Annotated in this window: 50 protein-coding genes (1 of these 50 only partly in view); 16 read left to right on the top strand and 34 right to left on the bottom strand. The window is 40.6% G+C overall.

Translation table 11 applies throughout. The features are described 5' to 3' along the window. From BK583_RS11035 to BK583_RS11010, 6 genes are all read right to left on the bottom strand, one after another. Positions 1-269, bottom strand: the 5' end (the start) of a protein-coding gene (locus BK583_RS11035) for an ABC transporter ATP-binding protein (RefSeq protein WP_055735258.1). 787 nt of this gene lie to the left of the window's left edge; 269 of the gene's 1,056 nt are visible here — the first part of the coding sequence; the start codon lies at positions 267-269; its stop codon lies beyond the left edge, outside the window. Between the two features lie 23 nt (positions 270-292). Next, a complete protein-coding gene (locus BK583_RS11030) occupies positions 293-1,084 on the bottom strand; it encodes an ABC transporter permease (RefSeq protein WP_038479755.1) in 792 nt (263 codons plus the stop codon). Between the two features lies 1 nt (position 1,085). Then, the gene (locus tag BK583_RS11025; protein ID WP_038479758.1) at positions 1,086-1,910 is read right to left on the bottom strand and encodes an ABC transporter permease; all 825 of its coding nucleotides are present in this window, start codon (positions 1,908-1,910) and stop codon (positions 1,086-1,088) included. A 26-nt stretch (positions 1,911-1,936) separates the two neighbouring features. After that, positions 1,937-2,872: a nucleoside hydrolase gene (locus BK583_RS11020; protein ID WP_055735259.1), complete on the bottom strand. Its 936-nt coding sequence runs from the start codon at positions 2,870-2,872 to the stop codon at positions 1,937-1,939. Positions 2,873-2,884: 12 nt separating this feature from the next. Next, positions 2,885-3,931 carry an ABC transporter substrate-binding protein gene (locus tag BK583_RS11015; RefSeq protein WP_055735260.1) on the bottom strand — a complete coding sequence of 349 codons (1,047 nt, stop codon included), beginning with the start codon at positions 3,929-3,931 and terminating at the stop codon, positions 2,885-2,887. Between the two features lie 165 nt (positions 3,932-4,096). Next, on the bottom strand, positions 4,097-4,447 hold the full coding sequence (locus tag BK583_RS11010; protein WP_038479767.1) for a hypothetical protein: 351 nt from the start codon (positions 4,445-4,447) through the stop codon (positions 4,097-4,099). A gap of 278 nt (positions 4,448-4,725) precedes the next feature. Here BK583_RS11010 and BK583_RS11005 point away from each other — a divergent pair, with 278 nt between their 5' ends. From BK583_RS11005 to codA, 7 genes are all read left to right on the top strand, one after another. Beyond that, positions 4,726-5,817, top strand: coding sequence for an amidohydrolase/deacetylase family metallohydrolase (locus BK583_RS11005; RefSeq protein ID WP_055735261.1), 1,092 nt, complete (start codon positions 4,726-4,728; stop codon positions 5,815-5,817). Continuing rightward, positions 5,807-6,898 (top strand): DgaE family pyridoxal phosphate-dependent ammonia lyase, encoded by a 1,092-nt coding sequence (locus BK583_RS11000; protein ID WP_236702330.1) that lies wholly within the window; start codon positions 5,807-5,809, stop codon positions 6,896-6,898. Before BK583_RS11005 ends, BK583_RS11000 begins: the two co-directional genes overlap by 11 nt. Positions 6,899-6,900: 2 nt before the next feature. Then, positions 6,901-7,653, top strand: coding sequence for a 2-dehydro-3-deoxy-phosphogluconate aldolase (dagF, locus tag BK583_RS10995; protein ID WP_055735262.1), 753 nt, complete (start codon positions 6,901-6,903; stop codon positions 7,651-7,653). A 1-nt stretch (position 7,654) separates the two neighbouring features. Next, positions 7,655-8,662: a sugar kinase gene (locus BK583_RS10990; RefSeq protein ID WP_139366186.1), complete on the top strand. Its 1,008-nt coding sequence runs from the start codon at positions 7,655-7,657 to the stop codon at positions 8,660-8,662. 5 nt (positions 8,663-8,667) lie between these two features. Next, a complete protein-coding gene (locus BK583_RS10985; RefSeq protein WP_038479779.1) occupies positions 8,668-9,369 on the top strand; it encodes a GntR family transcriptional regulator in 702 nt (233 codons plus the stop codon). 580 nt (positions 9,370-9,949) lie between these two features. After that, the gene (codB, locus tag BK583_RS10980) at positions 9,950-11,230 is read left to right on the top strand and encodes a cytosine permease (RefSeq protein WP_055735264.1); all 1,281 of its coding nucleotides are present in this window, start codon (positions 9,950-9,952) and stop codon (positions 11,228-11,230) included. Beyond that, entirely contained in the window at positions 11,199-12,467 is a 1,269-nt protein-coding gene (gene codA, locus BK583_RS10975; RefSeq protein ID WP_055735265.1) for a cytosine deaminase, read from the top strand. Before codB ends, codA begins: the two co-directional genes overlap by 32 nt. Before the next feature lie 21 nt (positions 12,468-12,488). Here the strand turns inward: codA and BK583_RS10970 are convergent, their stop codons facing one another. Genes BK583_RS10970 through BK583_RS10935 form a run of 8 tightly spaced genes read right to left on the bottom strand, consistent with a single transcriptional unit; the run spans position 12,489 to position 20,678 of the window. After that, complete coding sequence (locus tag BK583_RS10970; RefSeq protein WP_055735266.1) at positions 12,489-13,973, bottom strand: AcpB/EbpR/MafR family transcriptional regulator; 1,485 nt, start codon at positions 13,971-13,973, stop codon at positions 12,489-12,491. 30 nt (positions 13,974-14,003) lie between these two features. After that, positions 14,004-14,666 carry a class A sortase gene (locus BK583_RS10965; protein ID WP_160319264.1) on the bottom strand — a complete coding sequence of 221 codons (663 nt, stop codon included), beginning with the start codon at positions 14,664-14,666 and terminating at the stop codon, positions 14,004-14,006. Between the two features lie 13 nt (positions 14,667-14,679). Then, the gene (locus BK583_RS10960; protein WP_055735268.1) at positions 14,680-15,726 is read right to left on the bottom strand and encodes a WxLIP family cell surface protein; all 1,047 of its coding nucleotides are present in this window, start codon (positions 15,724-15,726) and stop codon (positions 14,680-14,682) included. Between the two features lie 54 nt (positions 15,727-15,780). Beyond that, positions 15,781-16,533 carry a WxL domain-containing protein gene (locus tag BK583_RS10955; RefSeq protein WP_055735269.1) on the bottom strand — a complete coding sequence of 251 codons (753 nt, stop codon included), beginning with the start codon at positions 16,531-16,533 and terminating at the stop codon, positions 15,781-15,783. A 25-nt stretch (positions 16,534-16,558) separates the two neighbouring features. After that, a complete protein-coding gene (locus BK583_RS10950) occupies positions 16,559-17,311 on the bottom strand; it encodes a WxL domain-containing protein (RefSeq protein ID WP_038479802.1) in 753 nt (250 codons plus the stop codon). Further along, positions 17,308-17,652: an LPXTG cell wall anchor domain-containing protein gene (locus BK583_RS10945; RefSeq protein WP_055735270.1), complete on the bottom strand. Its 345-nt coding sequence runs from the start codon at positions 17,650-17,652 to the stop codon at positions 17,308-17,310. The genes BK583_RS10950 and BK583_RS10945 overlap by 4 nt, the downstream gene beginning before the upstream one ends. Beyond that, positions 17,645-20,377 (bottom strand): lectin-like domain-containing protein, encoded by a 2,733-nt coding sequence (locus tag BK583_RS10940; protein WP_055735271.1) that lies wholly within the window; start codon positions 20,375-20,377, stop codon positions 17,645-17,647. Before BK583_RS10940 ends, BK583_RS10945 begins: the two co-directional genes overlap by 8 nt. Continuing rightward, complete coding sequence (locus BK583_RS10935; protein ID WP_038479811.1) at positions 20,370-20,678, bottom strand: hypothetical protein; 309 nt, start codon at positions 20,676-20,678, stop codon at positions 20,370-20,372. Before BK583_RS10935 ends, BK583_RS10940 begins: the two co-directional genes overlap by 8 nt. A 412-nt stretch (positions 20,679-21,090) precedes the next feature. Between BK583_RS10935 and BK583_RS10930 the strand changes: the two genes are divergently transcribed. Beyond that, complete coding sequence (locus tag BK583_RS10930; protein WP_180316896.1) at positions 21,091-23,097, top strand: motility-associated ABC transporter substrate-binding family protein; 2,007 nt, start codon at positions 21,091-21,093, stop codon at positions 23,095-23,097. Positions 23,098-23,119: 22 nt separating this feature from the next. Here the strand turns inward: BK583_RS10930 and BK583_RS10925 are convergent, their stop codons facing one another. From BK583_RS10925 to BK583_RS10895, 7 genes are all read right to left on the bottom strand, one after another. Beyond that, positions 23,120-24,493: an aminotransferase gene (locus tag BK583_RS10925; RefSeq protein ID WP_055735272.1), complete on the bottom strand. Its 1,374-nt coding sequence runs from the start codon at positions 24,491-24,493 to the stop codon at positions 23,120-23,122. Positions 24,494-24,506: 13 nt separating this feature from the next. Continuing rightward, complete coding sequence (locus BK583_RS10920; protein WP_055735273.1) at positions 24,507-25,736, bottom strand: Zn-dependent hydrolase; 1,230 nt, start codon at positions 25,734-25,736, stop codon at positions 24,507-24,509. Then, positions 25,733-25,954 carry a hypothetical protein gene (locus BK583_RS10915; RefSeq protein WP_038479821.1) on the bottom strand — a complete coding sequence of 74 codons (222 nt, stop codon included), beginning with the start codon at positions 25,952-25,954 and terminating at the stop codon, positions 25,733-25,735. The genes BK583_RS10920 and BK583_RS10915 overlap by 4 nt, the downstream gene beginning before the upstream one ends. A 17-nt stretch (positions 25,955-25,971) precedes the next feature. Further along, complete coding sequence (gene hydA / locus BK583_RS10910) at positions 25,972-27,384, bottom strand: dihydropyrimidinase (RefSeq protein ID WP_055735274.1); 1,413 nt, start codon at positions 27,382-27,384, stop codon at positions 25,972-25,974. Positions 27,385-27,397: 13 nt separating this feature from the next. After that, the gene (gene preA, locus BK583_RS10905; protein ID WP_055735275.1) at positions 27,398-28,672 is read right to left on the bottom strand and encodes an NAD-dependent dihydropyrimidine dehydrogenase subunit PreA; all 1,275 of its coding nucleotides are present in this window, start codon (positions 28,670-28,672) and stop codon (positions 27,398-27,400) included. Next, positions 28,665-30,014 carry an NAD(P)-dependent oxidoreductase gene (locus tag BK583_RS10900; protein WP_055735276.1) on the bottom strand — a complete coding sequence of 450 codons (1,350 nt, stop codon included), beginning with the start codon at positions 30,012-30,014 and terminating at the stop codon, positions 28,665-28,667. Before BK583_RS10900 ends, preA begins: the two co-directional genes overlap by 8 nt. Positions 30,015-30,316: 302 nt before the next feature. Beyond that, positions 30,317-31,015 (bottom strand): GOLPH3/VPS74 family protein, encoded by a 699-nt coding sequence (locus tag BK583_RS10895; protein WP_055735277.1) that lies wholly within the window; start codon positions 31,013-31,015, stop codon positions 30,317-30,319. A gap of 283 nt (positions 31,016-31,298) precedes the next feature. On the opposite strand from BK583_RS10895, the gene BK583_RS10890 reads away from it, so the two are divergent. Both BK583_RS10890 and BK583_RS10885 read left to right on the top strand, forming a co-directional pair. Next, positions 31,299-31,538 carry a helix-turn-helix domain-containing protein gene (locus BK583_RS10890; RefSeq protein ID WP_055735278.1) on the top strand — a complete coding sequence of 80 codons (240 nt, stop codon included), beginning with the start codon at positions 31,299-31,301 and terminating at the stop codon, positions 31,536-31,538. A gap of 418 nt (positions 31,539-31,956) precedes the next feature. Then, positions 31,957-32,181, top strand: a complete 225-nt coding sequence (locus tag BK583_RS10885) for a hypothetical protein (protein ID WP_055735279.1) — start codon at positions 31,957-31,959, stop codon at positions 32,179-32,181. Between the two features lie 559 nt (positions 32,182-32,740). On the opposite strand, the gene BK583_RS21295 is transcribed toward BK583_RS10885, so the two are convergent. From BK583_RS21295 to BK583_RS10875, 3 genes are all read right to left on the bottom strand, one after another. Next, a complete protein-coding gene (locus BK583_RS21295; RefSeq protein WP_269083156.1) occupies positions 32,741-32,866 on the bottom strand; it encodes a hypothetical protein in 126 nt (41 codons plus the stop codon). Continuing rightward, positions 32,863-33,957 (bottom strand): Rap family tetratricopeptide repeat protein, encoded by a 1,095-nt coding sequence (locus BK583_RS10880; protein WP_236702332.1) that lies wholly within the window; start codon positions 33,955-33,957, stop codon positions 32,863-32,865. The genes BK583_RS21295 and BK583_RS10880 overlap by 4 nt, the downstream gene beginning before the upstream one ends. Positions 33,958-34,854: 897 nt before the next feature. Further along, positions 34,855-35,487, bottom strand: a complete 633-nt coding sequence (locus tag BK583_RS10875; RefSeq protein ID WP_055735280.1) for a LysE family transporter — start codon at positions 35,485-35,487, stop codon at positions 34,855-34,857. A gap of 294 nt (positions 35,488-35,781) precedes the next feature. Here BK583_RS10875 and BK583_RS10870 point away from each other — a divergent pair, with 294 nt between their 5' ends. The 3 genes from BK583_RS10870 (at position 35,782) to BK583_RS10860 (ending at position 38,411) form a co-directional block, all read left to right on the top strand. Continuing rightward, positions 35,782-36,153 (top strand): hypothetical protein, encoded by a 372-nt coding sequence (locus BK583_RS10870; protein ID WP_055735281.1) that lies wholly within the window; start codon positions 35,782-35,784, stop codon positions 36,151-36,153. Between the two features lie 170 nt (positions 36,154-36,323). After that, entirely contained in the window at positions 36,324-36,932 is a 609-nt protein-coding gene (locus BK583_RS10865) for a Type 1 glutamine amidotransferase-like domain-containing protein (RefSeq protein ID WP_055735282.1), read from the top strand. A 954-nt stretch (positions 36,933-37,886) separates the two neighbouring features. Then, positions 37,887-38,411 (top strand): ClbS/DfsB family four-helix bundle protein, encoded by a 525-nt coding sequence (locus BK583_RS10860; protein ID WP_055735283.1) that lies wholly within the window; start codon positions 37,887-37,889, stop codon positions 38,409-38,411. Between the two features lie 32 nt (positions 38,412-38,443). Here BK583_RS10860 and BK583_RS10855 read toward each other — a convergent pair whose 3' ends face one another. The 6 genes from BK583_RS10855 to BK583_RS10830 form a co-directional block, all read right to left on the bottom strand. After that, positions 38,444-39,928 carry a glycoside hydrolase family 32 protein gene (locus tag BK583_RS10855; RefSeq protein ID WP_055735284.1) on the bottom strand — a complete coding sequence of 495 codons (1,485 nt, stop codon included), beginning with the start codon at positions 39,926-39,928 and terminating at the stop codon, positions 38,444-38,446. 13 nt (positions 39,929-39,941) lie between these two features. Then, complete coding sequence (locus tag BK583_RS10850; RefSeq protein WP_236702333.1) at positions 39,942-41,690, bottom strand: glycoside hydrolase family 32 protein; 1,749 nt, start codon at positions 41,688-41,690, stop codon at positions 39,942-39,944. An 86-nt stretch (positions 41,691-41,776) separates the two neighbouring features. Beyond that, positions 41,777-43,381: an ABC transporter substrate-binding protein gene (locus BK583_RS10845; RefSeq protein WP_055735286.1), complete on the bottom strand. Its 1,605-nt coding sequence runs from the start codon at positions 43,379-43,381 to the stop codon at positions 41,777-41,779. 18 nt (positions 43,382-43,399) lie between these two features. Then, positions 43,400-44,290, bottom strand: coding sequence for a carbohydrate ABC transporter permease (locus tag BK583_RS10840; protein WP_055735287.1), 891 nt, complete (start codon positions 44,288-44,290; stop codon positions 43,400-43,402). Between the two features lie 16 nt (positions 44,291-44,306). Further along, positions 44,307-45,191, bottom strand: coding sequence for an ABC transporter permease (locus BK583_RS10835; protein ID WP_078440312.1), 885 nt, complete (start codon positions 45,189-45,191; stop codon positions 44,307-44,309). Positions 45,192-45,387: 196 nt separating this feature from the next. After that, on the bottom strand, positions 45,388-46,371 hold the full coding sequence (locus BK583_RS10830) for a LacI family DNA-binding transcriptional regulator (RefSeq protein ID WP_038479864.1): 984 nt from the start codon (positions 46,369-46,371) through the stop codon (positions 45,388-45,390). Between the two features lie 209 nt (positions 46,372-46,580). Between BK583_RS10830 and BK583_RS10825 the strand changes: the two genes are divergently transcribed. After that, entirely contained in the window at positions 46,581-47,468 is an 888-nt protein-coding gene (locus tag BK583_RS10825) for a methyl-accepting chemotaxis protein (protein WP_055735289.1), read from the top strand. Between the two features lie 265 nt (positions 47,469-47,733). Beyond that, the gene (locus BK583_RS10820) at positions 47,734-48,492 is read left to right on the top strand and encodes a class I SAM-dependent methyltransferase (RefSeq protein ID WP_160319265.1); all 759 of its coding nucleotides are present in this window, start codon (positions 47,734-47,736) and stop codon (positions 48,490-48,492) included. Between the two features lie 52 nt (positions 48,493-48,544). Here BK583_RS10820 and BK583_RS10815 read toward each other — a convergent pair whose 3' ends face one another. From BK583_RS10815 to BK583_RS10805, 3 genes are all read right to left on the bottom strand, one after another. Continuing rightward, the gene (locus BK583_RS10815) at positions 48,545-48,769 is read right to left on the bottom strand and encodes a hypothetical protein (protein WP_038479872.1); all 225 of its coding nucleotides are present in this window, start codon (positions 48,767-48,769) and stop codon (positions 48,545-48,547) included. Between the two features lie 345 nt (positions 48,770-49,114). Beyond that, positions 49,115-50,500, bottom strand: coding sequence for a GntP family permease (locus tag BK583_RS10810; RefSeq protein ID WP_055735292.1), 1,386 nt, complete (start codon positions 50,498-50,500; stop codon positions 49,115-49,117). Between the two features lie 282 nt (positions 50,501-50,782). Beyond that, the gene (locus BK583_RS10805) at positions 50,783-52,444 is read right to left on the bottom strand and encodes a sigma-54 interaction domain-containing protein (RefSeq protein WP_201785148.1); all 1,662 of its coding nucleotides are present in this window, start codon (positions 52,442-52,444) and stop codon (positions 50,783-50,785) included. A 166-nt stretch (positions 52,445-52,610) separates the two neighbouring features. On the opposite strand from BK583_RS10805, the gene BK583_RS10800 reads away from it, so the two are divergent. Further along, positions 52,611-53,390, top strand: coding sequence for a 3-hydroxybutyrate dehydrogenase (locus tag BK583_RS10800; protein ID WP_055735293.1), 780 nt, complete (start codon positions 52,611-52,613; stop codon positions 53,388-53,390). Between the two features lie 155 nt (positions 53,391-53,545). Here the strand turns inward: BK583_RS10800 and BK583_RS10795 are convergent. Further along, on the bottom strand, positions 53,546-57,671 hold a 4,126-nt coding region (locus tag BK583_RS10795), incomplete at its 5' end, for a beta strand repeat-containing protein (RefSeq protein WP_169836833.1).

Raw genomic sequence — 57,671 nt, 5'->3', positions numbered from 1 at the left:
AGGTGGGGAAATAGTGCGTAATTTTGAAAGACGAATCCAAAATTACGTTTGGAGACAGGTACTTTTGTATAATCTTGATCTTTAAAAGTAAATCTACCTGAATTTGCTTCAATAAAACCTGCAATAAGACGCAGTGTCGTTGTTTTACCGCAACCACTTGGACCTAGCAACGAAATGAGCTGGCCTTTTTCAATTGAAAGCTCAAAGTCTTTTAGAATCGGTTGTTTCTGATACGCAACTGTAATTTGATCTAATGATAATAAAGTCATTGTGCATCCTCCATCGTTTAAACTTAGCGTTTTGTAAAGTGAGACAATCCAACTAACCGTTCAATTAAAAACATAAAGACAGCAGTAAAGATCATTAACAGCACAGAAATAGCTGCTACCGTTGGATCGAAATAATGTTCAACATAGGTCAGCATTTGGATAGGCAAGGTACTAAGCCCTGGACCTGTTAGAAATACGGAAATATCGACGTTGTTAAACGATTCAAGGAACGCAATTAATACGCCGGCTATAATACCTGATTTGATGTTAGGAATAATGACACGAAAAAAAGCGCCTATTCGACTTGAGCCCAAATTCATTGCAGCTTCCTCAATCGAAAAATCAAAATTTGCCATGCTGGAGGCAATAACCCGAATAATAAAGGGAAGCATTAAAATGGTATGTCCAATAAAGAGAGCTGCTTCAAGAGGTAAGCTGTAGCTTACAATTAAGTAACGTAAAAAGGTAAAACCTAAAACCGTTCCCGGTATTAAAATAGGTGAGACAAAAATGGCATTTAATAGTCCTTTACCACGGAAATCAAAACGGCTAAGGGCATAGGCAGCAGGGATACCTAATAGTAACGCGCAAAGGTTGCCAAGAAAGCTAATGAACATGGATAGTTTAAACGTATCCATAAACGCAGACACCGTAAAAATGTTCCGGTACCATTCAAGGGAGAAACCAGTCGGTGGAAATTGCAATACACTAGTTGGTTCAAACGATGCGACAAAAATAATCGCAAGGGGACCAAGCAAGAACAGAAAGATAATAAGAGTAATGAGTCCGAGAGCAAAATGATTCTGTTGATTCATTTTAAGATCCTCCTGGGTTAAGCTTAGTTGCAAGTTTTTGAAAGATCCCTGTAATAAAGAATGTCAGGACAATCATAATGGTCGCAATCATGGCGGCCGTATTCCAGTCATTCAAAGTGATGGCATTTTGATAAAGGAAGGTGGAAATGACACGCTGCTGACCACCAAGAAGTGCTGGTGTTGTATATGCTGTAAAACTACCCACAAACACGAGCGTGCTTCCTATTAATAACCCCGGCATACAAAGAGGGAACATTACTTTTAAAAAGGCTGTTGTTTTAGAGGCGCCTAAACTCTCAGCGGCTCGTATATAATCCGTATCAATGTTTTCCATCACACCAACGAGGGTGACAATCATTAGCGGCAAAAATAAATGAACTAAACCGATTGCAACTGCGACAGGTGTATAAAGAATGGTTAATGGCTCTTGAATCATACCAAGAGACTGTAGAAAATCATTTAGTAGTCCATTTCTGCCTAAAATAATCATCCAGCTAAAAGAGCGTACAATTGGACTAACAAGTAATGGAAAGATTGCGAGCATTAGTAGAAGGGCTTTTTTTGATCCTTTTACTTTAGAAATATAGTAAGCTACTGGGAACGCAAGCACGATACAACAGAACGTCGTTAATAAAGCAACATAAAGTGTCGTCCATAAAATGTCTAAGAAATATGCGTCTGTCAAAAAATTCAAATAGCCTGATACTGAAAAGCTTCCATCCTCAACAAAAGTAGAACTTATTGTAAGAACAAGTGGAACAAGCATAAAAATCGCTAAAAATAATAGTCCTGGAAGAAGCAAAAGATAACGTCCAGATTGTTTCAATATAGCCACCTCTTTGTCAAAACGGTTTAATGTAAATGGTGTTGAATGGTTGTTAAAAAGTACGAAATAAATGCGTCTACATCTACCTTTAATGCTATGTGAACGTTCGGTTTTTCCTGCAGACGATCTTGTAAGTCACAAATCGTCTGACCATCACACAACCGACTTGACGTTTCAATATCTGTATAAAGCAACTGGGTTTCACAAAGATCCGGTCGAATGGCGTACGCGACGGCAAGTGGATCATGAAGTGCACAGGCTGCTACACCATTTCGCTGTTCATATCGTTTGATATAATGCGCAGTAGATGTTTTTACAAAATGTTTCACGTTTGATGTCTGAAGTGAATCGATGTGAGCATTCGTAAGCAATGCCTGTCGTGTAACATCTAGACCGATTTGCGTTAAAGATGGAAAGCCTGCTTGAAGGACAATGCGAGCTGCTTCTGGATCAACATACATGTTGTATTCAGAAGCAGGGGTGATATTGCCATACGTAAACGCTGCTCCACCCATGTACACTACTTTTTGTAAGAGTTGCGGTAGATCAGGACATTTTTTGACTGCTAGCGCTAAGTTTGTTAAAGGGCCAGTCATGACAAAAGTGACTTCTCCAGGATAGCGACGTGCTTGTTCAATCATGAAGTCAGGTGCAAAGCCAGGACTTGGCAAAGTGCTAGGCTCAACATCTTGTAGCGCACCACCAAGCCCATTTTCGCCATGCACAGACTTTTCGAAGTGGGGAGGACGTAAAAGGGGCGTTTCCGCTCCTTTTACAACCGGGCACGAATGTTCAATCAATGCAAGGACGTTTAATGTATTCGTTGTCGCTTGTTGGAGCGAAACGTTACCATTTACTGTTGTAATTCCGAGCAGTTCAGTGTCTTTATCATTTGCAGCGAGTAGGATTCCAAGAGCATCATCAATGCCTGTATCTACATCAAGTAAAAGTTTTTGTTTCATGAAAAAGTCTCCTTAATTCGCAATTTCTCTATTCCAACGATCGATCCACTGAGCCGATTGTTCATTGACAAATTCCATATCAAGTAGTTTTAATTCATTAATAGTGTCTTCTCCATACGTAATACCTTCAGCTTCTTCCGAAGAGAGCTCAACTAGTTTATTAACAGGGGAATCGATTTTTGCTTTTGCTGAAGCTTCTTGCACCTCTTTACTTAAATGCCAATTAATAAATTCTTCTGCAAGTTCTTTATTATTACTTCCTTCAACAACATTTACTGTGTTTAACACTGCATAAGCGCCTTCAGATGGTGTAACAAACTCCGTTCCTGGAACCGCTGCAAGTAAATCTTTTAAATACATTTCCATAAAAGGACCCGCCACAATCTCTCCTTGTGAAAACATATTCACGAAATCTGATGTTCGATCGTATTCTTTCACAACATTTCCTTTAAGTGTATTTAATTGATCAAAAGCCGCATCTTCATTAAACGTTTCTTCTCCAGCAACGATAGAGGCCGCATCTAAAAACATTGGTCCAGTAGTTGCTGTAATATTTGGTAATGTTATATTGTTCGCCAATCCTTCATCCCATAAATCAGACCAACTTGTGATCGGTGATTCCACTTCATCAGGGTTATAGGCAATACCAAATTGTCCGACGGTATACGCTGGACCATATTCTTCACCAAGAGGAGCTTGAGCTAGATCATAAAGATCTTCAATAGCAGGGATTCGGCTACGGTCAATGTTTGCAAAAAGGCCTTCATCAATCCCTTGTTGTGCGTAATAATCAGATAGGTAAATGACATCAATAGTGGCTGTGCCTTGTCGGATGCGATTTAATCGCTCTGCATTGTTTCCAATATCTACAACAATGTTTACATTGTGCTCTTCTTCAAATGGTGCATATACTTCTTCATTAAAGAAATCTTCCGCGAATCCCCACGTCGAAATGACTAAATCTGTAGGTGCCTCGCTTGGGTCAGATCCTGATTGGCCACATCCTACTAAAGCCGTAATAGCCGCCATACCTAAAGTGACAGTGATACTTTTTTTCATCATTTGTTCCTCCAATGGTTTTGTTTTATCAATGAAAAAAGGAAGACACACCTGTAGTAGCGTTATCGCTCAATCTACAGACGCATCTTCCTAGTGTAAACACGCAGAAAAGCAGTCATTCATCTTCGTTTAGATCTCAAACCAGAACATGTCCAATTTGTACATCTAATCCAATATAGGGTGATGAAACAGGATATTCGTTACAGCCCATTGTGTATGAGCATCGTAATCCCGTAAAACCACATCAATAGCTTCCGGGAAATGATTATCAAGCTGTTCGGTAAGTTTTCGCTTATAAAGAAGAGAAAGATGAAAATCAACCTCTAATTTTAAAGAAGGAACTTCACCAGCAAGTGCCATCGAACGGATTGCACGCTTATGTTTTGCTTGAATGGTAACCATTTGATTCGCAACGGTTACTTTTAGAAGCGTCGTACCAACGCCAAACAACTCTCTTGATACATCATTATAAAGCTGAGCAAGAAGTTTCTTTGCATCATTACTAGCTAAATTCATCTCATCACCTTTATATGAAATCTTGTTGTATGGTTATTGTACATAAGATTATCCCGTTATGCAACATGAATGTTCGGTTATGAGTTATTTTTTTTAAATTAAGCTAATGATTCACCTTTTAACACGTAAAAAAGCGAACATTAACGAAAGTGATCTGTGGATATTTTGCTGGAATTTTGTATACATTATAATGTTATTTACTTTGCAGAATCTTTTCTTTATACTGACTAGTAGATTGGTTTTTTACATACACGCACAGCAGTTGAGGGGAGTGAATAATGAAACAGATAATCCGCAAAGCGAGGTTTGTTACCGGTAAACCAAAAGATATAGTAATCGAGAATGGGAAATTTATGGCGATTGTTGATGAGTATGCTGGTGAAGGAGAAGAGGTATCTTTCGAGGAAGATGTGTACATGTCAAGCGGTTGGATAGACCTTCATACCCATGCGTTTCCGGGTTTTCCACCCTATTGTGCAGAGCCTGACGAGATAGGGTATAAAACCGGCGTTACAACTGTAGTGGATGCTGGGACATGTGGATCTGATCAGATCGATTCATTCTATAGACTTGCAACGAAAAACCTGACGAGAATCTTTGCTTTTTTAAACATCTCGAGTGTCGGTTTATCTAGGATGGATGAGTTGAGTGATTTGTCTTTTATTTCAGCACCTGCCATTGAACACGCTTTGGAAAGCTACCCAAGCTTTATTGTTGGACTGAAAGCACGCATGAGCGCCAGTGTAGTTGGGACGAATGATATTCAACCACTTCTGCTGGCAAAAGCGGTTCAACAACAGAAGCCGTTGATGGTACATATCGGTAGTGCTCCCCCAAACATTGATTCAATCCTCAATGAATTGAAGCAAGGAGATATTATCACCCATTGTTATAACGGAAAAGCAAATAACTTATTTAGGGAGGACGGAAAACCGCTCCTCTCTTTGCAAGAAGCAAGGGAGCGAGGAGTAGCGCTTGATGTTGGGCATGGTACAGAAAGTTTCTCTTTCGAAGTGGCAGAACAAGCGTTAAAGGAACATGTACATTTTGACACCATTAGTACAGATATTTACGAACGAAACCAACGGCATGGCCCTGTTTACGATATGGCGAGTACGCTAACAAAGTGCTTAGCGTTAGGCTGTTCTTTGGAAACAGTCATTCAAGCAGTGACAGAAGCTCCTGCGCGCTTAATTGGTCGAACTGATATTGGAACCATAAAAGTTGGTGCAAACGCGGACCTCACGCTATTTAAACTAGAGCACGGCCGTTCCTATTCATGGATTGATTCACACGGCGCTGTACGCCAAACAACCTATCGTATAAAGCCATTAGCCGTTTATATAGGGGGGACATACATTGAACTTTGAACAACGTTTGAAGAAGGCAGTGAATGCAAGTGGTCGAATGACGATTTTAGGTGTGTCTACACTCTCTAACCAAGTAGTTGAAGCGATGAGCTATGGCGGCAAGCATTACTTTGAAATGGCAGACTTATATGAACAATCAGGGAAAATGATTGCCGGTTATTGTCGTACTGAAGATGCGATGATAACAAATTCTGCATCAGCAGCGATAACCCTTGCCATTGCAGGTCTTATTACAAAAGAAAATCGTTATGCGGTTGAGCACCTTCATAAAGTTGCTTCTGAACGAAAGAGTGAAGTCATTTTAATGAAAGGTCATAATGTGGATTATGGTGCACCGATTGAGACAATGATTTCATTAGCCGGTGCGGAAGTAAAAGAAGTGGGTTATGCAAATGGGTGTAGAGCATCTCTTATAGAACAAGCTATAACAGAGCGAACCGTTGCCGTTTTGTTCGTACAATCGCATCACTGTGTTCAGAAAAATATGCCAACAATTAGCGAGGTCCAGCAAGTATGCATTCAGAATCAAATTCCATTTCTTGTCGATGCTGCGGCAGAAGATGGCATTGATCAATTTGCGGATCGTTGCGATCTTGTCGTTTTTAGCGGATCAAAAGCAATTGAAGGGCCATCGTGCGGTATCCTAGCTGGTAAAGAACCTTTTCTTTCATATGCCAAACAACATCGCTCGTTTATTGGGCGAGCAATGAAGGTGGGGAAGGAAACGGTATTCGGATTATTAGCAGCACTAGAAGCATATGGTACAAACACGATGTCAATCGAGATACAACGTGACGTTTTACAAGAGTTACATTCGTTTGATTCTTTACCAGGTGTTAGCGTCCAATTTATTGATGATCCCTCTGGTCGGCCAATAACGAGACTACGATTGTTTATTAATCCAACAAAAGCTAAGTTAAGTGCGTTAGAACTTGTCGATGCTTTAAAAACAGGTCCAATCCCAATTTATACAAGGGATTATCATGCGAATGAAGGTCATATTGATTTGGATCCACGTCCTTTACTGCATGGAGATACAGACATCATTCGAGATCGTATAAATACGCTATTGGGGGAGTAATTATGTCTAATTTTTACCGAGATCGGGTTTGTTTGAATGTATTAGCAAGTGATATAGACAACGCAGAGGCGTGTTATCATGCCGCTAAAGGTTACGTATTGATAGGCGTTTTATCGAAAAACTACTCTTCTGTTAAAGAAGCGGTGCAAGATTTAGTTCGATATGGAGATATCCTTAATAATGCTGTTTCCGTCGGACTAGGTGCTGGCGACCCTCATCAATGGAAAGTTGTTGCCGATATAGTGCGTTCTTTTAAGCCAAAACATGTGAATCAAGTGTTTACAGGCGTGGGCTATACGCGATTGGCTTTAGACAATGAAACAACGATGCTAAACGGATTAGTCTCACCAAGTGGAACGCCTGGTCTGGTTCATGTCTCCACTGGTCCATTAAGTGCACAAGTGACGCCAGCCATAATACCAATCGAGACAGCAATCGCGATGCTTCAAGATATGGGTGCCCAATCGGTTAAATTTTTTCCAATGAACGGTTTAGAGACCATTGAAGAGTATAAAGCTGTGGCGAGAGCTTGTGCAGAAGCATCATTTGCTTTAGAGCCTACTGGCGGGATCGATTTAACAAACGTGGAGGAGCTGATTCGTATAGCTCTTGATGCCGGGGTAAAGAAAGTGATTCCACATGTGTATTCGTCTATTATTGATTCTCAGACTAACCAAACAAATGTGGCGCACGTTGAAACGCTCTTTGAAAAGATGAAACAAGTAGTAGATACGTTTTATGGGAGGACGGTATAGATTGAAAGCGAAAATACTTGCTTTTGGAGAAGTGATGATGCGGTTAGAAGCACCAAATTATCGAACGGTAGCGCAGACAAGAAGCTTGGACTTTGCTTTTTCAGGAACGAGCGTCAATGTATTAAGTGGGTTAAGCCATCTTGGTTACCAAACTGAATTGATGACCACCTTGCCAGATAATAGTCTTGGCTACGCAGCAGCATCATACATTCGTTCACTAGGTGTAGGCACAAGTGCGGTTTCGTTCAATGGTGATTACATTGGAATGTATGTACTTGAGAAAGGCTTTGGTACTAGAATCTCTGAAGTGACGTACAGCAATCGTTCAGAAAGCGCTTTTTGTCAATCACTAGAGTCTCACTATTCCATTGAGTACTTACGCTCAGGGACACATATTCATTTTTGTGGCATTAGTCTCGCGATAAATGAACAAATTCGGGAGGTAACGCTACATGTCGCAGAAAAAGCGAAGGCTCTTGGCTTAACATTGTCCTTCGATTGTAACTTTCGCCCGAAGCTATGGAAAGGCGGTTACGAGGAAGCACGGCCAGTGTATGAACGAATGCTAGCATTAGCAGATTACGTCTCAATGACTGAAAAGGATGCGATGTCCATACTTGGCATGGAGACAGGTGCCACTCAGCGAAAAGATCAAGTGGAAGCTTTATTACCAAAAGTAGCACAAACCTATTCGATAGCTGCTATTGCCGGTACACTTCGTGAAACAAATGCTTCTGCTCCTACGATACAAGGTTTTCTAGTTCAAGAGGGGCAGGTAGACTTTTCAACAGAACACTCCGTTGCCATACTGGATCGTATAGGCAGTGGGGATGGATTTTTTAGTGGTTTTTTAGCTGCTATGTACGAGGGGAAATCTTCCAAGGACATAATCGAATGGGCAACTGCTGCTGGTGTGCTTGCACATACAACGTACGGAGATTCCCCGATTACAACACGATCTGCAATAGAGAAATGTCGACAGAATCAACAGGTTGACGTAGAAAGGTAGTGACCATGAAGCTAGTTAAGAAAAAAGGACCATTGTATGCACAAGTAAAAGAGATTTTAAAAGAACGCATTCAAGATGGTATCTATCCAGTACGAACTTTAATGCCGTCAGAGTCTTTTTTAGAGGAAGAATTTCAAGTAAGTAAAATTACTGTTCGAAAAGCTATGGAGCAACTTGCACAAGAAGGATATGTACAGAAGCAAAGTGGGGTTGGTACCACGGTTCTTGATAATCGAGCATTTATAAAACTTTCGACTGGTCAGCCTTTTTCTGCTTATTTGAAACAAGAAGGAAAACAAATCAAAAAAGACGTTATCGGAATTACCGTTGTTGAGCCACCATTGGAATTGGCGCACATGAAAGGGCAGTTTCGCCGTATTCAACGGCTTTACTATTTGGATAACAAACCATATATTGTGTTTGTTCACTACATTCCCGTTTCTTTTACACTCCCAGATGTAGCTGCTGAATACGAAGGATCTTTATATACCTTGTTAAGAGGAGTAGGGGTTTCATTTAATCGGTTCCAAGACACATTTGGGGTTGGGATAGCAAGTGAAGACGTTTACAGCTCTTTAGGTATAAACGAGACACCTTTACTGAAAAGGACTCGCCATACCTATGACTTAGACGAGCAACTCGTAGAATATTCTATTGCTTATTATCATACTGAAATGCAAGAGTACGTAATGGATCTTCATCTATAAAAGCATCTTTCTTACATTACCATCATAAAAAACTGCGCTCATTACCAAATTGTAGATTGGGAGCAGTTTTCTGTTTAACTGGCTTTTTGTTGTTTTTCTTGCTATCGAATTTCTCTAAATTTTTTTGTTACACTAACGATGACACCTGATAAGAGAAGGAGTCCAATTAAGTTCAGAATCGCTATTAAATCATTGAAGATATTAGCAATATTTCAGACAATGTCTGATTTTGTACCGGCTCCAACATAAAACTACGAATAACGCTTTATGAACATTTTAAGCAGTAAATCTAAGTCTACTAGTATCGCATCACAAGTAAGCAGAGCTAACCTTTGAAAATAAAACCTTGACGAAATGAGTCGTATTTTGTAATAATAAAGCTAATTTAATGATGGTACCTTTAAACCAGTCCAGAGAGGCTGACAAGGACAGCGGATGTGCGTTCCCATTATGGGGACGTATAAGTTCGTCGAAGCGTTTTAAGCATAGGCGCTTTCACGACCAAAAAGGCTAATTGTCAGTTACGTGACAATTAGCCTTTTTTTCTGCTTTGGTATCAGAAAACTTGGAGGTTAGAACAATGGAAAAGCAAGATCAAGAGTTTTCATGGCAAGAGGTTCCAAAGACAGAGCGAAAGCATTTTCTTAAAACATTGGCTGTCATGCTAGGTTTCACGTTTTTTTCGGCAAGTATGTTGGCAGGCGGACAACTTGGCATCAGCTTGACCTTCTCCCAGTTTATCGTAGTCGTATTAGGTGGAAATTTATTACTTGGATTATATACAGGCGCGCTGGCATACATCGCTGCTAAAACAGGCCTTTCCACCCACTTATTAGCAAAGCATGCATTTGGTGAAAAAGGGTCTTACTTGCCGTCGTTTCTCTTAGCCTTTACCCAAGTAGGGTGGTTTGGTGTTGGCGTTGCCATGTTCGCGGTTCCTGTAGCCCAGGTGTTGAATTGGAACGTCTACGTACTTATTTTTACATTTGGCTTAGCAATGACGGCTTCAGCGATTTTCGGGATAAAAGCACTTGTTGTCTTAGGCTTTGTAGCGGTACCCGCAATTGCAATTCTAGGGGGCTATTCAGTTACACAAGGTGTTCAAGATGCTGGAGGTGTGCAAACATTGTTTGCCTATGAACCTACAGCAACAATGGCCATTTCAGCTGCATTGGCGATTTGTATCGGTTCTTTTATAAGTGGAGGGACGTTAACACCAGACTTTGCTCGCTTTGCTAAAACAGCCAAGCAAGCCGTTAGCGCTACAACGATTGCGTTTTTTCTAGGGAACTCACTTATGTTTTTATTTGGTGCAGTTGGCGCAATGGTCTATGGTCTTGCAGAGGTATCTGAAGTCATGTTTTTACAAGGGTTAATGATTCCAGCCATACTTGTACTAGGTTTAAATATTTGGACGACGAATGATAACGCCTTATATGCATCTGGGTTAGGGTTTGCCCATATAACGAAACTGCCGAAAAAATTCTTTGTTATTTTGAATGGTGTTATTGGAACAGTGTTGGCTATGTGGATGTACAACAATTTCGTTGGCTTTCTCACCATTCTTGGTGTGGCTATTCCATCCATTGGTGCGATTATAATAGCCGATTACTTCTTTATTCATAAGCGACATTACCCAATACTTGCTGAGATGAAAGTGAGAGCTGTTAATTGGATTGCTATTGTTTCTTGGGCAATAGGTGTCACCATTGCCCAGCTAGCTCCTGGCATTATCCCATTAAACGCGTTAATTGGTACAATGATTGTATACATTGTTTGTACAACTGTAATGAACACAGTAAAAAAGAAAAAGGAACTGGTGATGACACATGATTATTCAAAACGCAACATTGCGCAATAGAAGTGGACGCTGGCAAATTGACATTCAAGATGGGAAATTTCATCGAATTACTCAAGAGCCAATCCAAGTAGAAAACAGAGAGGTTCTTGATGTTGCTGGTTCGCTTATCTTACCACCATTTATTGAACCGCACATTCATTTAGACACAACAATGACAGCGGGTGAACCTGCTTGGAATGTTAGCGGAACGTTGTTTGAAGGGATTCAACGTTGGTCAGAGCGAAAGGAGTCTCTCACTCATGAAGATGTGAAAGAGCGTGCCAAAAAAGCATTAAAATGGCAAGTAGCTCAAGGGATTCAATACGTGCGAACTCATGTTGATGTGACGGACCCAAATTTAACAGCACTAAAGGCATTGCTCGAAGTAAAAGAAGAAATGGCCTCTTCTGTCACGCTTCAACTTGTTGCGTTTCCTCAAGAGGGGCTTCTTTCGTTCCCGAATGGGAAGGAATTAGTAGAGGAAGCACTAAAAATGGGAGCAGATGTTGTAGGCGGAATTCCTCATTTTGAATTTACGAGGGAATATGGCGTAGAATCAATGAAACATGCATTTGATTTAGCTGAAAAATATGACCGACTGATTGACATCCATTGTGATGAAATTGATGATGAGCAATCACGCTTTGTAGAAGTTGTGGCTAAAGAAGCGTATGAAAGAGGACTTGGCGAAAAAACAACAGCTAGCCATACAACAGCAATGGGTTCCTACAATGATGCATATACTTCTAAATTATTTCGATTATTAAAGATGGCCAATATTAATTTTGTCTCAAACCCGTTAGTAAATATCCATCTACAAGGTCGGTTTGATACCTATCCTAAGCGAAGAGGATTAACTCGTATAAAAGAATTAAAAGAAGCAGGTTTAACCGTTTGTTTTGGGCATGATGATATTTTTGACCCTTGGTACCCACTTGGAACAGGAAATATGCTACAGGTGCTTCATATGGGTATTCACGCTGGTCAGCTAATGGGCTACGAGGAAATTGTACAATCCATCGACTTTATTACGCACAACAGCGCCAAAACCCTCCACATCCATGATGATTACGGAGTTGTTGAAGGGAATACTGCTAACTTCATTGTTGTTGATGCAGAAAATGAGTATGAAACCATACGAAAACAAGCGACTGTGACGCACTCTTTTAAAGAAGGGAAACAAATAGCTAAAACCACTCCACCTGAGTCATCCCTGTTTATAAACAAAGAAGTGGAGCGCGTTACGTTCAAAAAATAGCCTTTTAAAAACGCAAACAGCTTATCTCCTCGTCATTACAGAGGGAAGCTGTTTGTTTGCGTTTAACCGATACCAGTATGCACTCGCACAGCGATCGTAAATTCTTCGCCAGTCCCCATCAGTAGGAGGGGAGTGCATATATAAAATATTATCAGTGGAACCTCTTACAAAAGGCATATCTGTTAAAATGAGGGAATAGCCCTCTTCACTAACGTTTTTATTCTGGATCGTCGAAGTGGAGATTTCTAGCTGAAACGGGACGTAACTCATAATCTTTTCTGCTAGTGTTTCTTCGTATATTGGACCTTCTCTGGACAAAATAAGAAGTCGTAATGCCGGTTGAAGTTTATCAATATCAACGAAGGTATAGAGCATAAGCAAATAGCGTGTGTGTGCAGTTGGTGATCGTTTGAACCCGTTGTTTTCCGTCTCATCTGCAAGCTGATGAACAATACTACTTAATAAAGGGTGTTGTTTCGTAATGGCATTCGCATAAATCATGTCTTTATAATGAAGAAAATTAGTTGCGTGATGTTCATAATAACAATAAAGCTGTATTAAATGCCCTTTAATATGATTCATATTTTCTTTGTTTAATGCGCTTGGAAACAATGCTCCTAGTTTTTCGGTGAACATAACAGTGAACAACCAAGCTTCGGTCTGTGTTTTTTGATGAATTTCAATGTTTTGCCTAACAATTTCTAGTGGATGATAGTGACTTGGTGAATTAACAATCATCATTAATAAGAAATCTTCTTCTCCTTTTCGGTATTCTTCAGGAATTCCGTTAAGAATTAAATGACACTCACTCATAAGTTTCTCTTTAATATTCGCTGGAAAGGGAATGTCATAACCAGGACTATAAAATCCGTTTTCTATTCGATAGTGTTGAATAGCGAGATGATAAATATAAGCTTCCTTTTGAACAGGTGACAACCGTAGCGAAAGAGTCTCAATAATTTGTTCAACTCGTTTCTCTATCATCGTTTTTTGGAAAGAGAACGGCCACATCAATTTGCCTGTTATTTCGATTAAGAGCGAAAAGTAAAAATGGCGAATTTGTCGTTCATCACCATGAATTTTTAATGAGCGTAAGTCAAACGATAGTTGAAATCGTTCAAGCCATTTTTTAAAGAGTTTAAGCTTCCGAAAAAACGTGGCACGACTAATGTATTGCTCTTCAACAAATGTCTTAGCGGATGTGTTTTTTGAAATGACGCTTAGAAAGAAACAAACCATGTCATCTTGAATGTAGTATTGATGAAGCAGTTGTTTTAAAAAAGCGTCATCCTTTCCCTTTAAATACATGGTTTCGCTATCAACATATTCGATGGTCATATCCGTATGCTTGCGCTCCATTTCATTCTTTAGTTCGTATAAAGCGGCATCAACAGTACGTAGCGAACAATTCAGTTCATGAGGCAGTGTCTTTCTTTGAATGGACTCTTCCGTACTTAACTTGTAAATCAGCTTAACTAACCGGTCTATTCGTTTATCGATTAACATCGCATAGTCCCTCTACCAGCTTGGTCATATTTATTTAAAGAATTCCTTTCCTTCTTCATAGGTTGTTTTTGATATGAGTTTTGCCCTTACCATTAATCGCTCTGTCGTTGGCCTACTCGTATCACATGTGAAGAGTGTGATACTAGGTTCGTCTGTTGGCAAAAGATACTGGGTGTCATACTCTGAAATGATGTTTGTTTCAACAATAGTGTACTGATACATTTCCGTTTTATTTGTAATATAAATATCCATGCTAGGCCTAACGTGAAGAAGTGGACCAAATAGTAATGTTTGTTTTGACAAATGATGTCCAAATAGAACATAGTTACCGCTTCCCATAGGTTGTTGATTTGTTAACGTAGCGGCTCCAGCGAGTAGATGCTCATTGGTTAACCTATCAAGAATTGGCAGGGATAACTGAACATCTGGTATTGATAGCGCACCAGCGATTGGGAGGTCGTTTTGTTGAAATGCTCCTTGCATGACTTGTAAGAAAGTAGGACGCTCAATAGCTGCTGAGTCAATGGCAGAATCCGTATTCACGTGATCGGGTAAAGAATGAGTTGAAAATAGTTGCTGTGCTGATGCAATTCGCTGCTCAATAAAGTAATCTCTAATGAAAGGGGAGCATAGTAACAAAATTCCCATTGCCAGAAGGAGGACAATACTAGTGAGCATAAGAGATGATTTCAACCTTTCGCTCATGTTAGCTTGCCGAAGCACGTTGTTTGTCCATTGCTTCATGTAGTTGTTTTTTATGCTTCTTCCGCTGGTAATAAAGAATAAGCAAGAACGCCATCACAATAAAAGCAATGCCAAGTGCAACATAGAGCCACGTATAGTCAGAGGCTGGTATCGATACATCTGTTTGATTCAGTGCCTGTGCTTGTTCTTCATCAATCGTAAACGGTTCATCCCAATGCCATTCTTCTCCCATTGAAATCGCTGTTAACTCAATCCTATAGTCACCTGCTTCTAGAGGCTGACCTTCAAGAGAAATTGGATAGGAGAAACGTGAATTTGGCGCCATCTGCATTCCGTCTGTTTCGGCTTCAACAACGATCTGGTTCGAATCGTTTTTAATGACTGCTTGAACAGCCAATTGATTCATATACATCGGTTTAGGGTTTTGAATATCCGCCATTATCACATTTCGAGCATTTAATTGATCTGCATATACATCATGGAGAAGCAAATCTGGTATGATTGGATTTTCGGTTTGTTGCAAAACGATCCCAACAACGTAAGCGTACTGATTATTTATTGATAAACCTTGTTCCGCTGATTCTTTATTCTCTTCCTCAACGGTTTCTTGCAACGTAATTCCACCAGCCATTACACCGTCAAACGACTCGTCTGGCATGGCAATCTCTAGAGGTAGTGTATATTCCCCGTTAGCAGGAACAACAATCTCTTCTTCGGTAGTCACCAAATCTTCCATAGGGAATAAAAGTGACTCGTCCCATTCTTGGTCACTAACTCCATACTCAACAACACCATTTACATTTGTTGATGCGGTGCCGATATCAGGTTCAATCACAACATCTGTGTCTGTATCATTACGAAGAAGAATCTCGACGGTTTGTTTGGCGCCTGGATCCAGTTGTAAGTGAAAGTATGTTTTACTTGAATCGATTTGATTATCAGGGATGATCGTCGTAACAGAGAAATTAAACTCTGAGGCTTGTGCCTTAAACGGCATAAAGACCAAACACGTAAAGGTTAACAACACAACAAAGCGTAGTAATTTCATCAAACCTTCCTTTCTTGAAGAGAGGGCATGCACATACTATGCATGCCCAAATCATTATTTACGATCTATGTCTTCATTTCCTGGTGTGTCGGATAATGTCCACGTCAATGTTGTTGAATAGTTTTTCGCATACTTTGTTGTCGCACCAGGCACTTCTAAAGAGACGCTAGAATCAGCAGTCTCACTTGTTCCGAAGTGATACGTGTACGTACCGGCACCTTCTCCTTTGCTTGCTTGAAGAGGGGTGCTTTTAGCTTCAGGAGTAAGAGTGAACGATTCTTGGGCATGAGATGGTTTTGAAGAGGCAGCAATAGACTTAACTGCAGCATGATTGACTGTAATCTCTGCACCGTTTAGCACTTCATTATCTGCTGTTGCAAATTGACCATTTTGAACGACTGACAAGGTCCAACCACTTTCCGTTCCACGGTTATCTGTCACTTGAACGTAGAGAGGGCTAATTTTGTCTGAATTTCTAAAGGTTTGTGGAGCTGCATAATAGGTTTCTGTCGTTGAAGTAATCTTATGCTCGCCAAACTCAAAAGATGACGCATAATCAATACTTAATGGTCCTGGTGTACCAGGATTGGGTCCAGGTCCTTCAGGGTCAGTAGGGTCAACAGGCTCTACAGGCGTTTCTGGGTTGGGATCTTCTGGATCTACAGGAGGCGTCACATCCTCATTCGGAACGAATTTTATTTTTGCGTTTGTGTCATAAGTGGAACTAGTATTTGCTAATGCCGTATTCCCACTAGTAATCAGTGCAAATGCTAGAGCCGTAATGGTTAATACTTTGATTTTTTTCATCGTTTTTCTCCGTTTCTATTATTAATTAGTTGTTATTTCCTGGTACGTCTGACAATGTCCATGTTAATGAAGTGCGGTATTCCGTATTATCTTTAGGGGTAACGCCAGGAACAAATAATTCAATAGCTGGTGTGATAACATCACCATTCTCTAAAGAAGTAAGATTCCCAAAATGGTTCACCCATGTTCCAGCCCCGGCACCTTCTACTGCGGACATAACGAGTGTAGAGGCGCCCTCAGGATCCAATTGAAACGAATTCGTAGCCGCTGGAGCCGACACATCGTTAAGCGTGCCTTTTACAGTTGGTTCGCTAAAGGAAATAGAAGCACCCGTTAACGTCGTGTGTTGGGCGTTTTCATTTTCAAATTGTCCGTTTTGCTTCACGTGCAAGGACCAGCCAGCATTTGAACCACGATTATCTGTAATTTGTACGTAGTTCGGAACAAAACGGCCATCACTTAGCTCTTGTGCTTTAGCAGCGTAGACCCGATCTTTTGTAGAAATTTCATTTTCGCCAAAATTCAGACTAGAAGCATAATCAATACTTAGAGGACCTGGAGTACCGGGGTTAGGGCCGGTTGGATCCGTTGGGTCAATTGGCGTTACCGGTTCTTCTGGATTAGGGTTTTCAGGATCGAGTGGTTCTGTGATGTCTTTGTTCGGGATGAATTGTACAGAACCATTTGAATCGTATGTACCTCCGTTTTCTGCCTTTGCTAGGCTACTGAAGGATAATGTGACAGTAGCAATCACAGTGAATAGAAGAGCTTTTTTCATTTCGTTTCCTCATTTCTAATGTGGTAGGTTTGTTTATAAACATGCTTAATCAGTACAAATGCAAGCAGGAGACATGCGACGCCACTTAATAAGGATAGGAGAGGCTTTTGATCCCCAGTCTGTGGTAATACATCTAAAATGGGCAATTCATTTCCTTCTTCTATTGGCTGCTCTGGGTATTCACCGAAAAAACCAACACCAGCATCTGTTTCTGTGTTTGCAATTGTTAAGCTAGGAGTAAATAGAAAAACGATACAGATAAGCAGTCCTGTAAGAATAAGAGAGGCGTTACGTTTAACGTCATCACCCCCTTTCAAAAAGAGATGTCTGACATTATTCATTGGCAGGTACATCCTGTAATGTCCACGTCAATTCTGTTTGATAGGTTTGATCTACTCGTGCATTCCCTGGCAATACGTCAAGAAAGAATCCGGTTTTTCCACTCTCCGTCCAACGATCAGAAATGACTTCTTCTAATCCGTTCGTTATTTGTCCAGAAGCGATGATGGAGGCATGAGAGCCAATGGTTTGTTCATTGCCGTTATCCATGTAGAGCAGAGTAGCGGAAAGTGCTTTACCTGTTCCATGATCTCGGAACGCTTCTTTTTGTTGTACAGATAATGCCCAATTTGTTTTTACATGACGCGTGTCTGTAATTGTTAGTTTGTTTCCTGCAATGACTTCTCCAAAGTATTGCTGGTGACTAGATGAAATGACTTGAGTACCAAAGTCAAGATGAGGCGCTACAAAGGATAACGCTCCATCTGTAATCGTAATAGGCACTTGAATAACCTTGTTTACTCCGGGATAGGTGGTACTCTCAATTTTCACACCAATGGTATACGTGCCTGGTACTGATACATCAGGTAATGTCTCTGAAAAACCCACAACGCGAGCGGCTTGATGTAATCGATTTGGCGTGATACGCATGTTCTTTACGAAACTACTTACATCCCACGTAGAAGGATCTGTTCCTGCGTGAAACGTTTGAGGAACGGGATCTCCATCAATCTGAATGGCCTTTAACGTTATGCTTGATTCATTTGTTGATACCTGCCCTTGAAACGCACCTGAGCTTGCTGCAGCAAAGGCTTGGTTTGCTAATGGGCCTATCGCTCTGTCATCTACTTTCACACGAAACGTAAGTGTTTTTGAGCTAGCTACTCCTATATTTCCTGCTTGAAAGGTGAGTTTCTGTCCATCTATACCGGTTGGCTTATCTTTTGACCCGTCAGCTACATACGTGAGGCCCGATGGAAGACGATCTTCCACTTGTACATTCTGCCACGTTGCACCTAGCCCATTTTCTGCAGGATTTTGAAGCGTAATTTCATATTCAAGAATGTCACCTGGGTAAGCTGAACTATCTCTTTGGAAGGCTGTTTCGCCAGATGTAATGTTCCGGACACGCTTTTCGGCTCTTGGGCGTTGAGGTAAATCTGCGTAGGCAATTGCATAGACGCCAACCTCTTCACCTGTTGCACCTGTAAACCCCCAATAAACACGATTATTGTTAAATACGTTACGATAATCAGAGATGGAATAAGTAGTTGTTTGACCAGCAAACGAGTACGAAAGCGTTCCACCGAAATTTGATGTTTTATCCCATTTAACCGTAAAAGACTGCCAGTTGTTATTAATAATCGTTCGATAGGTTATATTGGAGTGAACCATTCGAGCATTCTGAGTTCCCAAAAATCCTCGGTCTATCACAGAAGGATTAACCACCGCTGTATGACTTTGATTCTGTAAGCCGCGATCGCTATAATCGCCATTATGATACGTATCAAATTCAAAAGAGAGCGCATTTTGAATAAATCCTGTATATGAACGTTCTCGAAGTGTTCCATAAGCACCAAGTGATTCCCCGCGTTGTCCAATGGCTTGTAAACCTCTAGGATCATTGTGCATCGTAAACGTTAAGCCATCTGCGATTTGCCTTTGATTAGGATTAGCTCCATTAATATATAAGTGCATGGTCGTTTGAAAAGATTGGTTTAAATCAATTCGCTCGTTAAACCACATCGCCGAAGATTTATTTCGCGTTCCATCTGCGAGCACACGCACATTTGAATTAGGGTGTTGTGCTACGTTTCGATCACCTGCATATGTAAACAAATCTGAAACGTTTGGTCCTCCTACAGGTGGTAATGGGATGGTGCTGACATTTGCAAGGTCTACAGATGACGTGGTGAACCGTTCTTTCACAGCATTTAATTGGTTTTGTAAATCATCGGTTACATTGCTTTGTTGTGGCTGTTCATTTGATTCGTGTTTAGAACCATCTTTAAGATTGTCTGTAGCTTCTTCTAACTCCGATTCTTCAAGTGGTTCGACAGGAGCACGGTTTTCGTCATCTTTTGTTTCTTCCTTAACTGGAGTCTGCTCTTTATCGGTATTGTCAATTTTTTCCTCTAATGCTGGTTCACTTTCTTTATCGCCATCTAAATTCTCTGAGACATCTTCGTTATCCACTGGCTCTTCTAATTCTTCCTCTAGTTGTTCGTCTGTTTTAATCTCTTCTTGATCTTCATTGTATTCAGGGTTTTCTAATTCGGTCGGTATATCGGTTTCCTTGTCTTTTTTTTCATCATGCGAATCTTCGGTTTCAATTACCTCTTCGGCATCACTAATATGTACAGTAACGTCTTGATAAAGAATTTTCTCTTCATTTGTGACGGATTGTACGGAGATCGCATAAACCCCTGCATGAGTCGCTTGCAAAGTGAAGGTTTTCGACTCTTGATTTGCTTGAATGACAAGTTGATTGAATTCTTCATCGTATTCAATATGTTCCTCATCATTTGACTGCTCCCAAGTTAGTTGATCTGGTAATGTTAGCACCCAATCTTTGTCTTCCACCTCATTCATTTGAATCGCGAAAGGCTGTTTCACAATGAGATTGTCTTCATTTTCAATGAAGAGTGGGGCAGGGGGTCTGTCTTCATCTGCATGGACAAGAATTTCTTGAAACGGTATAGAAGCAACGATTAACAAGATAGATAGACAACTATAAAAGAACCGCCGATAAAGCAACCGATTGTTAAGAGAATCATGATTATACATAAGTTGTTTCCTCTAATGAGTTACGGGTTAAATGATTATTTTCCTCAAATAACATTGAGCGCACTTCTTTTAAAAAATGAATTTGAGCAGGGGATATCGTTTCAAAATTCATTAAGTCATGGCGTAAATAATTTAAATGCCATAATCGATCAAGCTCTTCTTTTGTTCGTTTTTTATGTAGAGCGTGTAAAGCAACTTCAAGAACATCACGTGCTGGAAGATGAGCAGCAAGGCTTAAATCTTTCCGCAACCGTTTATCTATTTCGTGCAATAATCGATAGGCTTTTACATTTGTACTCAATATAACCATCTCCATTTCAAGACAATAGAACTAGGAACTAATCATCATCATACGCTATTGTCTGTCAGAAAATGGTCTCTATTTTTACACTCTAATGGAAAAAATTGATACATTGCACCCTTATATATTAGCCTATTGCTAAAAAAAATAAAAATATTTGTCTTAGGAAAATAGTAATGTTTTAACAAAATATAATATAAAATCTGATAGTTATGCACTCGGGTGTTTTTTTATGTAAAGATAATAATAGTAAAAGGAGGCTGATCAGCGCGGTTTCCTTGTAAAAGTGGTCTGTTTTATTTTTAAAATGATGATAAAAAATACATTTTTTTAACATCGACTGCTTAACAATCTGCTATGATAAAAAGAGTTCGATTGCTTTTACAACAGAATAAAGAGGAGGCACGGTGTTATGAGGTATCAGAAAGAATTTTTTGCAACTGCAATGCTCTCGTTTATGGTGTTAAGTTTGCAACAACCCGCTTTAGCAGAGGGACCTAATGATCCAGCACCTGTTTTACAACCAAATCAGCCTAATGGAAAAACTGTTTTATTCGACAACAGCCATGGACAAACGGCCGGTCAATCAGACTGGGTGATTGATGGTGCGTTTTCTGATTTTGCAGATGCGTTAGTTGAAGAAGGGTATTTAGTGAAAGAGCATCGTGGGACAGAGCTGTTATCTCTAGATGACTTAAATGATGTTGATGTCTTTGTCATACCAGAAGCACAAATTCCTTTTAAAGCAATAGAACAAGATGCGATTGCTAGTTTCGCGGAAAATGGTGGCGGCGTTTTCTTTATTGCTGATCACTACAATGCAGACCGTAACTTAAATCGTTGGGATTCAAATGAAATTATGAATGGTTGGCGGAGAGGCGCTTATGAAGAACCAACAAAAGGCATGAGCGCAGGCGAAATTGAAGCGATGGAAGGAGTAACAAGTTCGGATTGGTTAAGTGATGAATTTGGTGTTCGCTTTCGTTTTAACGCCATTGACAATACAGCCGGAGATATCATTGTGCCTGTTGAGGAATCATTTGGTATCACAGAAGGAATTCAAGAAGTATCGATCCATGCAGGGTCAACGATGGCCATTATGAATGAAGACATAGCTAAAGGAATTGTTTACCTGCCTGATGGCTTAACAGAGCAAGCAAATTCGTGGGGTCCAGCTGTTGATCAAGGTGTTTACTTTGGCGGAGGAATAGAGGAAGGCCCATTTGTAGCCATTGGCAAAAAAGGTGATGGGAAGTCTGCTTTTATCGGAGATTCTTCTCCAGTAGAGGATAGTACTCCAAAATATCGCAATGAAGAGCATGGTGGAGTGAAGCGAACGTATGATGGCTTTATCGATCGTGATAATGGTCCACTTCTTGTGAACGTTATTCATTGGCTAGCTGAACAAGAGGATTACCATACATTTGCAGAAATCGATCTTCCTCTTGATGAGCCTTCGCCTATATTAGAAATGGAGACACCTGAGCACTCGACGGAGCCGCAGGTTGAACCGTGGAGAGCACCACAAACAGGCTATCTTTGGTATGATCGCACAACATTTGCGAATGGCTCTTACGGTTCTGACGTAGCACCTCCAATTGATATTTCCTATCAAGTTGAAACACCGGCTGTATTGCCAGCAGATGGAACACCGTTTCAAGTTAGAATTACCCTAACAAATATGCAGCCCAATCAAGTAATTACAAATGCGGATATGCAAGTGTACCTTCAAGGTGGAACGGCTGTTTCGCAAATTCAACGTGCGGATGGCTCTTGGCCGAACGGGTATGGGTATCAATCCGTTGGAACACTTCGTGCAGATGGAACCGGAAAGGCAGAGATGGATGTAACAATGCGTCTTGGCAATGGTGTAACAGAAGGACCAGCAAATATTCGCTTACGTGTCGGTGCAGGCAATAACGTGGTAACGAAAGCAGTAACAATCGGTACAGGCGAAGAAGAAGAACAGCCACCTGTTGAGGAAGCGGCGTTTACTTTATCTTATCCAAACCCAATGCCTTTAGATGGTTCTACGTTTCCGGTTGAAGTAGTATTAACGGGGCTTACACCTGGGCAGACTATATCAAACGCACAGCTTCAAGTTTATATTGCAGGTGGACAATCTATCTCGCAAATTCAACGTGCGGATGGTTCCTGGCCAACAAACTATGGCTACTTTAATGTCGGTGATGTTACTGCTAATCAACAAGGTCGAGGGAGTAAAACAGTGAACATGCGCTTAAATGAAACTGTTCAAGCAAACCTAGGTAGCATTCGTCTTCGTTTAGGTAGTGGCAATAATGTACTTACAGAAACAGTTACCCTTCAGGCTGTTCAACAAACCAGTTTTTTAGCTCCACGGTTTCATCAATATGTTGACCACTTCCAATCGGTAGATGGAAACACAAGCTCATCATAAAACTTAAAACAAAGAAGCGGGCTCAATAAGAGCTCGCTTCTTTGTCTGTCTCTGAAAACACTTCGTTTAGCGTTTTTACTAAAAACGTTAAATCATCTTCGGTTGATGTGAGTGGAGGGGCTATAATGAGTACATTTCCTCCTGAAGGCACTGTATCGCCGTTTTTACCAATAATGAGCCCTTTCTTCTGACAAGCAGCTACAATCGTTTTAATGGCTTCATCTGAAAGCGGTTCTTTCGTTTGCTTATCTTTGACAAGTTCAATACCATATAAAAATCCGATACCACGGACATCGCCAACGAACGAATAAGATGTGAGCGCATGAAGTTTACGAAGAATGGTTTGCTCTAATCGAGCTACTCGATTCACTAGTTGATCCCGTTCAATAATCTCAATCGTTTTTAAGGCAACGGCACAAGACGCAGGATGTCCACCGTAAGTGGAGATATGACGAAAATGATTGGTAGTTCCGTTTGTTTTAAATGACTGGTAAATAGATTCATGTACACAAGTTGCGCCAAGAGGTAAGTAACCAGCTGTTAATCCTTTCGCTAGCGTTATGATATCCGGAAAAAAGCCGTCCCCATGCATGTAGCCAAATACTTTTCCAGTCCGACCAAATCCAGATACAACTTCGTCTAAAATAAGCAAGACATTGTATCGCGTACATATCTCTCGAACTTTTTTGTAATAGATATCAGACTGCGGGTGAATGACACCGCCACCAGAAATAATTGGCTCCATAATGAACGCGGCAACCGTTTCGGCACCTTCCCATAAGATGGTTTGTTCAAGATACTCAGCAGCTCGGAGGTCGTCTTCTTCATAAGAGCCGAAGCTACTCCGATAAGCATAAGGAGGTGGGATGTGAACAAACCCTGGAACATTCACGTCATATTTAATTTTCCGGTTTGCTTGAGCGGTAGCTGCAAGCGCACCGAGAGAATTACCATGGTAGGCGCGATAGCGAGAGATAATCTTTGTTTTTTCTGGATTACCTGACTGCTTGTGATGTTGGCGAGCAATTTTAAATGCTGTTTCATTCGCATCTGAGCCACCATTTGCAAAAAAAGAACGGTAGCCACCACCAAGCAGCTCACTCAATTTTTCTGCTAAATCAATTGCAGGTTTATGACCAAAAGAGAGGGGAAAGTAAGCTAATGATTTCATTTGGTTAGCTGCAGCTTCGATAATTTCCTCCTGACCATGACCTAAATTTAAGCACCATAACCCTGAAACTCCATCAAAATATCGTTTTCCAGCTGTATCTGTGAACCAAGAACCTTTGCCGCTCTCTGCGATTAATGGCGTTCCATTCGCTTGGTACGGTTTCATCCCATGCCATAAATAATCTTGATCTTTTTCACTATAGCTTCTTTTCGTCTCCGCTTCCATGTGACGAACCTCCCTACAGTTTAGTCGTTAGTCGGTAAACCGTTTCCAATAAGACATTTGCACCGATCCCGCATGCCTCCCACGAAGTATATTCGTTTTCTGAGTGACTAATACCGCCGGCACTCGGAACAAAAATCATCGCTGATGGTACGATTCCTGCAATAAATTGGGCATCGTGTCCAGCACCACTGACCATTTTGGTATAGGAATAGTCAAGGGCTTTTGTCGATTCTTCTATTTGTTGGACAACTTGCTCATTAAACCAGACCGTATTTCGTCCCCATAATTTTGTTGCGTTAGAAGGGAGGGAGCATTCATTAGTAACCTCAGAAAGAATCGTTTCCACTTGTTTAATAACGCCCTCATCCTTATGCCTTGCTTCAATGGAGAAGACGACTTTATTTGGAATCACTGTATGAATATTTGGGGAAACCGAAAAGCGTCCTATTGTGTAGACTAAATCTGAATCAAGTTTAGTCAATCGTTTATGAAGGATGTTCATAAGGTGATTGGCAGCTGTAAGAGCATCTTTTCGCATTGACTGAGGGGTTGTACCTGCGTGATTCGATTGACCAGTAATATCGATTTCGTAACAGCACATGCCCACAACACACTCAACAACACCAATATCAAGCTGGCGTTGTTCTAAAATAGGACCTTGTTCAATATGAAGCTCAAGAAAAGCAGCGGCTTGATTTAAACGGTTTGCATGAGATCCTTTAAAACCTGATAATTCAAGAGCTTCTCCGAACGTCATGCCAGATTCATCGATTTTTTTTGTCATAGTACGTAGATCAAATTTTCCTGCTATAATACCGGAAGCCATCATAGATGGTTCAAACCGTGCGCCTTCTTCATTTGTGAAATTAATGATGCCAACAGGTCGATTGAACTCAATGCCTTGATCAATCATGACTCGAAGTACTTCTAAGCCTGCCGCGACTCCAAGAACACCGTCAAAGCGACCGCCTTTTTTTACTGTATCGAGATGGGACCCCATATAAATAGGAGCTTGATCCGGATTCTTTCCTGAAAGTAATGCGTACATGTTGCCAAGGTCATCCCATTGAACCGTTAATCCTAAAGCCTCACATTGATCTTTGAAATACGTTCGCGCCTGAATATCTTCTTTTGATAAAGCTAAACGGGTAACGCCTTTGTTCTCTGTTTCACCAATCTTAGCAAAATCACGAAGGGTATCCATGAGTCGATCTTGATTAATGCGAAGGTTTTCTGTCTTCATGGAGAAGCGTCACCTCCTTTTTGTTGATGAAAAAAGAGGGTGGATGCATATTTACGAGCATTCGCATTGCCGACTGTGAGGGATTCGTATTTCTGATCATTTGAGAAGGAGATATCTGAACCGTTTAAATGATCGATGATCGTATCGATTTTTAATCCTTCTGCTAAAAACGCATCAATTTGTTTCCGTTCTTTTTCGAAATGCAAATGTTCTGCCATAGAAGGTGCCTCCCTGCCTAAAGTTTGACTCGATCATTTGAAAGCATATTGCCATAACGTGCGCGTTTTATGAAAACACCATCTCCAGGTAAACCAATATAGGAGCCATCGTGAACAATGACTTGCCCACGTGAAAGTACAGTGCGAGGGACACCCTTTACTTGCATTCCTTCAAATGCATTATAGTCAACAGCTAAATGATGAGTGGTAACCGATAAGGTACGCTCTATACTTGGATCAAATAAGACAAGATCAGCGTCTGCGCCAACAGAGATACTCCCTTTTTTCGGATACATCCCGAATAGTTTTGCTGCTCTTGTTGATGTAACATCAACAAATTGATTTAAGCTTATTCGTCCCTTTTCAACGCCTTCTGAATAGACAATACTCATCCGATCTTCTATAATTGGACCACCATTTGGAATTTTAGTGAAATCGTCTTTGCCTAAACTTTTTTGACCGTCAAAGTCAAATGAGCATTGATCACTACCGATTGTCTGTAAACCACCTGTTTTCAACGCATTCCATAATGTATCTTGATGTTCTTTTGGGCGAAGGGGAGGCGACCAAACATATTTTGCTCCTTCAAAATCTGCTTTTCGAAGCGCCTCTTCATCAAGCACTAAATATTGAGGGCATGTTTCTCCCCAAATATCAGCGCCTCGTTTGCGTGCTTCTTCAATTTGCTTTACCGCTTCAGCACATGTGACATGAACAACATAAAGCTGCGATCCTGCTAAAGCTGTTAGTTGACAAGCTCGACCCGTCGCTTCTTCTTCTGCTTCAACTGGTCGGGTTAGTGCATGATAAATAGGGTCCGTTTGTCCATTGGCAAGTGCCTGCTTCGTTAAAAAGTCAATGACATCTCCATTTTCTGCATGAACCATAACGAGAGCACCTAGCTCTTTTGCTTTTAGTAACGTTTCAAACAATGTCGCATCATCTGCTTGAAACACATTTTTATACGCCATAAATACTTTAAATGACGTAATGCCTTCATTAGAAATAACAGCCGGGAGCTCTTTTAACACATCCTCGGTCATTTCACCGATCATTAAATGAAAACTATAGTCAATCGCTGCTTTTCCGGCTGATTTATCATGCCATGTTTGAATGGCTTTTTGTAAGGGTTCTCCTTTTTCAGTTAAACAAAAGTCAATAATGGTTGTGGTGCCGCCAAATGCAGCACCAATTGTACCTGTTTCAAAATTATCCTTTGTTACCGTACCACCAAATGGCATATCTAAATGGGTGTGAGGGTCAACACCACCTGGGAAAACAAAACAGCCTGTCGCGTCAATCGTATCATCTACATTTCCAAACGTTGCGGCGCTACCGATGCCCGTTATTTTTTCATTTTCAATCAACAAGTCTGCTTGATACGTATCGGATGCTGTTACAATTGTCCCGTTCTTGATCACTTTTTTCATAAACGCTCACTCCTTAAGATTGAGGGGATTTCATTGACGCCATGCTGCTTTGACGATCATTCCACGACATAGGAGGTAGGCCATTTTCTTTCACGACCATATCAATTGCGCCATCCACTGGGCAAACAATGGAACATAAATTACAGCCAACACATTCATCTTCGTTTACTTTTAAATAGGGCGCTCCTTTTTCGTCAACAAATCGTTCAATACATTGATGAGCCGTGTCTTCACATGAAATATGGCACTTATTACAGTTAATACATACATCTGTATGAATAGACGCGACCACTTGATGGTTAAGATTCACATTGCCCCAGTCAGAGTAGCGCTGTACCGATTTACCGGTTAAATCGCGAACAGAGGAAAGACCCTTGTCATCTAGGTATGTGGAGAGACCGTCAATCATGTCTTCTACAATCCGAAATCCATGATGCATGGCCGCTGTACAAACTTGTACATTAGTCGCACCCATTAACAAAAATTCAACAGCGTTTTGCCAATTCGCTATGCCACCAATCCCGGAAATCGGCACCGTCACCTGTGGATTCCTAGCACAGTCACCTAACATATGAAGCGCAATAGGCTTGACGGCAGGCCCACAATAGCCACCGTGAGTTCCTAGTCCATCGACATTCGGCACCGTCTGCCACGAGTGAATGTCGACGCCGGCCAAGCTGTTAATTGTATTAATTAAACTAATCGCATCCGCTCCACCTTGCACAGCAGATTCTGCTGTTACAGTGATATCTGTAATATTTGGTGTTAGTTTAACAATCACAGGGGTCTGAGCCACTTCTTTTACCCATTCTGTTTGTTTCTGCACTAGCTCTGGTACCTGACCAGATGCTGCGCCCATGCCACGTTCAGCCATACCGTGAGGGCACCCAAAATTTAGCTCTAAGCCATCTACACCAACAGCTTCCACTTTTTTAACAATTTCATGCCATTTGTCTTGCTTTGGTTCGACCATTAGAGAAGCAACTATCGCATGATCAGGAAACCGTTTTTTCGTCTCCTCGATTTCACGCAAATTAGTCTCAAGAGGACGATCAGAAATTAATTCAATGTTATTAAAACCTGCTACACGCTGACCATTGAAGTGAACAGCAGCAAATCGGGAGGTGGAGTTGATGATTGGTTCCCCTAACGTTTTCCACACGGCGCCACCCCAACCTGCTTCAAAGGCACGCTGAACTTGATAGCCTGAATTTGTTGGAGGTGCACTTGCAAGCCAAAAGGGATTAGGAGAGGAGATACCAGCAAGATTGCTATAAAGATCAGCCATAATGTGCCTCCTTACGTATGTCTGCTAGGTTTTGATGAATGGAATAAGCCGTTTGTTTTCCTTGCTCAGCTGCAGAGACGACCATTGCTTCACCTTGTCCATCACCGAAGATCACATCACCACATGCATATACACCTTCAGTAGTTGTTTTAAATTGCTCATCAATCGTAATTATCCCATTCTTTGTGTGAATGTTAGCCTGATCAAGCCAACTGTAACGAGATTGCCCAATTGCTCGAACGACAAAATCTGTGGCGATGACGGTAGTATGACCACTTGGAATCGGCCGACGCCGTCCATCTTGGTCTGCTTCTCCAAGGGTCATTTGCATACATTCCACTCCAGTTACAGATCCATTCTCATCAAGAAGAATGCGAGTAGGGGAGTGAAGCCAGCGAAATTCAACGCCATCCTGCTTGGCAAAGGTATATTCAAAATCATAAGCTGTCATTTCGTCTTCGGTACGACGGTAAAGGATTTTTACATTAGAAGCTCCTAAACGAACCGCACATGTTGCACCATCAATAGCCGTATTCCCAGCTCCAATGACTACACCTTTCCTTCCAGAAAAATGAGTAGCGAGCTCATCGGTTTTCGTTGCTTTCACAAAATCAATGGCATCATAAACCTCTTGTGCTTGTTCTCCCGGAATGCCTAGAGAAGGGACGCTTCCCATTCCGATCGCGAGAATAACTGCATCATATGAGCTTTTTAATTCATCAAGAGTAATGTCTTCGCCGACACACGTATTTGTTTGTATCGTAACACCGAGAGACTTAACTTGTTCGACCTCCCAATAAGAGATTTTCTTTGGTAATCGAAACGATACAATGCCATATGTGTCTAAACCACCAGCTTCGGAGTCTTTTTCGAAAATGGTGACATGGTAGCCGAGACGAGCAAGCTCTCGTGCAGCAGATAAACCAGCCGGTCCACTGCCAACGATGGCTACACTTTGATTCGTTTTTTTGCCTGCTTTAAAAAGGATTTTCTTATTATGAATAGCCCAGTCCGTTGCAAATCGCTGTAATTTGCCAATTGAAATCGCTTTAGAAGAATGGTTCAACACACAAGCACCTTCACACAGTTCCTCAGTAGGACAGACTCTGGCACAGCTAGCTCCTACAGGATTAGCTTCCATTATGGTTCGAGCAGAGCCAATTAAATTGGCAGTCGTAATTTTTTTAATGAAGCCGGGAATGTCAATACCTGTGGGACAAGCGGTAATGCAAGGAGCATCGTAGCAATACAAACAACGAGTTGCCTCGTCTATTGCTTCTTGGCTAGAGAGTGGGGGTTCCACTTCTTCAAAATTCACCTGTAACTTGTCTAACAAATGCATGGAAACGCCTCCTTTTTTGAGATCGTAACGAAATGCTGCATAAAGCCGTTGCTGACTAAGTTTATCCACTTACAATAAAGCCGAAAAATTCAAAATTCAACAACAGTGTTAGATTATATGTTACAAAACGTAAAAAATGAGTTGGAAGACAAGCCTCCTTTCAGAGAAGAATTGGAAGAGAAAAAACATCATGGGGGATAGGGTGACGTATACCCAGACAAAGAGGTGAATATATTCATTTTTAACATAAATAGGGAAGGAAAGCTAGTAAAAAACGCGTATAAGAGATGAATGTCTTCTCTCTACGCGTCTGATGAAGAGGAGGTTGTTGAGGTAACGACTGCCGTTGCAATCGCCATTGTTATGGATGTATCAATAAACTCTGTTGCCATCTTAACGGATTTTGATAATGGAAGGTTTTTGTTCAAATGTTTAACTTGCTTTTCAATCTTTTTTGCTTCATTACGATCCGTGAATACAATGTCTACTAGCTTACTTGAGTGAAGAAGAGATAGTAACATTAGGTGTCGCTCTTCAGTTTTGTTTAAAGGTTCTTGTTGATTTGTTTTCTCCAAAATGGTTACGAATCGTTCACGAACGATAGGGATTAAATTCTCTTGTTTGCACTCATAAGTGAATGATGGAAATAGTCCTAAAATATACTTTTTGTTCACAGTCAAAATAGTACTGTTTTCAAGCTTCCGAGCAATTGTATGCTGGATGTTATCTAGTCTTGATGGCAATGCTGTAACCCAGTATTCAGGCGTTTTTGGCTTTGAGTTGTTCATTAACATAAGGGTCTCCTCTAATAGAGGATCTGCTGCTTTCTTAGACAATGGAACAATTTTTTTATGACGGACTTCAATAAGGGAATCGACAAGCAGATCGGTAAGGATCGCTGCAGCTAGGCCATAAGAAAGCGAAGCGGCTGAGCGCGCGTACGGTTTCTTTTTATGGGGGTCAAGGGATAACACAAACAGTTGTTCAGCAAGTAAATGCATACGTATCAATCCTCCTACTTTTCTTACGACCAAACAGGTAAATACGTTTCACTTTTTTTGAAAAAGAGTCGTATCCTTATAAAAATCAGATGCCGATACAAGTAACGAAATCAGCCTTAAATTAGCTGCCAAATGAGAGAGAATTTTTCTATTTTAGGGTTTTCGTTATAGGTAAAATAAATTATAATGGAATGAACAATTTTAACACAGTGTTACAAAAAAATCGTGAATATTCAATCATTACATAACTATAAATGATTTATTTGAAAAAAGGGGCTCTGGAATGAAAAAGATGAGTGATGAGAATCTTGACCAGATGGTTGAGAAGATGGTTGAGATGAGAAAAATGTTAGGTATTAGTAGAGTTGAGTTAGCAAAAAGAACTGGATTAAATCAGACCCTAATCAGAAAGCTAGAAAGAGGAATGTCTAGAGCACATGTCGATGATTATATGATGATTATTGATACTTTAACAATGGAAATGCTTGTTCGAGACCTTTTGCCGAAAGACAGGAAAGGCTAATAATCTTATTACGTTTTGGCGGTAATACCAGAGACACATATGATTTACCAAATAAAATGTTAACGCAACAATTGATACAAAAATGTAAACAAATTACGCTTACTCATTTCTCTATTTTTGCCTCAAAACTAAGTCTAGGCTTATGTTTAGAGGCTTTTTTAATCTATTCATATAGATTCTAAATTTCTTAGCAAGCTTGTCGAACGAAAAGCTATAACCGTATTGGAGGGTTAAATCAATTTACAAATTTAAACAAAAGTCAAATGGAGGATGTTATATTTTAAGTGGTAGTAAACTCGCTAAATAAAGTAAATTTAATCTTTTCGTTACCATATTCAGTATTGGGAGTAAAGAAACTTAAATTCAAGTACAGAATAATAAAGAGTTAATACAAATACATAAAGATGAGAGGGATTCTATGAGAGTTAAGTTAACTTTTGATAATGGTACCAATGAAATGGTGACCCCGAAAGGTAGTAGAGCTGATGTAATTGCCTTTTTATATACAATGATAACTAAAATTGAAGATAATGCTAGAATTGAAGTCAATGACAGTGAAGATACCTTTTTAGAAACGACATGGCAAAATGTTAAGTCTATAGAGATCGAAATTGATGAAAATGACAAAATGACTTCTTCTTAAAATAGCAAGCAAATTGATACACTATCTATCGACATTTATTCTAAGAAGAATTGAGATGAATAAAAGAAAAGATTTTGAAACCTAAACGCACTTTGGCTGAATAAGCATTATTGCCGTTTTTGTATCTGCTTTTGCATTCTTATTCCACTTAACACAGTAATGCGTATATGAGAGAAGAAGAGGGTGAATATTCATCCTCTTTTTTGCTTACGTTTATTTATAAGTTTACATAATATACATTACAGGAACTTAAGTAATAAAGCATGAAAATGTCTCAAAACCTAAGATTACTTAAATTTTTGAGACGAAAGATGAAATTTAATGAAACATAATTAAAGTCTATGGAAACCATATGTGTATATGAAAAAGAACAAAAGTTTAAATTCTTTTACTTTCTCTATAAAAGACAAATTGCTATGACTAGTAATCGATTTCTGCGCCTCCAAAAATGACTATAACACCCAGTATAGTTAAGGTCAGATGAATTGTAAAAAGAAGACCTCGTGTTTATGGTCTTCTTTTTACAATAGGTTGCTTTAAAAATATGAAATAATTGTTTTTATCCGTAATCTGTCTTACTTTTTGTTTCAAGGGTTGAATTGTCAACTAAATCTGCATTTTCCGTTGAGATTGGTATTATTGTTAAAAAAGCAATTGTAAATAAGGCAACCAAATACTTCTTCATTCTTGACCATCTCCAATCATTTCGGGTTTTAATTTCGCACTATATGCAATTTTATAGTACTTAATTACATTTTCATTATCGCCTTTTTTCTCATATATTTCAATTAGTTCTTCTGCAAGTTCACACACTTCAAACAATAAACCTTCCTCGATCAGTTCGTTAATAGATTCATCCACCATATTTTGATTATCTAATATGTAAAGCCCTTCAATAAACTTGCATCGAGCTTTAAATTCGAAGCTTTCGTAAAATTGAGCACTAGCCTTAGCTTTTTTAAACGTATTTCTTGCTTCTTCAATCTTTTCAAGTTTAAATTGAGCATGTGAAAGCTCGGTAAGTGCCTTCATGCCATAGTAAGAGTTATTAATTTCCTCAATCTCTAACGCTTTTTGAAAGTAATATACTGCTGATTCGTACTTAGATTGAGTGAATTTGCTAAGTCCAATCGCTTTTAGTATTATGCCAGTCATCGTTGATGATTCACTTTCTTCAAGACACTCTTGTAATATTTGCTCTCCTTTTTCGTATTGCTTTAACTCTACATAAATTGCTCCTGCTACCTGCTTGTTATTAACAGCGTTATAAACTGATCCTAGTCGTCTAAAAGCTGTTTCGGCTTGCTCTAAATAGGATAACGCAAATAAGTACTGGTCAATACGATAATATGCATAACCCATATAACCTAAAAAATCAGCTTCTTCTGTTTCATCTTTTACATTTTCTAATAATCTCTCAGCCTTACGGAACATTTTAACGGCTGTCCGATATTTTTGTTTGTTAAACTCGTCTTGACCACTGACAAAATAATATAGATACTTTAAGTAATGATCCAACTCAGACTCAACAAACTTAAACTGGTCTTCAAGGGGTTCAGTTTTACTACTCTTATCTAGAATATTATTGTGTCTATATTCTACTAAAGAGTAGTAAGCTAATATCTTGTCGTCTTCTTGCATACTTTTAATCATTTGCTGTACTTCGTTCTTCAACAGCGTAGCTTCCTTATAGGAATTTGATAAGATACAGCTATACCACTCAACAATCTTTGCGCCAACTTCTGACGATGGTATCTTGTTGTGCAAAAGGCTCACCCACTTCACCTATTATTAACCCATTAGGATAAGATTACCATATATCATATACGATTTGTCGAATTTAACTTATTTCCCAACATGTAGATATTAGTTGGGAAACATAAAAAAAGATGCCGGTGTCAGCATCTTTAAATCTATTCATAAGTTTTATCAAAATTTCTATTAATCTTGTCGTGAATCGCTCTATATATCGCTTTGTAACCAGTTTGCGATGTTGGAAAGGTGACATACCCCCTACAAGCCTTTCCCGACTTGTAACAATCTAATTAGGAAATATAGAAAGATGCAATTTTCTTAAATTACTTATCTTGTTTTCTTAAACATAATTGGCCATTTAATCCACCTCCCTTTTTCTTTGGAGCTTTAATACGGTGAAGTCAATGTGACCATAAATTATGCAGAAGCACGCGCATCATGCACCTTTTAACCTATTTTTTAGTATATGCCTTGAAATAGTGCCCTTTCTTTACTAGAGTTTCATTAAACGGTTGTTTAACTATAGTATGTACTTAAAGGAGAGATTTTTTTGTCTCATAAAAACCATCTTGTGCTAGGACTTATTGTAGCTACACTCATTGTTTGTCTGACAGTATTATTAATAGCTAGAATCTATTTTAATAGTATGGAAATTGCAGCAGCAAGCGATGAATGTTTAAACAATAACGGGATTGTTCAAGTGGATAAGAGCTTCTTAAGCCTTACTTATTCATTTTCATGCACAATAAGGTAGTATGGTGAAACGGCTTTGTGTTTCGCCAAATGACGTTTTTTTGGGAAAGGGTCGTGCTTTGTATACTATGGCATCGGCCCTTTCTCATGTTCAAGCATCATCTTACCGCCTCTATCCTTTCTTCTAATAGTTCCTCCACTGCCCAGTTTTAACATCAAACATTTCTACGAGCCAAGTAATAAAGTTAACCCTAGATAACCAAAGTACAATCCAAAACTTATTAAGCTAATGGCTGATAGAATTGAAATGATCTGTTTAGTCTTTTCGCTTACAAAGGATTTGGCTGTGCTTGATACTACTGCAATAAACAAATCCCATAGAGTGATCCCTATAAAGATGGCGCTACTTAATAGCCATATTTGAGATGACTCGTATAAAGTTAATGTTTTCGCTAGTACTGAACCGTATATTCCTAACCAAAATAATATGGTCAATGGATTTGAAATAGAGATAAGAAAGCCGGTACCAAAAGATTGGAACAATGAAGGCTTTTTCCTTGTATACGCAAGCTGATTTTTAGACTTTGCTGTTTCGACTATAGTCTCAATTCCTGTATAGAGAAGAACAAAACACCCAAACAACCAAAGAAATACTTTTACACCTTCATACATTAATAATTGAGATAAACCAATGTATACAGCGAGCATATACAACGCATCTGCTAACATGGCACCTAAACCAACTAACCAAGAGTGTAAAAAACCATGTTTAAGGCCTTTTTCAAGTTGAGCTGCATTAACTGGGCCAATTGGAGCAGCGAGAGATACCCCGAGTAGTACATGTCCAAAAAAGATCATACACCCTCCCTTCATCCACATTTTTAGCCTATTCATAGAAAGAAGGTTGTACGACTTTTTTATGAAAGAAATTCTCAATTTTAATTACTTAAAGAAAATAAAGGGTTTGTTTCCTGCACTATTTAACCTCATTGCGAACGTTCTTAGGTTTTTTAGCTATAAGCTAAAGATCATTCTTATTGTTTAATAGTGAATAGTCCGTCTTGATTTACTTGAAAGACTATTAGTCTTAGGATTAAACCTTTAATTTCTTAATTGTATGTCGATATATACAATACAAGGAGGTGAGATTTAGTGAATACCATATTCAATTTCGCAAAAAAGATGATCAATGGTATGGATCGTAGGTACCTTATCAAATCATACATATTTGGAGCCCTTATTTTCTCTATGTTTTTATACGTATTAATGCTTACTGGGGACTTTCATTTTATTGTTTTTCTATTCTTCTTACTAAACTTTTTTCTGTTTCCATTTGCCACAGTAGTCTGGGATGACCTTATTGATTTGCTCTTATCAGGGAACCAATTACTATTACCTTTACTGTTTGTGATACCTTGGAAAATGTTTAAAATGATTATCTTGTATATGTTTGCAATTGTTATTGCTCCAATTGGCTTAATCTATATTTATATTTCGAATGGGTACTACAAAAAAACACCCTAATCATTCAAATTTACTTATTCATTAACGATCAGGAATAACCAAAGCGGATTTTGCTTTGGTTATTCTTTATGGGTGTAAGTATGTTTTTAACGCGGCAGTTGATTCTACAGATATTTTTTCTTATAATAAGATCATACGTTCTTATAAATAACTTTAGGAGTTTGATTGCAATGAACATGTTCTTAGCCTCATCATTTGCAGATGTGGTCCATCTATTTCGTGAATTTATTAAAGAAGATCCCAGTGGAAAGGCCGTAACATTTATTCCAACTGCGAGCGCTCCTGAATTGATTACACATTATGTAGATTCTGCAAAAGTAGCATTTAAACAGCTAGGTATAACGGTAGATATTCTTGATATATCTCATGCCCCAGCTACAGAAATTGAAAAGAAACTATCTAGAAATGATTATATATATGTATCTGGAGGCAATACCTTTTATTTACTGCAGGAATTGCTTAAGACTGGTTCAGACAAATTGATTATTGAACAGATGAAAAAAGGAAAACTATATATTGGTGAATCAGCTGGATCAATTATTATGTCTCCAAATATTGAATATGTGGCGTTTATGGACAATAAGTCCAAGGCCCCTACCCTTGCTAATTTCACAGGGCTTAATCAGATTCATCAATACCCTATTCCTCACTTTGGACACCCTTATTTTAATGAAGCAATAGAAAAAATGATTGAGCACTATTATTCAAAATTAGACCTTTTACCCATCTCAAATCATCAAGCTCTTTTCATTCGTAATGGCAATATAGTCGTTAAGTGATCATGCCTATTTCATCGATCATGAAACGTTGCTGTATTCGTATAATCCCCAATCATACCAAACTTCCCTATTCCGTTTGGCTTTTCATCTGAATGAGGTGTTGCATCACTTGTTAGGATGAAACCCTTTTTATTCAAATAATATTCGGGAAATAGCAACTTCTTTTATTGCGTTACTGAGTCGCCTGTATTCAGCTTTTATATATATAGTATGGAACAGATAAGAGATAGCGAAGTGGCTATACGCTAGTTTTGAGATTTCGTTTTTTTACTTAGCATTGATTTAAGTAACGTAATCTCTGCCCTCTTTAAAGGTCTGTTGAGTTTCTTCTCAAAATCTTTAATCAGAAGAAATAAACTCTCTTTGTTTGTCTGTCCCATACTCGCCTCCTTTCGCAGGCTAAGTAAATCATATGAGGAATACCGGTTTTATTCAAGTGAAAGGGTCGTTTGGACGTTGTTTATTTAAAGTCTTCTGCTGGTTGAGTATGATTTATTTTCATTGGTTGCAACTGTCATCTTAGTTGAACGTTAAAAAGGCTTAGACTATCATATCGAGTCAATTCTGCTCTTTTTCTGGTCTTTTTTTACAGCCGATTCTTTGATATCATTTACATAGTAGCAGTACGGTTCACTATACGAATAGTTTTCAAATAACCATGCAACGAGATGGGACTTCATGCGAAGGGTCAAGGTGATGGATTATGGAAGGTATACAATTAGGTTTTTCTCTTTTACTGATGATTGCGTGCATCGTGATTTTCTTTCGATTCATAAGAGTCATTTCGAATAAGCTTTTCCAAGAATTCTTTTCTAATCTTACGAAAAAAACGGTTCAAGTCTATCACGCGGTTAGTCGAAATCGATAATTCTTAGTGGTCATGGCTTCTTACCTTTTGTTTTTTTAGAATAGTTAAACGACTGCTTGCAAGTTAAGGTGGAGGTGTTTAGACGAATGAATAAAAAAGAAATGTTACTGGAAGAATGTGAAACGACGTTAGCAGCTCTACTTAATCGAATAAACTCGATACCGACAAGAAAAAGGTCTTTATCCATAGAAGCAGACCAACGGGATAAAAATTTTCGTGATGTGCTGATGCATGTGTGTGAATGGCAAGCCATGCTAGAGCGGTGGTATCGAGAAGGAATGGATGGGGATTTACCTGCTATGCCAGCACCTGGCTATAAGTGGCGTGATCTTGCTCTACTCAATCAGCAAATATGGACAAACTATCAAGACGTCACTCTACATCACGCATTAAAAAAACTCAAGCTAAGTCATGCAAGAGTTATACGTTTAATTGACTGTCATACCAATGAAGAGTTAACAACAAAAAAGCACTTTAAATGGACAAAATCGAGTGATCTCTATACCTACTTTGCTGCAAATACGTTCCAACATTATCGTTGGGCATTGAAAACATGTGACATCATTGCCTTGAAGATCGAAAAAAACATAAGAATGGAAAAAGTAAAGTAGCAAAGCAGCAAAATGCCGCTTTGCTACTTTACTTACACGATGACAGTTTTTAATACATAGCCTACACTATCTTCAAGCTGGACGTCACCATTAAGTGTAAATAATTCAGCCCCTCTACTTGTCTCTCTCGGATAGATCCGACTAGTGAGGACCGTCTCTCCATCATTGAGAAAAACTTCGATAGAAGAGCGGTCTAAAAAGAGTTGTATGTGCAGCTGATCATTCCACGAAATCGGTGCTGTTCTTTTTCCTGTAACACCTTCCCCAGCTCGTGAACGATCAAGAGTCACAGTCTTTGTCTCAGCATTAAAGAAAAGGACTGTTTCTTCACTTCCGTCCTCTGCTTGGGCAAGCTTCAATCCAAACCCTTTTGCATTGGTTTGCGAAAGGTTAATGGCAAGTACTAGTTCGATTTTCTGCCCTTGTAGAGGAAGTGACCAAGAGTTGGCAATGTTTCTAGACGGAAGTTTGATTTCTGTCTCTCGTAATGCCACTAATTCATCTACTGGCTTCATATAAAGATGCCCGTTTATTAACAGTAACTCCCTCGGAAGTGTAAATGCACCAGCCCAGCCTTCCTTTTGACTTGGCATAGGTGATTCCCACATGTCCATCCAGCCTATCGCTATTCTTCTGTTTTTCCCATCTAGAAACGTTTGCACAGCATAAAAATCGTGTCCGTAATCAAGTTCTTTAAATGGTCCTCTTTCAAATTGATTTTTTTTGTAATGACCAACGAAATATCCAGTTTGATGGTGGTTCTGATATCGGTCGCCTTCTGTTTGAATTCCTTGTGGTGAAAGCAATAGAACATGCTCATCACCTAGTGGGAAGAAATCTGGACATTCCCACATATAGCCTTCATTTCCACCGTTATGCTTCGCTAATACTCCTTCATACGACCAGGTTTCTAATTGATCAGATTGATAGAGTAACACTTGACCACGCTCATCTTCTGTTGAACCGACAACCATCTTCCAGCTTCCGTTTTCTTTCCATACTTTTGGGTCTCGAAAATGGTGTTGCATACCTTCAGGTTGACTTGGAATAACAGGGTTTTGGCTGCTTTTTTCAAAATGAATTCCGTCAATACTACGAGCCACATTTTGATTTTGATAAAATGTATCTCTTTCTCTGTTTATCACATTGTGGCCAGTATATAGTAAGGTAAGAACACCGTTGTCATCAACTGCACTACCGGAAAAACAACCACTTTGGTCGTACCTATCTCCTGGAGCAAGGGCAATTGGTAAATGGTTCCAGTTAACTAAGTCATCACTTATAGCATGACCCCAATGCATCGGACCATGCGTCGGGTCATAAGGGTGATGCTGATAAAACGCATGGTATTGATTGTTAAAATAAATAAGTCCGTTTGGGTCATTCATCCAACCTGATGGTGCCATCAGATGGTATCCCAGTCGATAGGTTGCTTGTGATAAATCTCTTGTATGAACAAACTCTGTAGCTTCTTTTACGCGGTCAGCGTGGCTTTTTAATTCTTTAACATGCTTCAAATGACAGGTCCTCCTATTTGGTAATAAAAAGTCGGATTGTTTTTTCTAGTCCTTGTGATTCGTTTGTTACAACAATCTCTGTAACGCCTTCGTTTAGAGCTTTAATGACTACCCCTCCATCGGTTTCATTACGAATGTCGACGATGTTACTATCTAAGCTTTTCCAGTTTAAGGTTTCACCGCTAGCCTCTTCGTAATCAGGCTTGTGAGCAGCAGAGAGGGGCAAATACTCTCCTACTTTCAAACGAGCTTGATTCACGTTGGTCACAAGTCGCTCAAATGCTCCTTCTTCTACTGGTTGTCTCCAGACATTATGAAAATACGTAAAAGTAGAATCAGATACATGGATGGTACCCCCATCAGCATACCACTCAATCCCATCATTCGTAGGATCTGTGTAGATAAGAGATGTAAAAACAAGTTCACCATCATTTATGAATAACTCAATAGAGGATTCATCAACTAATGCGGTGAGTTTCAATTCTCCTCTGCTCGCTCTATAATCCGTTTCATAACGTCTACCAAATGGAAACGGCTCACCATGACGATCAACAATCGTTTCTAATCCAGCATTTGTTCGATCAAGAAATAGTTTATCGTACGCTGCATCAAAACCGATAAGTGACTCCATTCCATCTCCATGTCTTAGTCGCACGCCAAACTCAGTCAATTCATCCCATCTAACGGTTGCTTCATACCGATAGGTTGTACCTGAGACCTTTAATGGTAAAGCTTTCTCCTCACTCACATGGAATGTTTGAAGCGGCTCCTGTTTAGCTGATAGATCATCTAGCCAATGAATCGGATGTTGAAAAAGGCGAACCTCCCCTTGATCATTTGTAACTAAACTTAATTCTCTTGGAATGGACATGGCACCCATCCAAGGATCAGTAGGTGATTGATACGGATAGCGCCAATTTGCCATCCATCCAAGCCAAATCACTTTATCGTTTTCTGTATTTGAAAATGTTTGTGCCGCATAAAAATCTTGGCCATAGTCTGTAATCAGCACCTCTTCTGGATCATGATCGTTTGTAAATGTAGTGCCATCAAATTCACCAATAAAATACTGAGCTGTTGAACCATTTGTTTCTTCGTTATCACCGACACTCACATGAAGTACCCATTTCTCATTTTCGGTATTTCCATCTACAGGTAAGCGAAAAAGATCCGGGCACTCCCAAACAGCTACATGGGAGCCTTCACCATCACCAAAGCGACTGGCGTACGTCCAATCAATTAAATTTTGTGATTGATAAAACGTAACGGACTTATCTGTAGACACGACCATCACCCATTGTGACGTTTCGTTGTGCCAGAACACTTTCGGGTCTCGAAAATCTTTTATACCTGGGTTTTGAATGACCGGATTTTCACCATAGCGCTCCCACGTTCGACCATTATCTTGACTGTACGCAATAGACTGAGCTTCTCCGCCCTCTGTATTCGTATATAGAGCAACAAGTCCGGCTTTTCCTTCAAACAAGCCAGAAGAATCTTCTTCATCAACAACGACACTTCCGGAAAGCGCCTGACCAAGTTCATCGTGCTCTAATGCAATTGGCATATGGTTCCAATGAAGTAAATCGCTACTTATTGCATGTGCCCACGTCCCATTCTTTTGATGGAACAAATGATATTCTCCTTCATAATAAACGAGTCCGTTGGGGTCAGCTAAATTTCCAGTTGGAGACGAGAAATGAAACTGTGGACGGTAAGGCTCTGTATAATATGTTTTGTCATCACTTAATGGATGAATCATTGTATCCACCTCCTCTCCATTCACTTTACAGCTAGCGAGAAAAACGAGGGAAATGATAAGTGTTAGTAGACGCATAAATTCCCCTCTCAATCAGGAACTTGACGATGGAATCGATTGAATGCCTCTTGTCGAATAGACATTACTTCTTCAAGTCCCATTTCGTTAAGTTGATTTACATACGCATCCCACTCATCTTCTACGCCACCCTCCATTAGCCAGCGGGCATAATTCCGATTCACTAAGTCCATAATATCGGTTTCAATGTAATTTAATCGATCCAACTCTTCCTCCGTCATAAATACATTTGGATAATTTTCTTCCCAAATGTACTCACTATAATAACTCTCAATATCTTTTAAACGTTGCTTGGCTCGTGGTTCCATATCGACTATGGTGCCAAAGTGTTCTTCCAAAACGACAGATGGACCCATTGGTGCTACCCGCTCTCGGTATTCTCCCATCGTCGTTCCTTCTGGCAAATCGATGTTTACAAGCATGCCATTTTCATCTTCTTCATAAATGTCACCAATTGGACCCCAATTAATTTGGGCAGACAACGTTGGATCATAAAGTTGATCAACCCAGCGCATCGTTAGTTCTGGATTTTCATTTGCAGATGTCATAACAAAGGCACTTCGATGATGCTCTTGATGGTTCGATCGACCATACATCCGATGTCCATTAGGGCCTTCTAGCGGCCCAAGTAGAGTGTAATCATCTGCACGATCAAGACCCACAACGGATTCAATTTCCCAGAATAAGAAAGCGCCAAGTGGATTTGGATCTTGTTTTCCCTTAGCGAGAAATTGGCCAGTATCTTGAGTGAAAACTTCCTGATCGATGAGACCTTCTTTAAACCATTCATGAAAATAAACGATGGCTTCCTTGTACTCTTCTTGAATAGCAGTAAATATGACCTCTTGGTCTTTGACAACAAGCTTATTCGGATTATCAGGAAGACCGAAAGCTGCAAAAAAGTCGCCTAAGTAACCTTGAAAGCCATCATTTGGTGTTAAGCTTAACACTTCATCAGTCGAACCGCTGCCGTTCACGTCTTGTTCTCGAAAAGCCCGTAAAGCTTCTTTTAATTCATCCAACGTATCAGGTTGGTCGAGGCCAACTTTATCTAACCACGCTTGATTAATCACGGTAAAATTAGCGAATGGAACGAGACCCATTTCTTCTACCCTTGGCAATGAGTAAATATGACCGTCTGGAGCAGTTAAAACAGCAAGTAATTCAGGGCGAGCATCTAAAATCGATTGCAAGTTTGGTGCATACTCTTCAATGAGTCCTTCTAACGGAATGATGGCTCCGTCCCTACCGTATCGAACGAGGTCATAATCACTAAAGCCAGCGTTGTAGAAGGCATCTGGCAAATCATTACTGGCAAGCATTAAATTCTTTCGTTCCACATAGCCATCACCCGGAATGTTATTCCAGTTTATCGTCACATTCGTCTCTTCTTCTAATCGCTGAAAGATCCTCATCTCATCAAAGTCTGGTGCGAGTGTAGATTTTGGTGAAACAAAGGTTAAGGAAACATCTACTCCATCGTCTACTAGCGGCAACCCCTCTTCGTGAAAATCCACACGCTCTGCATTCTTATTCTCGTCTCCTGTCGTTTCACTACCATTACAAGCTACTAACGCAAGTGTTGCTACACATGTGAAGCTAATCCTGTTTTTCATCTTCTTATCCCCCTTTTATCAACCCTTTATCGAACCAATCATGACACCTTTCACAAAATACTTTTGTAAAAATGGATATAAAAGTAAAAGTGGAATGGATGACACGACAATAACACCGTATTTAATTTGTTCTGCTACAGCTAACTGCGCCTGATTAGACTCAATATCGCCAATCATTTGACTAGAGACTTCACTTTGAATAAGCAAGTTACGTAAAATTAATTGCAGTGGATAAAGTGAGTCATTGTTTAAATAAATTAGCGCATCAAAAAATGAGTTCCAGTGCGTCACAACGTGGAAGAGCACCATTACGGCAATTATAGGTTTTGAAAGGGGAACTACAATTTTCGAAAAAAATTTCAAATCATTGCATCCATCAATTTGTGCCGCTTCTAACATGTCTTTAGGAATAGAGGTTTGGAAAAACGTTCTGCAAATAATAACATTCCATAGTCCCACTGCATTCGGAATAACCATCGCCCAAATGGTGTTAACCATTCCAAGGTCACGGACAACTAAGTATGTTGGAATCATGCCTCCATGGAAAAAAAGCGTAATAAGTAGAAAAATCATTATAACGTTACGTCCAACTAAATCTGTCCGAGAAAGGGCGTAACCAGCCGTTATTGTTAGCGTCACACTAATAGTGGTTCCAAGTGATGAGTAGAGGAACGTATTCTTAAATCCATTCCAAATACCTGGATCACTAAAAATACGCCCATAGCCATCGAATGTAATACCCTTAGGCAAAAACAGTACGTCTCCAGCAAAAATTCGGTTTGGGTCGCTAATAGAAGCAATCAAGATAAAATAGAGCGGATACAAAACAAGTAAGCAGCCAATTGTTAATAGCGTCACATTGACCGCATCAAATGCTTTGTCTCCCTTTGTTCGATTTAGTGAATTCATCTCATTCAGCTCCTCTCTACCATAGGCTATTTTCTGATACCTTACGGGCAATTTGATTTACGGTAACTAGTAATATTAAATTAATGACAGAATTAAACAAACCGACTGCTGTACCAAAGCTATATTGTGCTTGCTGAATACCGACTTCATAGACATAGGTGGCAATAATATTTGAGGATTCTTTATTTAAAGGCGTTTGCATCAATAATGCTTTTTCAAAGCCAAGATTCATGAGATTTCCAAGAGCCAGAATGAGCATGATAATCGATACAGGCATAATTGCGGGTATATCAATGTGGAGCACACGCTTAAACTTACTTGCGCCATCCATGACTGCTGCTTCATGCAACGATGGGTCAACCCCTGCAAGTGCAGCGAGATAAATAATGGCTGCAAACCCCGTTCCTTGCCATACTCCTGAAAAAACATAAAGCGTTTTAAACCATTCTGGACTAGCCATGAAATTGATCGGTTCTCCACCAAAAAGAACAATAAGGTGATTTATTAACCCACTCGAAGGTGACAAAAAAACAAAGAGGATACCAACTAAAACGACAACAGAGATAAAATGAGGGGCATAGACAATTGTCTGAATAAAGCGTCGGTATTTTGTGCTAATGAGCATGTTTAACATCAGAGCAAGAATGATTGGCAATGGGAAGCCAACTGCTAATTCATATACACTCAACAGAAGAGTGTTTTCTATGATTTCCCAAAATTGATAAGATTGAAAGAATCGTACAAAGTGATCCCAACCTACCCACTCGCTTCCCCAAATCCCTAAGCTTGGTAAATAATCTTTAAACGCGATTTGCAACCCGTACATTGGATAATACTTAAATACTAAGAAATAGAACAGCGTCGGTGTCAGCAGTAAATAAAGTTGCCAATTCCGAAGCATTCGCTTATGTAACTGTGGTTTTGTGCTCTTAATAGAAACGATACGATGCTGCTTTTCATACGTTGCCACCTCACTCCCACCTTTCGATATTTATAATAGCGTTTTCATAAATCGATTTTATGTCAACCGGTTTCATATGTCAACCGGTTTCATATAAAATAAAAAAGAAAACCACGTTAAGCAGCCTTCCTATTTATTATGCACTTGTTCCTTTTCGTAATAAAACATGATGTACAAGTTCTTGATTTGGTATTGGGGTAGTGCCTTCAATTTGATGTAGCAAGTGGTTAACAGCTGTCTCTGCCATTTGGTTTATCGGCTGCTGAATGGTTGTTAATTCTGGAGCAATTTCTCTTACAAATTCACTTCCATCGTAACCAATTACTTTCAAGTTATCTGGAACAAGGACGCCTCTTTCTCTTGCTTCGCGAATAACAGCTAAAGCAATACTGTCGTCGCTTGCAAATACACCATCCATGTCTTGCTGTTCATCGAAAATTTGAGCAACTGCTTTTGCTGTCGCTTCTTGCTTTAAGATTGGTTTAATTTCATATGTAAGTACAGGCAAGCCTTGTTTCTTCATCACATCTTCATATGCTTTTCTACGAAGGTTCGCTGGTGTTTCAAGATCTATTGGACCATTTATGTGGACAATCTTTTGACAACCGGTTTGTACTAAATGGTTCGTTGCAAGTACGCCACCTTCATAATTAGTAGAACTGACAACAGGGATGCGTTTTGATAAATAATGATCAAACGCGACAATGGGTAAATGGTGGTCATCATAATCAATTAAACCGCGATTATAGGTGCAGACAATAACACCATCTACTTGGTTGCGTCGGAGCATCTCCCAATAGTTTCGTTCTTTTTCCACGTTAAATAAGCTGTTACATAGCAAGACCTTTAATCCTTTTTCCGCACAGTGATGCTCAATTTTAGCAGCTAGCTCACCATAAAAAGGATTGCTAGTTGTTGGTACAATTACTCCTATAATGTTAGAACGTTTGTTATAAAGGGAACGAGCGAGGTCATTTGGTATATAATTTAAAGCATCCATCGCTTTATACACTTTTTTCTTTGTATCTTCACTAATATAGCCGCGATTGTTTAATACACGAGAAACAGTTGTTGGTGACACTCCCGCCGCATGCGCTACATCACTTATTTTTGGTTTCATGTTGTTCTCCTCTTAAACCCTTTTTACTTTTCTACTAACATTGTAAACAAAAGAAAGGGTTAGTCCAACAATTAATTCAGATTTATAAGAGAGAAAAGCGACAAGCTTTTTGATTTGGTTTACCATGCTATAAAAATATTGGTTTTCAATACTTTAGACGGGGTATATAAGACTTAAAATAGATACTTCTGAGGAGATAATGTTCGCTAATGAATCATACCAACGACACGTTAATGACTACCCTTTTAAATAACCTAGCCATCATTCAGTTTGATACCAATCGAAAAGTGTTGTATGCAAACCAATTGTTTGCCGATACGATGGGTTATAAAGCGAATACGATGGAGGGAAAAGCACATCGCGAATTCTGTTTTACAGACTTTGTACAAAGCCCAGCATACAATGATTTTTGGGAAAGTCTATTAAACGGACAAAGCTTTCAAGATAAAATTTTAAGACGTCATGCGAATGGCGAAGGTCTATGGTTAGAAGCAACCTACATGCCAATTATTGAAAATGGAGAGGTTCAAAGCGTGATGAAATTTGCAACAGACATCACAAATCGTCAACAAGGCATCGAACGATTTGCCGAAAGTCTAGGAAAAAATACAGAAACTATGAACGATAATGCTGAGAGAATGATTGCAAGCAATGAGCTTATTCTAGACGATATGCAAGAAACAGTCGCTCTGTTAACAAATATGGGGAAGACATTGCAGGCATTAGAAGAAAAAGCAAACGTGATTAACAAAATTTCTTCTATGATTGAAGAATTTGCGGTACAGACGAATGTACTCTCTTTTAATGCGGCCATTGAAGCAGCCCATGCTAAAGAATACGGTAGAGGTTTTACCGTTATTGCAGATGAAATTCGTAAATTATCAAAGCAAATTGATCATTCCATTCAAGACATTCGCACGAATCTATTCAACACAACAAAAGAAATAAAAAGTATTTCGAAAGGAACAATGGGCATTATAGAGCGTTCGACGAAAAATCAAACGCAATTAGAACATTCTCTTTCTGACTATCGGAGTCTCTTAGTTGAAATTGAAGACATTAATCGGGGGACAAAAGAGTTAATGAAAGTAATATAGGAAGAGGCTGGGACAAAAGTAGATCGACAGACCAAAACGACGAACATTCCTGAAAATAGGAACGTTCGTCGTTTGTTTTATATGAAAATGAGCGGAAGGATTCTCCTGTAGCGGTGCTACTCAGCATAGTTTAGACTATTCGTCTTTTCAAATACGACTTTTCATTATGTCCCAGCCCCTTTTATTTGTAAGGAACCATCTATACTTCTTCTAGTGATGATTTCTATGGTAGACTTTATTAAACCATGTGTAGGAGATGAAAAAAATGACTAAATGGAATTCCACTCTTTACGATGATAAACACAAGTACGTAAGCCAATACGGTGAGGACTTAATAGCTATTCTCAATCCTAAAAAAGAAGAAAACATATTGGACATTGGTTGTGGAACAGGTGATTTAGCAAACGAGATCTCAAAAGCTGGTGCGCTTGTGACAGGTATTGATTCCTCTCCAACAATGATAGAAGCCGCAAGGGGTAAGTACCCTCATATTCGCTTTCATTTACAAGATGGTGAGGAAGATCGATTTGTGGCACAATTTCATGCTGTGTTTTCAAATGCAGCGATTCATTGGATGAAGAACCAGCGACAAGTGGTGCAAAATAGTTACAATGCTTTACTTCCAAAAGGACGTTTCATCGCTGAACTTGGTGGTGCTAATAACGTTGAATCAATTCTCTTAGCTTTAGAAGAGGCTTCGAAAACACTTTCGATCCCTTACGAAAGATCTCTACTTCCTTGGGTATTTCCTACAAAAGAAGAAATGACTGCACATCTCACGGAAGTTGGTTTTCATGTATTAAAGATAACCCATTTTTTTCGGCCTACACCGTTAGTAGGAGAAGAAGGCATGTATAACTGGCTAAATATGTTTAGTAACAGCTTGTTTAAGCATCTTACTAGTGAAGAAAAAAAGACACTTTTTCATGAATGTGAACGACTTTTGCGCTCTCAATTGTATGAAGAGAACGGCTGGGTAGCAGATTATTGGCGTTTACGTTTCGTTGCACAGAAACTCAATTAACCTTTAAAACGCTAATATGTATGCTCTAACAAACCACTCTGTAAAAAATGGATCAATAATAGTCTGAAATAATCAACTTCTCCAAATACTTAACTGGAGCACTTGGTCTTGTTTCCGCGATTTTATAAATTAATTTTACAGCATGAAACAATTGATCTTTCAATACTTTTTCGTCAGCAGTCGGATGGTCTGTTAGTTGTATTAGTTCATATACTAGAACGGAATGCTCTAATAATGTGACCAATGCATACGTCTCATTATGTCTATAGCGATTCATAAAGGTGGCTCCTACATAATACTCCATGAATAGCGTTACATTATTATTGCATACGTACGTAATGACGTCATCTTCAAAAACCTTACCAGTATGATCTTCATTGAGATAAAAAGGAATATTGTTTAGTAATCGTACTCTTCGTTCAATAATGATCACTCCAAACTCAATGACTAATGAACGCCTCTAATGCAAATAAACACTGCTAGCCATTCTCTTCCTATCCCCCCACTACCCGTCTCGTAGCGTTTGTAAACGTTTTTACACGGTTTTAAAACGATCGTTACTAGCGAATAGGTTTACTATGAAATGAAGTATTTGAATCGAACCGGTCGTACTCACCAGCTGTTAAATAAAGAGAGACACAATGATCGCTAATAAAAAGACAATAGCCGTTTTAAAAATGGTAAGTACGAAAATATCTTTATATGATTGCCGGTGCGTTAGTCCTGTAATGGCGAGCAATGTAATAACTGCTCCGTTATGCGGCAATGTATCCATACCACCTGAAGCCATAGATGCAAATCGGTGCAATAACTCTGGGCTTATCCCCATTGTATCTGCTACTTGCAAATAGTAAGAACCCATTAACTCAAGTGCAATGGATAATCCTCCAGAAGCTGAGCCTGTAATACCGGCAAGTACGTTAACCGCAATGGTTTCTGAAAGGATGGGATTGCCGCTTGCTTGAAAGACCCATTCTGAAATGGCACTAAATCCAGGAAGCTTACTTACAACATTCCCAAATCCAACCTCTGATGCTGTATTAAAGATTGCTAGCAACGCGCCAGTCGCTGCGGTTGTTAGCCCTTGCGCTAAAGTCAAACGTATTTTTTTCAAATTGATAAGCATGGCAGCTAATATGCCTATCGTAAGTGCAATGATTAATGACCAGTTGGAAACGACCGTTCCAACGTCACCAATACCATATGTATTCTCTAAAATCGTAGGATCATACCAATTACGTACAGATAAAGGAGTTCGACTAAAAATAAAGTTAAACAGAATGACGAGTAAGAGCGGTATGATTGATAACCAAAATGAAGGTAGTGTTTTTTCATCAATTGGCTCTGGTTCATTTTTATGATGACTTCCATAACCCTCCCCTTGTAAAAGGGCTTTTTTACGTTGACGTTCTAACCACCACATACCTACACTTAAAATCAGTAAAGTGCACGTTAAGCCAACGAGAGGTGCCGCATAGGCATCTGTTCCAAAATAGCTTGTCGGAATAATATTTTGGATTTGTGGCGTTCCAGGCATAGAGTCCATTGTAAACGTAAATGCTCCTAGAGCAATGGAAGCAGGTATTAAACGTTTTGGTATACCTGCTTCTTTAAAGATTGCAGCCGCAAAGGGATATACGGCAAAAGCTACAACAAATAGTGAGACCCCTCCATATGTCAATGCTGCACATGCAAAGACAACTGCGAGAATCGCTCGCTTTTGACCGAAAGACCGAACAATAGAGTGTGCAATTGAAGCTGCCGCCCCTGTCATATCCATAATTTTACCGAAAACCGCTCCTAATAAGAAAATCGGAAAAAAGGTTTTAATGTAGTTTGCCGCATTGGTCATATATGTTTCTGTGTAGCTCGGTAATAACGCCCCTCCCGATAACACAACCGCTAAAATTGTAACAAGCGGCGCAATTATAATGACAGGATACCCTCTATAGGCTAAAAAAATGAGGAGACCAAGTGAAAGTAAAATGGCGACAATATCAATAAACATAAAACTAGCTCCTTTCTTTGATTGATATGAAAGCGTTATCAAAATTAAATAAGCTCTTTCTCATGCTCTTGCAATAATCATGCCAACACTTTTTTCTATTCACCCTTGTTTTAAATCCACGTTATAAGCAAATGCGAGCTTGTAAATCCGCATCCATTCTCACGGTCTGTTCTATTAATCGAACAGATCGGGCCGTACAATTCAATTAGTGTTCGATTAGCTAAACAACGGTTGAACACTAAAAAAACCGATCTTCTCCTTTGAGAAAAGCGGTTTCAAAACTTACGATAATTGATGTTTAGCAAGCTTTTCATAGAGAGTTGTTCGCCCAATGCCAAGTTGGTTAGCTGCTTCAGACTTATTGCCTTTTGCTTTTATTAAGCTATGCTCAATCGCTTCTTTCTCCGCCTTTTCTAACTGAATAGCTAAAGGTTGAATGTCCTCATCATGTTCCTGTTCTCTTTTCAATTCTTTTGGTAGGTAGGCTGGTGTAAGCCAATCCCCAGGGTTCATCAAAGTTAACGCACGTTCCACAATGTTTTCTAATTCACGAATATTTCCAGGAAAATGGTACTTTTTCAATAATGTAATTGTTTGAGAATCAATTCCTTTACTCGTTATACCTACTATTGTTTCGTATTTTGCTAGTAGAAAGTGAATAAGTTGTTCAATATCTGCCTTTCTATCACGCAGTGCAGGTATTTTTAGTTCAATTACGTTGAGACGATAATACAAATCAAGGCGAAAATTCCCTTTTTCTACAAGTGTTTGAAGTGATTGATTTGTGGCGGCTATGATCCTTACATCAACTGATTTTGTCGCTAACCCACCAACACGTTCCACTTCCCTTTCTTGAAGTACACGAAGAAGTTTTACTTGCATATGTAGGGGAAGCTCTCCAATTTCATCGAGAAAAATCGTTCCACCGTCTGCCATTTCAAACTTTCCTGGCTTTCCCCCTTTTTTCGCTCCTGTAAATGAGCCTTCTTCATACCCAAATAACTCAGCTTCGAGTAAATCGTTCGGAATAGCAGCACAATTTACTTTTACAAAGACCCCCATAGATCTCGGACTTGCCTGATGGATAGAGTGAGCAAAAAGCTCTTTTCCTGTTCCACTTTCTCCTAGTAAAAGAATGGTAGCCTGTCCTTTTGCAGCCTTCTTCGCTTCATCGATTACCTCAATGAATGCTTTACTTTCTCCAATCAAGTGCTGAAAAGAATAAGATGCTTTGTTTCGATCTTGGAATTCGCCTTTGTATTTACGTACTTCTTTCTCTAATGCGTTTAAACGACGAAAAAGCGCCGTAAATTGGCCAATGTTCTTAAATAATAATTTTCCAACTGCCCCAACAAGCTTTTTGTCCCGATAGATCGGTGTTCGAGTCACGATAATATAATTGTTCCCCACCTTTTGTAGTTGAGCGGTCTCTTCTACCCCTGACTTTGCCACTATGTGCATGCGGGTGTTCGGGATGACCTCTGTTACATGCTTTCCGATTGATGAAGCTTGATTGATCTCAATAAAATCGGCATATGCTTTTGAAAATACCTGTACATACCCATCTTTATCTACCATTACTAACCCATCGTATGTATGTTCAATCATATTAAGAAGTTTGCGCTCTTGAGTATCTTCATTTAAAGCGGTTACATTCTTTGTGACGTTTAAACTGTAGAGTATTCCTTCTTTTCCGTTTATAAACATTGTTTCTTTTTGAACGTTTATATTTTTGCCCAATCGTTCAATAGTTGCGCATAAAAGGGGAATCCATTCTTTTTCAAAAGAAGAGTGGTTATTTTCTCTGAAGCCATTCCACACTAATAATTTTTCAGCAACAGTATTAGAAGCGATTAACGATATGTCATTACGTACTACAAGCAAAGCTGCCCATTCATGATCGCTACTGCATTCTAGTAAAGTGGCTAACGGTTGACGATCCATCTCTCTCTTCCCTTCTCCTTAGTTACGTGTCTCAAAAAGTATATCATACAGCTAACAATTAAGCGGTTAACTATTACATTGGCATAAAAATTGCATGGAATTTAAAGAAGGTCATCCCATTTTCAAGAAACGTAGTATATGAACCGCTTATTAGGAGGGAAAAAACATGAAGAATAGTGAACAAGTTGTGTTAATTACAGGTGCAGCTAGTGGTATTGGCTTCCAACTCGCTGAAAGTTTTGCGTCAAATGGATCAAAAGTCGTGTTAGCTGATCGAGACAAACAACGCGTCAAGCAAGCAGCTTCTCAATTAATTGCTAAAGGTTACATAGCTCACCCTACCGTTGTCGATGTGACAAAAGAAGATGATATTAAGCAAATGATTGAATTCACTTTAAATCAATGTGGACGATTAGATGTACTGGTTAACAATGCTGGCATGCAGCACATTGCTCCTCTTGAACACTATAGTACAGAACGGTATCAGCTTCTCCTTTCCATTATGCTAGTAGGACCATTTATGGCTATAAAGCATGCCATGCCTATTATGAAAAACCAAGGTTACGGAAGAATCATTAATATGTCTTCTATTAATGGGATAATTGGCTTTGCCGGAAAAGCTGCCTACAATAGTGCTAAACACGGTATTATTGGGTTGTCTAAAGTAGCCGCCCTCGAATCTGCAGAATACAACATTACTGTTAACTGTATTGCTCCAGGATACATTGATACACCTCTTGTGCGTGACCAATTAAAAGATCTTGCCTATACCCGCAAAGTTGATGAAAAGAGCGTATTAGAAGACATTATTTATCCACTTGTTCCCCAGAAGCGGCTGATCACAGTCGAGGAAGTCGCAAGTATGGCGATTTATCTCTCCTCTGAAGCAGCGAAAGGGATAACTGGCCAAACATTGGTTATTGATGGCGGTTACATAGTTCAATAAAACAGTGTCAGCAAGTAGATACCATTTTCTGTATAAGCGTTATTTTCTAAAGCGAGTGCTTTTTAGTTTTAATAATCATAGAAAACCCACAGTTTATTACGGGCTACGTAAAAACTGCGGGTTTTAATTTTTGATTACTACAGAACTGACGTGTTTTACGTAATACGATGTATCGACCAAATGGTTCCAGCAGGTACAAATGCACCAATATTTAAATTTATAGTCAACCCACTTGAAACATAAAACACGCCTAAAACATCACCTGCATTGAGTTGAACATCTGTAACAAGGGTGACTTCACCACTTCCCAATATAACTCGGAGTGTCAATAACAGTAGAATGTTTACGTCAAGTATTGGAATAAGTCCTGTAGTAATCGTTGTCGGATTTGGTGTGATTCTTTGAATAGTAAAAGCCGGATTAACCCCTGTTCCTATCTGAGCAGCTAAAGCAGCCGTTGTTCGATAATTAATAATCGATTTAATGGAATACCTACCAGTAGCAGGAACTGTATAATTTCCAGTTGCCGGATCGAATCCAGTTCCAGTATAGAAAGGGCTATCTGTGGACCATGCATTCAGTTGACCAGAAGTATTAATCGTCGCCGAGGTTTTCACAGCAGAAAAACCGAATGATGAAACATTTGGACCAGTATCCCCTGTTACTCCAGTAACACCAGTAACACCAGTGGCCCCGGTGGCACCAGTGACTCCCGTAGCTCCAGTAACACCAGTAGCACCTGTTACTCCAGTAACGCCAGTGGCACCGGTAACGCCAGTAGAACCAGTAGCTCCAGTAGCACCTGTTACTCCAGTAACGCCAGTGGCTCCGGTAACTCCGGTAACACCAGTAGGACCAGTAGCTCCGGTAACACCAGTAGAACCAGTAGCTCCGGTAACACCAGTAGAACCAGTAGCTCCAGTAGCACCTGTTACTCCTGTAACGCCAGTGGCACCGGTAACGCCGGTAGCTCCTGTAATGCCAGTAGCTCCGGTAGGACCAGTAACTCCGGTATCTCCAGTAACTCCGGTATCTCCAGTAACACCGGTAGCCCCAGTAACGCCAGTAGCACCAGTAACACCGGTAGCCCCAGTAACGCCAGTAGCACCAGTAACACCGGTAACGCCTGTGGCACCTGTAATTCCCGTTACTCCAGTAGGACCTGTAGCTCCTGTAGCCCCAGTAGGACCAGTAGTTCCAGTAACGCCAGTAGCTCCAGTAACGCCAGTAATCCCAGTCGCTCCAGTAACGCCAGTAATCCCAGTCGCTCCAGTAACTCCCGTTACTCCTGTAGCCCCAGTAGTTCCAGTAACGCCAGTAGCCCCGGTGGCACCTGTAACTCCTGTAGGACCAGTAGCTCCAGTGGCACCTGTAACGCCAGTAGCACCTGTTACTCCGGTAACACCAGTAGCCCCTGTAGCCCCTGTAACTCCAGTAGCTCCTGTAACGCCAGTGGCCCCGGTAACGCCAGTAGAACCAGTAGCTCCAGTAGCACCTGTTACTCCAGTAACGCCAGTGGCCCCGGTAACGCCAGTAGAACCAGTAGCTCCAGTAGCACCTGTTACTCCAGTAACGCCAGTGGCCCCGGTAACGCCAGTAGAACCAGTAGCTCCAGTAGCACCTGTTACTCCAGTAACGCCAGTGGCCCCGGTAACGCCAGTAGAACCAGTAGCTCCAGTAGCACCTGTTACTCCAGTAACGCCAGTGGCCCCGGTAACGCCAGTAGAACCAGTAGCTCCAGTAGCACCTGTTACTCCAGTAACGCCAGTGGCCCCGGTAACGCCAGTAGAACCAGTAGCTCCAGTAGCACCTGTTACTCCAGTAACGCCAGTGGCCCCGGTAACGCCAGTAGAACCAGTAGCTCCAGTAGCACCTGTTACTCCAGTAACGCCAGTGGCCCCGGTAACGCCAGTAGAACCAGTAGCTCCAGTAGCACCTGTTACTCCAGTAACGCCAGTGGCCCCGGTAACGCCAGTAGAACCAGTAGCTCCAGTAGCACCTGTTACTCCAGTAACGCCAGTGGCCCCGGTAACGCCAGTAGAACCAGTAGCTCCAGTAGCACCTGTTACTCCAGTAACGCCAGTGGCCCCGGTAACGCCAGTAGAACCAGTAGCTCCAGTAGCACCTGTTACTCCAGTAACGCCAGTGGCCCCGGTAACGCCAGTAGAACCAGTAGCTCCAGTAGCACCTGTTACTCCAGTAACGCCAGTGGCCCCGGTAACGCCAGTAGAACCAGTAGCTCCAGTAGCACCTGTTACTCCAGTAACGCCAGTGGCCCCGGTAACGCCAGTAGAACCAGTAGCTCCAGTAGCACCTGTTACTCCAGTAACGCCAGTGGCCCCGGTAACGCCAGTAGAACCAGTAGCTCCAGTAGCACCTGTTACTCCAGTAACGCCAGTGGCCCCGGTAACGCCAGTAGAACCAGTAGCTCCAGTAGCACCTGTTACTCCAGTAACGCCAGTGGCCCCGGTAACGCCAGTAGAACCAGTAGCTCCAGTAGCACCTGTTACTCCAGTAACGCCAGTGGCCCCGGTAACGCCAGTAGAACCAGTAGCTCCAGTAGCACCTGTTACTCCAGTAACGCCAGTGGCCCCGGTAACGCCAGTAGAACCAGTAGCTCCAGTAGCACCTGTTACTCCAGTAACGCCAGTGGCCCCGGTAACGCCAGTAGAACCAGTAGCTCCAGTAGCACCTGTTACTCCAGTAACGCCAGTGGCCCCGGTAACGCCAGTAGAACCAGTAGCTCCAGTAGCACCTGTTACTCCAGTAACGCCAGTGGCCCCGGTAACGCCAGTAGAACCAGTAGCTCCAGTAGCACCTGTTACTCCAGTAACGCCAGTGGCCCCGGTAACGCCAGTAGAACCAGTAGCTCCAGTAGCACCTGTTACTCCAGTAACGCCAGTGGCCCCGGTAACGCCAGTAGAACCAGTAGCTCCAGTAGCACCTGTTACTCCAGTAACGCCAGTGGCCCCGGTAACGCCAGTAGAACCAGTAGCTCCAGTAGCACCTGTTACTCCAGTAACGCCAGTGGCCCCGGTAACGCCAGTAGAACCAGTAGCTCCAGTAGCACCTGTTACTCCAGTAACGCCAGTGGCCCCGGTAACGCCAGTAGAACCAGTAGCTCCAGTAGCACCTGTTACTCCAGTAACGCCAGTGGCCCCGGTAACGCCAGTAGAACCAGTAGCTCCAGTAGCACCTGTTACTCCAGTAACGCCAGTGGCCCCGGTAACGCCAGTAGAACCAGTAGCTCCAGTAGCACCTGTTACTCCAGTAACGCCAGTGGCCCCGGTAACGCCAGTAGAACCAGTAGCTCCAGTAGCACCTGTTACTCCAGTAACGCCAGTGGCCCCGGTAACGCCAGTAGAACCAGTAGCTCCAGTAGCTCCTGTAACGCCTGTAGCCCCTGTAACGCCAGTGGCTCTGGTATCTCCAGTAACACCCGTAGCACCAGTACCGCCGGTAGCTCCTGTAATGCCAGTAGCTCCGGTAGGACCAGTAACTCCGGTAGCTCCAGTAACACCGGTAGCTCCAGTAACGCCTGTAACTCCCGTAACTCCTGTAGCTCCAGTAGCACCAGTAACGCCAGTAGCACCTGTAACACCGGTAACGCCTGTGGCACCTGTAATTCCCGTTACTCCAGTAGGACCTGTAGCTCCTGTAGCCCCAGTAGGACCTGTAGCTCCTGTAGCCCCAGTAGGACCTGTAGCTCCTGTAGCTCCTGTAACTCCTGTAGCCCCTGTAACGCCAGTGGCTCCGGTATCTCCAGTAACACCAGTGACTCCAGTAGCTCCGGTAACGCCAGTAGAACCAGTAGCTCCAGTAACACCGGTAGCTCCAGTAACGCCTGTAACTCCCGTAACTCCTGTAGCTCCAGTAGCCCCGGTAACCCCAGTGGCTCCGGTATCTCCAGTAACACCCGTAGCTCCAGTAGCCCCGGTAACGCCAGTAGCTCCCGTACCGCCAGTAACCCCAGTGGCTCCTGTAACTCCTGTAGGACCAGTAACGCCAGTAGTTCCCGTAACCCCAGTGGCACCCGTAACTCCCGTAGCTCCTGTAGGACCAGTGGCTCCAGTAGCTCCGGTAACGCCAGTAGCTCCAGTAACTCCCGTTACTCCTGTAGCCCCAGTAGTTCCAGTAACGCCAGTAGCCCCGGTGGCACCTGTAACTCCTGTAGGACCAGTAGCTCCAGTGGCACCTGTAACGCCAGTGGCTCCAGTAACACCCGTAGCTCCTGTTACTCCCGTTACTCCTGTAGCTCCCGTAACGCCAGTAATCCCAGTA

This window comes from Shouchella oshimensis (genome assembly GCF_002019765.1).
Classification (GTDB): Bacteria; Bacillota; Bacilli; order Bacillales; family Bacillaceae_D; genus Shouchella; species Shouchella oshimensis.
This window is presented reverse-complemented; position numbering and strand designations above follow the sequence as displayed.

Coding starts and splice junctions, on each gene's coding strand:
- BK583_RS10940 (WP_055735271.1), bottom strand. CDS start 20,377: ATGTATAATCATGATTCTCTTAACAATCGGTTGCTTTATCGGCGGTTC.
- BK583_RS11030 (WP_038479755.1), bottom strand. CDS start 1,084: ATGAATCAACAGAATCATTTTGCTCTCGGACTCATTACTCTTATTATC.
- BK583_RS10825 (WP_055735289.1), top strand. CDS start 46,581: ATGAATCATACCAACGACACGTTAATGACTACCCTTTTAAATAACCTA.
- BK583_RS10875 (WP_055735280.1), bottom strand. CDS start 35,487: ATGATCTTTTTTGGACATGTACTACTCGGGGTATCTCTCGCTGCTCCA.
- BK583_RS10840 (WP_055735287.1), bottom strand. CDS start 44,290: ATGAATTCACTAAATCGAACAAAGGGAGACAAAGCATTTGATGCGGTC.
- preA (WP_055735275.1), bottom strand. CDS start 28,672: ATGGCTGATCTTTATAGCAATCTTGCTGGTATCTCCTCTCCTAATCCC.
- BK583_RS11020 (WP_055735259.1), bottom strand. CDS start 2,872: ATGAAACAAAAACTTTTACTTGATGTAGATACAGGCATTGATGATGCT.
- BK583_RS10960 (WP_055735268.1), bottom strand. CDS start 15,726: ATGAAATTACTACGCTTTGTTGTGTTGTTAACCTTTACGTGTTTGGTC.
- BK583_RS10845 (WP_055735286.1), bottom strand. CDS start 43,381: ATGAAAAACAGGATTAGCTTCACATGTGTAGCAACACTTGCGTTAGTA.
- BK583_RS10815 (WP_038479872.1), bottom strand. CDS start 48,769: ATGAATCGCTATAGACATAATGAGACGTATGCATTGGTCACATTATTA.
- BK583_RS11010 (WP_038479767.1), bottom strand. CDS start 4,447: ATGAATTTAGCTAGTAATGATGCAAAGAAACTTCTTGCTCAGCTTTAT.
- BK583_RS10900 (WP_055735276.1), bottom strand. CDS start 30,014: ATGCATTTGTTAGACAAGTTACAGGTGAATTTTGAAGAAGTGGAACCC.
- BK583_RS10835 (WP_078440312.1), bottom strand. CDS start 45,191: ATGCTTCGGAATTGGCAACTTTATTTACTGCTGACACCGACGCTGTTC.
- hydA (WP_055735274.1), bottom strand. CDS start 27,384: ATGAAAAAAGTGATCAAGAACGGGACAATTGTAACAGCATCCGATACG.
- BK583_RS10885 (WP_055735279.1), top strand. CDS start 31,957: ATGAGAGTTAAGTTAACTTTTGATAATGGTACCAATGAAATGGTGACC.
- BK583_RS10830 (WP_038479864.1), bottom strand. CDS start 46,371: ATGAAACCAAAAATAAGTGATGTAGCGCATGCGGCGGGAGTGTCACCA.
- BK583_RS10850 (WP_236702333.1), bottom strand. CDS start 41,690: ATGATTCATCCATTAAGTGATGACAAAACATATTATACAGAGCCTTAC.
- codA (WP_055735265.1), top strand. CDS start 11,199: ATGATTATTCAAAACGCAACATTGCGCAATAGAAGTGGACGCTGGCAA.
- BK583_RS10800 (WP_055735293.1), top strand. CDS start 52,611: ATGAAGAATAGTGAACAAGTTGTGTTAATTACAGGTGCAGCTAGTGGT.
- BK583_RS10925 (WP_055735272.1), bottom strand. CDS start 24,493: ATGGAAGCGGAGACGAAAAGAAGCTATAGTGAAAAAGATCAAGATTAT.
- dagF (WP_055735262.1), top strand. CDS start 6,901: ATGTCTAATTTTTACCGAGATCGGGTTTGTTTGAATGTATTAGCAAGT.
- BK583_RS10810 (WP_055735292.1), bottom strand. CDS start 50,500: ATGTTTATTGATATTGTCGCCATTTTACTTTCACTTGGTCTCCTCATT.
- BK583_RS10915 (WP_038479821.1), bottom strand. CDS start 25,954: ATGGCAGAACATTTGCATTTCGAAAAAGAACGGAAACAAATTGATGCG.
- BK583_RS10945 (WP_055735270.1), bottom strand. CDS start 17,652: ATGAATAATGTCAGACATCTCTTTTTGAAAGGGGGTGATGACGTTAAA.
- BK583_RS10860 (WP_055735283.1), top strand. CDS start 37,887: ATGAATAAAAAAGAAATGTTACTGGAAGAATGTGAAACGACGTTAGCA.
- BK583_RS10890 (WP_055735278.1), top strand. CDS start 31,299: ATGAAAAAGATGAGTGATGAGAATCTTGACCAGATGGTTGAGAAGATG.
- BK583_RS10895 (WP_055735277.1), bottom strand. CDS start 31,015: ATGCATTTACTTGCTGAACAACTGTTTGTGTTATCCCTTGACCCCCAT.
- BK583_RS10970 (WP_055735266.1), bottom strand. CDS start 13,973: ATGTTAATCGATAAACGAATAGACCGGTTAGTTAAGCTGATTTACAAG.
- BK583_RS11015 (WP_055735260.1), bottom strand. CDS start 3,931: ATGAAAAAAAGTATCACTGTCACTTTAGGTATGGCGGCTATTACGGCT.
- codB (WP_055735264.1), top strand. CDS start 9,950: ATGGAAAAGCAAGATCAAGAGTTTTCATGGCAAGAGGTTCCAAAGACA.
- BK583_RS10955 (WP_055735269.1), bottom strand. CDS start 16,533: ATGAAAAAAATCAAAGTATTAACCATTACGGCTCTAGCATTTGCACTG.
- BK583_RS10805 (WP_201785148.1), bottom strand. CDS start 52,444: ATGGATCGTCAACCGTTAGCCACTTTACTAGAATGCAGTAGCGATCAT.
- BK583_RS10920 (WP_055735273.1), bottom strand. CDS start 25,736: ATGAAGACAGAAAACCTTCGCATTAATCAAGATCGACTCATGGATACC.
- BK583_RS10985 (WP_038479779.1), top strand. CDS start 8,668: ATGAAGCTAGTTAAGAAAAAAGGACCATTGTATGCACAAGTAAAAGAG.
- BK583_RS11005 (WP_055735261.1), top strand. CDS start 4,726: ATGAAACAGATAATCCGCAAAGCGAGGTTTGTTACCGGTAAACCAAAA.
- BK583_RS10865 (WP_055735282.1), top strand. CDS start 36,324: ATGAACATGTTCTTAGCCTCATCATTTGCAGATGTGGTCCATCTATTT.
- BK583_RS10820 (WP_160319265.1), top strand. CDS start 47,734: ATGACTAAATGGAATTCCACTCTTTACGATGATAAACACAAGTACGTA.
- BK583_RS10930 (WP_180316896.1), top strand. CDS start 21,091: ATGAGGTATCAGAAAGAATTTTTTGCAACTGCAATGCTCTCGTTTATG.
- BK583_RS21295 (WP_269083156.1), bottom strand. CDS start 32,866: ATGAAGAAGTATTTGGTTGCCTTATTTACAATTGCTTTTTTAACAATA.
- BK583_RS10950 (WP_038479802.1), bottom strand. CDS start 17,311: ATGAAAAAAGCTCTTCTATTCACTGTGATTGCTACTGTCACATTATCC.